Consider the following 55,703-nt stretch of genomic DNA (forward strand, 5'->3'; position numbering starts at 1 on the left):
TAGCTGCTTGGCTTGTTTGGCGTCGTATGCGTGTAGAGTCTCGAAATCTCCGGCGGTGAGAATTTTCTTAGCGATTCCGTGAGTGATTCGATCGTCGTCGACGACGAGCACCAGACCGCTGCGAACTTCGGGGACTTTTCCGAGGTCAGATTCTGGTTCCGTGGAATTGGGAAGTTGTGAGTTCAAGTCGCTAGGAGATCGTGATTTTACTCATCTCTTTTCGGACTTGAATTGTAAAAAGTAAGCGAGCGAATGAACTTTGACTCGATTCTATCACAAAAAAAAGCCCGCCGAACGAATCGGCGGGCTAGTAAAGTGTTGAATGCTAGGGAGAAGTGCGAGTTTGAGCTATTTAGAATAGCTGATCGTCGAGGAATTTGTAGAGTTCTTCTTCGCTCACACGTTTTTGTTCGGTAGTATCACGGTCACGTAAGGTTATGGTGCCGTCTTTTTCGATAGTGTCGAAGTCGATGGTCACGCACCATGGCGTTCCGGCTTCGTCTTGGCGGCGGTAACGTTTGCCGATGGCTCCAGCGGTATCCCAGAAGACGTTATAGCGACGGGATAGTTTGTCGAAGATTGAGCGAGCGCGCTCGACAAGCTCTGGCTTGTTCTTGAGCAGCGGCAACACCGCGACTTTGTACGGAGCGATACGTGGGTGGAACTTCATCACCGTACGCTTCTCGCCGCCGACTTCGTCTTCGGTGTAGGCGGCGGTGAGCAGGGCGAGAAGGAGTCTATCCACGCCGAGCGATGGCTCGATGACGTGGGGAATGTATTTCTTCTTGGCTGCCTCGTCGAAAATCTCCATCGCCTTGCCGGAGTGTTCGGCGTGCTGGGTGAGATCGAAGTCGCCTCGGGCCGCGATACCCCAGAGCTCTTGTTCGCCGAATGGAAACTGGAAGGTGATGTCCGTACAGGCTTTAGCGTAGTGAGCTAATTTTTCGTGTACGTCGCGACCGAGCATTTCCTCGGGGAGTCCTACGGAGATGAGCCATTCGTGGCAGTACTTGATCCACTGCTGGTGGATTTCGGACCAGTCGCATTCGGGCGAGACGAAGTACTCGATCTCCATCTGCTCGAACTCGCGAGAGCGGAAGATGAAGTTCTTCGGAGTGATTTCGTTGCGGAAAGCCTTGCCGACTTGGGCGATGCCAAAGGGAATCTTTACGCGTCCAGTGTCGACCACGTTCTTGTAGTTCGCGAATATGCCTTGGGCGGTCTCGGGACGAAGGTAAGCAGTGGCGGAGCTATCGCTGAGTGCGCCTACCTTAGTCTCGAACATGAGATTGAACTCGCGGGGAGCGGTGAGGCTACCGGGCTCGCCGGTTGCAGGCGAGGGAATCAGAGCCCACTCTGACTCTTCGGCCTCGGTGTACTCCTTGAGCTCGATGGGGGCGAGCTCGCCTTGGTGTCCGCCTTTTCGCTTCATCATTTCGGCGGCGGCTTCGGCGTCAGCCTGCATGTTGCCATCCTCGAGGATGGAGAGATAGCCGATTTTCTCGCCGCTGACGACGACCGGAGCGAAGAACAGCTGATCGGCGCGGTAGCGCATTTTGGAGACCTTGCAGTCGACCATGGGGTCGGAGAAGCCGCCCACGTGGCCGGAGGCGACCCAGATCTTGGGAGACATGATGATGGAGGAGTCGAGGCCTTCGATATCCTCTCGGCGGTGCACCATGTCCTTCCACCAAGCGTCCTTGATGTTCTTCTTCAGTTCCACGCCGAGGGGGCCAAAGTCGAAAAAGCCATTGTAGCCGCCGTAGATTTCCGATGACTGGAATATGAACCCTCTGCGCTTGCAGACGGCTACGATGGCATCCATGAGAGGATTGGTTGATGCTTTTGTTTTGGCCATAAGGGCTGTGAAAATGTCGTTTCGAGGGGGCGGGTCAAGTGAATGGTGACTGCACTTCGGCGATTGATGAAAAGGGAGTTGCCAAGCGCTTGGTCATGTCCTTTCTCTTGCCAGTTACCAAAGTATAGAACCTTTTCTCAACATGTCGGAACTAGAAGGAAATTGCCTCGTTTGTCAGTCGGGTGGACCCACTGCAGTCATTAACGCCAGCCTCGCGGGCGTCATCGAAGAAGCGCTCAATCATGAGTGCATTGAAGAAATCTACGGAGGCCTCAATGGCGTCGTCGGTGTTCTCAGCGAAGACCTCGTCGACCTCGCGGCTGAATCCCAGCAAGCGATTCGCCTTCTAAAATCCAGCCCAGGCTCGGCTCTCGGCACTTGCCGCTACGTTTTCAAGAAGGAAGAAGACCTCGAGCGCGCTCTGGAAGTGTTCAAGGCACACGACATCCGCTACTTCTTCTACATTGGGGACAGCGAATCCATGGCGATGCTCGACAAGCTCGACGCTCTCGCGAAGTCCCAAGGCTACGAGATGCGTGTGATGGGCATCCCTAAGACTATCAACAACGACATTTCAGCCACCGACCACACCCCAGGTTACGGTAGCATGATCAAGCACGTGGCTACCACCGTTCGCGAAATGGCCGCTGACAACTCATCGATCGGTGCAGGCGACTACGTTTCGATTCTCGAAGTGCAGGGGCGCAACTCCGGTTGGATCGCTGCTGGCTCGACTTTGGCGAAGCGTCGCGATCAGCCGCACGATCCTCCGCACATCCTTCTTTTGCCTGAAATCGCATTTGACCCCGAGAAGTTCGTGACTGACGTGCAAAAGGTGCTCGCTCGCGAGAAGTACTGCTTGATCGTGGTGGGCGAAGGGCTGACCGACCTCAACGGGAACTACGTTTCCGCCAAGGCTTCCAGCACGGACGCCTTTGGTCATGTTCAGCTCGGCGGCGCAGGTGAATTCCTCCGTGGAATCGTCGAGACTCGGATTGGCGTTTCCGCACGTTCCTGCAAGCTTGGTGTCGCTGGCCGCGCTGCTTCGCATAACGCTTCACAAACCGACTCGGACGAAGCGTACCTAGCAGGTTCTGCAGCTGTCGTTCAGGCGGTAGAGAACGGCAAGAGCGGTAAGATGATTACTTTGCAACGTGCTGAGGCGGATTCCTACAAATGCGAAACAGGTTGGGTCGACCTGTCGGATGTCCCTGCGACCTCCAAGCAGCTTCCAGCCGACTGGATCAACGACGACGGCGTTAGCATGAACTTCCCATTCGTGAAGTACGCGACTCCGCTCATCCAAGGGGAAATCACTCTCCAATGGGATAATGGTCTTCCTGTCTTCGTGAATCTAAAGGGTGTTCGCATCGACAAGGTGCTTCCTGCTTACGAAATCTAGAGCGATCCAGCCTCTGAAACTTTCTAGCCCTCGCAGCCTCACTGGTCGCGAGGGTTTTTTGTGAGCTGGGTTATTGGACTACTCGCTTTGAGTTTCGTTGCTGATCTCGAAACCAAACTATCGGTTTGCCCGCAGAGCTTAATCAACCTTTTCTGTGGCAGCATCGAGTAATGCGACTGTCTTCGATCCCCTTCCTCAATTCATGAACGAAACCCCAACATGGTTGCGCCCCAAACGCTGGCTCGCGTTTTTCCTTACGCTGCTGGGCGTATGTTCCTTCTTGGCCATCGTGCCGGTAAGTCATGAAAGCGCGTCGTTGGCGGCGGCTTCGTTGGATGACGCACAATCGAACTCTTCGTTTATCGACTACCTGCGGGAGGGCGCTCGTGAAGTGCAAGTCTCGGGCCATTGGACCTCGCTATTGCCCCCGCTGCTCGCGGTCATGATCGCCGCTTTCTTCAGGACAATGGTAGGGGCCTTGGTCTCCGCATTTGCGGTGGGTTCTTTTCTCTCATATGGCTTAAATCCGCTCGCGACTGCAGTGCTGGGCGTGACCGATTTCTTGATCAAGCCTGCTCTCTCGCAATTCAGTGTCCTTATCATACTCTTTCTTTTAGCCTTGGTCGGCATGGTGCATGTCATGTCTCGAAGCGGTGGTCTGGATGGACTCGTAAAGCTGTTGGAACGATTCGCCAAAGGCCGTCGCAGGGCTAAACTAGCGATAGGTATTAGCGGACTGCTCATCTTCTTCGATGACTACTCGAATACTCTCGTGGTAGGCACTACGATGCAGAAGCTCTCCGATCGCTGGAAGATTTCTAGAGAGAAACTCGCTTACTTGGTCGACTCTACTACGGCCCCAGTTGCTGGGCTTGCCTTGCTTTCGACTTGGGTCGCTTTCGAAATGTACTTGCTAGGAGATGTGGCAGCTCAGCAAGGGGTAACGCTTTCTGGATACGGCATGCTAGTCGAAATGTTGCCGCTGCGCTTCTATTGCATCGGTACCTTGATCTTTGTTTTCATGAGTTCCGCATCGGGGAGGGATTTCGGTCCGATGTTGAACGCGGAGCGTCGGGCGTTTCACGAGGGAAAGGTGATGGACGATACGCATCAGCTTTTGGGTATGAAGTCTGATGAACCGATAGGGGAGAAAGCTGCACCACGCTGGCAAAACGCGTTTTTCCCAATTTCGATTCTGCTGTTCGGAATTGTCGTTGGAATTTTAATACTGGGCTATAATCGGTTGGAGGACGCTGGACAACCGAGTTCGCTCACTAGCTTCGAAGGGTGGCAAAACGCCTTTGGCGCAGCTGTTTATGATCCGGGTGAGGGCAGCAGCGCGGGCGTAATGCCCGCCATGCTGATCGCTTCTCTAATGGCCGGGCTGGTAGCGATCGCTCTTCCTCTTTCGCAAGGTGTCTTGAAGATTCGGGAAGTCCTTCATCTGTATGGAAGAGCGTTTTCAACTATGTGGATGGCGATCTTCATCCTTGCGATGGCTTGGGCAATGCGGGAGATTTGCGATAACTTGGGAACTGCGGACTACTTGATCGCGATGCTTGGAGGAAGCCTTCCCCTTTGGATACTGCCGCTACTCACCTTCCTGATTGCGGCGGTGATGTCCTTCGCTACGGGCACGAGTTGGGGGACGATGGGCATATTGATTCCCATCATGATGCCGCTAGCAGCTGAAATGGGTGCGTTAGAGCCGTCCTCGTTCATTATCTACCTGTTGACGGCAGCTGCCGTTTTAGATGGGGCTATCTTTGGAGATCACTGTAGTCCGATCAGTGATACGACGGTGCTGTCTTCGATTTCCTCTGGATGCGACCACATTGCTCATGTCAACACGCAGCTCTACTATGCCTTGACGACAGTAATTCTGTCTTGCTTGTTTGGGTACTTGTCTGTGGCTCAAGGAATGCCCAACTGGTTGTTTTTCGTTCTGTATCCGTTGGGAGTATTTGGTGTACTAAAGGTTTTCGGACGTAGGGCTGCTGATGTTGTTGCGATTTCCGATAAAATCGAAGATTCGATCGCTACACCGCTTCGTTGAACTGGCATGCAAGATATTTGGCCGCAACTTAGGAGTTGGTTTATCGGGAGCGAACGCTTTGCGTTAGCGACCGTCGTCAAAGCGAGCAAACCATCTCCGAGGGGAGTTGGCTCCGTGTTAGCGATTCATGAGAACGGGGAGCGTTTTATCGGGTCCGTGAGCGCGGGCTGTGTGGAAAACGAGGTGATTGAAGCGTCGAAGTCCTGTTTGGCGGATGGCAAAACGCGATGGTTGAGTTTCGGGCCGGGAGAAGGTTTTCCTTGGGAGATCGAGCTTTCATGTGGTGGGAAAATTGAAATCCGAATAGAGCCGGCTCCACATTTAAGAGAGGGGAATTCGGACTTTGTGGATGCATTGGTCGCGGCTATGGATCGCCATGAAGCCGTTTTATGGACGAGTGATGGGATAACGGATACGCTAACCGAATTAAGAGAAGACGTGTTGACAGAGGAGGTGCGTGATGGCGAGGTTAGGGTGCTGAGGCGGGCTCTGCGTAGAAGGCGTCGACTCTTTGTTGTTGGTGCGTCGCACATAGCGTTGCACCTAGTTGCAGCAGCGAAAATGCTGCAGTACGAAGTCGTGGTAATTGACCCAAGGGAGAATTATGCGAGAGGGGAGCGCTTTCAATTGGCGCCTGACGAAGTACTCACGGCTTGGCCTGGTACGGCCTTAGGAGATTACGCCTTAGCATCGAGCGACTCCTTGGTGGCGATAACCCATGATCCGAAAATCGACGACGATGCTTTGGCGGCGGCATTGACAACAGATTGTGGGTACGTAGGTGCGCTCGGCAGTCGGAAAAGCCACGCCGCGCGCTGCAGACGGCTAGCCAAGCGAGGAATCAGCGAGGCTGACTTGGATCGGATTTTCGGGCCTGTAGGATTGGATATCGGAAGTCGTACACCAGCAGAGATTGCGATCAGTATTGTGGCTCAGCTAGTGCTAGTAAGGAATCAAGGGAGTGAAAAGAATGGAGAAGTATTCTAAAATTGGATGCGTGCTATTAGCGGCGGGTACGTCTTCTCGATTCGGTGCAAAGAATAAGCTGTTGAGCGAGATTGATGGGGTGCCAATGATTCGGAAGGTGCTGGCCGCCTTGCAGGTGGAAGAAGTCGATTTTCATGTAGTAGTCCTGGGCCATGAATCTGAGCTTGTATTGACAGCCTTAGAGGGGTGTGTCGTGGATGTCGTCGTTAATCCCGAGTACGCTCGAGGTATGGGAGGAAGCTTAGCTCTCGGCGCAAAGAGAATAGTCGAGTTAGGTGGTAGTTGTATGCTGGTCTGCCTAGCTGATTTGCCGCATTTGAGAAAAGAAGATGTATCAAAGGTAGCCAATGCGTTTAGGGCAGAGGACTGCGAGCAAATTACCTACCCAGTCGTTGGCGGTCAGCATGGTCACCCGGTCTGCTTTCCCGGCCGCAGTCTCGCTGATTTGGGAGAGCTAGAAGGAGAGATGGGAGCCCGACGGGTGATAGATCAAGATCCCTTGCCTCGAGTTGAGGTTAGCGGAGTTGGCTCCGGTTGTATCCAAGACTTAGATCATTCCTAGTTCTGATTTCGAGCTGCGTCCTCAACCTGTTGATACAGGATTTGGATCGAATCGCTCGAATCGAGCTTGAGTGCACGGGAAACGTAAATTTGGGATTCAGAGAATCTTTTTTCTTCAATGAGAAGTTGGGCGCGAGTGAGCACCGCGAGGTATTCCGCCTCTGGATCGTTCTCCGCTCTGTCGAGCAATAGATACGCTCTTTCGCTATTGCCGGTGTCTATGTATAATCGAGCGAGCTTGACTAGCGTTTTTCCGTTGGTGGGGTTGAGCAAGGAAGCCTCTTCGAGAAGAGTGATTGCCCGCTGTATCTCATCGTTGTGGTAGGCGAGGTCGGCGGCGGAGAGTTTATAGAGGAACAGGGTGTCATTATCGAATGAATACGTTTGAAGATCTATTCTATTGAATAGGGTTTTGGCTTCTTTCAGCTGGCCGCTTTGGATCAGGACTTTAGTGGCGCCGATAAGGTATTCGACGTTATCGGGTTCGGCGAGGGGAGCGGCTGCTAGGTAGGCGTCGCTGGCTGGCCCGTATAGGCCGAGAGTAGAGTACAAGTTTCCCAATAAGTAGAGCGATTGGAAGCTGGCTTCCCCTAGCGACCAGAGAACTTCGAGGTTCCTGGCGGCATCATCGAGTCTTTTGGCGGCGATATATGCATTTGTCTGGGCAAGCCAGTAGTCGACATCGTCGGGGCGACGAGCTATGAGTTCGTCTTGGGTTCGTATGGCCTCGGTGTAGCGTTCGGCTTGGAGATAGACTTCCGCTTTCCCTTCTAGCCAATCAAGGTTTTCCGGTTCGCTGAGCATGGCCCGATTGTAGGCAACTTCAGCGGAGATGTAGTTTCCTTGGCGGAAGTGGCAGTAGCCAAGCATTCCAAAAGTGTTAGGTTTGGTATCTCCTAGCTCTACGGCTCGGAGCAAAGCGAAGAGGGCGTTTTTGGTATCTTCGCTACGTAGTTTGAGTACGCCTAAATTGGTCCAAGCACGCTGAAAGTCCGGAAACTTTTCTATAGCGGTTTTGTATTGTTCTTCGGCGAGGAAGTACTCGTTGTTTTCGAAGTAGATATTTCCGAGCAGGTAGTTGAAGGTGGCGCTGCGGGGAACGTCGCCTACAGTCATGCTCTCAAGAAGAGTCTGTGCGTATTCGCGGTTGACTCGCATCATCGGGGCGAGCTTTTCGAGTACTTGAACTTCGAGCTCGTCGAGGGGAGGCTCCTTTTCCGATAGGATGCCGTAGCTTGCCGCGAAACGTTTTTCGAATTCGGCGCTTTCGAGGTCTGGTCGTCCCCAATCTCTAGATACAGCAACGGTAGTCGACGCTACGGCTACTGAAAGTGCGAAAATGCGTAGAGGGAGTTTCATTGGGAGAAAGGGTTAGTGTCGGGCGGATGGTAGGTGAACTTGTGTTGAACCCAACTGTTAACAGGTTTTCCATCTTTGGTGGCCGGCTTGAGCCGCCAGCCCTTGATGTAGCTTTCAACGAAGGGGATGATCGCGGGTACGGGGCAGTCGAGCACATGGATGTTCTCGGTTCGCCCTTGGGAGGTGACAGTATAGAGAACAATGAAAGTTATCGTTTTCCCTTTGTTACCTCTCAGGAACCGATAGGGAATGTCGAGTTTGGGGTGGTAGGTGCGTTTCGGTTTGTCGGTTACTTCGTCCTGCGAGTAGATCTTCAGTGTGTCGAGGCCATCTGTTTGGTAGTTGGTTATACTTTCGTCGATATCGAACTCGGTTTTGGTAAGCTCTTGGGGTTTCAGACCGAATTCTGCTTTGAGGAAACCGAGTGGTATGCTTGCGGGTCCGTCGGTTGCTGGTAGGTTGAAGCTGATGGATATATTGGACTTTTCAGGCGGCGGTTCTTCCGCGGGAGGCGGAGGCGGCGGGGGGAGGTGAAACTCGCTGATGGGCTCAGTTGGAGAGCGTTGGCCAATGTCGATATTCGTGTGCATGGCGCCCATTGATATGAATACGATCATGACCGTAACGATAGCCCCGAGATACGGTGTAGGGCCGGATCCGCTTCTCTTCAATTTCTGTTCAAAGCCGTGCACGTCGCTAATTTACTGTTCGGTTGCGAAGTGTATCGTTTTAGCTCCGGCCGCTTTCGCTTCGCCATAGACTCGGGCGAAGGTACCGTGACTTGCTCCAGAGTCAGACTGGATGATGACGCTAGACTCTGAACTGGTGAGTGATCTTTGGATACGAGGGCGAACGCCAGATACTCCGACTTCTTCCCCCCCGTAATAGACGCGGTTGTCGGATGAGATCGCAATGAGAATGGATTGCTTGTCGAGGGCTTGGGCCGAGGCAGCTTGTGGCTTTTTGACTTCTATACCTGACTCCTCCACGAATACGGTGGTGACGATGAAGAATATCAGAAGAATGAAGATGCAGTCGATCATCGGGGAGAGATTGATGTCGACCCTGTCACCGGATTGATCGTTAGCGGACCGCCTTTTCATTTTCCGATCGATTGTTTCATCGCTAGCATTTCGAGCTCGGAGAGCTGGTTTTCTATTCTACCAAAGATTCGGGATACAAGTTGCGTGAAGAATATCCCGACGATTGATATCATAAGCCCGGTCTGAGTGGTGATGAGTGCGACTTTTACGCCATCAGCAACTGCTTGGGTAGTGTCGAGGCTAGATTCTGCACCGATGCCTTTGAACGTTTCGAGCATTCCGATGACGGTTCCGAGAAGTCCGAGGAGAGGAGCTGCGACGATGAGTACGTTGGCGTACTTGAGCTGGTTGGCGATAATGCTCTTTAGCTTTTCCCTAAATGTCGCGATGGACTCGTGGGTCTGAGAGGGGGATATTCTTTCTAGTTCATCTTGTATTTTAAATCTAGATACATAGCAAAGGAGTCCGATTACCTTGCGGTATAGGAGCAAGGCGAGTACGGCGAGTGGAATCATAATGGGGCCGCCGCTGAGGATCGTTTGCCAAAGTCTGCTAAGCTCGAGCTCGTTGATCATTTGAGGCGAGGGCGATTTCCTTGGAGAGTTGTTGGTTAAAGTCTTCGGCTACCTCTTCCATTGCCGCGAGTCGGCTACGCATGATACGGCTAAAGACGCCGTGAAGGATAAGGGCAGGGATGGCCACGATTAGGCCAAGCTCTGTAGTGATGAGAGCTTCGGAGATGCCTGAAGATAGGGATTTCGCATCCCCTGTTCCAAAGACTTCAATTAAAGTGAAGGTCTTGATCATTCCTACCACGGTACCGAGTAGGCCCATCAATGGCGCGATAGCAGCGGTGGTGGCGAGGAATGGTAGAAACCGTTGGAGGCGAGGGCGGAAGCGAATGATGGCGGTCTCCATCGCCTCAAAAACGAGAGAGGAGTCGGCGACAGCGAATTCGACGCCGGTCTGAAGAATCTTCCGAATCGGTCCCTTGTACGAGGTGAGGCTCTTAAGTGCTACTTCCTCTCCTGAATGTATCGAAAGTTTCGCTACGTGTTTAGGGTCTGCCGAAGGGTCGACCGTCGTTGAGCGGAGATCGAAGGCTTTGAGTAGGGCGATGAGAAGTGAAAGTCCGCCTAACGCAAGGATTGCGTAACCGACCCAACCTCCTTTTTTCAAGTGTTCGAGAAATGATCCTCGTGCCTCTTTGAGAAGATTGGCTTTGCCCTGGGAAGCGTCGATGGCGATGAAGCCAGAGCCGTTCAGGAAGAGTGGTTCAACTTGAGTTGCGATGTTTGGTGGGAAGAGGGCGAGTCTCGGCTCTATTGTGCCAGAATTGAACTCGAGGAATCCAGTCTGTGAATTTTCAGGAGTGTGAAAGTAGGCACTGGGGCCTAGTAGGAGAATGTCGCCGGTTTTCACGCCGCCATTTGGGCTGATGGCGCGACCTGGGAAGGAAAGTCCACCGATGAGTTTTTCCTGTCGTTCGATGCCTTTTTCCAAAGCTTTGAAAAAGACTGGGATACGTTGGTTGGTTTCGTCGCTAGTGTTTTCTAGTTGTGAGCGGATCTGGAATAATGGTTCCCTAAATGTTTGGTCTTCGGCAATGTGGAGCCTACTCTCGAAGTTGTTCAAATATTCCGAAAGGACACCACTATTGTATTGAAGTTGAGTATCCAAATTACTGATGCGTTTCTTAGTGCTTTCGAGTTCAAGCTCTAGGGTTTCGGCTGCACGTTCAGCTTTGGTTCGTTGATCTCGCTTTTGGACGAGGCTACTCTCCAGACGATTGATTTCGGAGGCCAGTGCTTGGCGTTCGTCGCCCGTTTCGGTGAGGAAGACTTGGTAGTCAGCCAGTACTTCCTCGATACGTTTCTCTCTCTCTTCTATGGCTTTTTCGTACTTGTTTTGTGCGACTAAGACCTGCGTAACTCCGGCGACTAAGGTAGCTGAAAGAGCAAAGTTGGATATGACTTTCATCGGGGGCCTTTCAGTGGTCTGTCTGGAACGGTATGGTTACGATCTCAGGGTCGGCTTTCTTGTCATATACGAGGAAGATCTCGTTTACAGCTGCCGCGTTATCATTGTAGTCAATCCATTGCCACGTGTCTTTGTCCGGTTTGATCAGCCAGGCTTTGTTACCACTCGTGTTAGTCGCTATCCCGTAAGAAAGACCCCAATAGAGGGCGCGTACTTCGATGCTTTGCTCACTGTCAAGGGCCCTTACTGAGCGGGAAAGGGTGAGGCTTTGGTTGAACTCGTCGATCGTGGTCATTATGGCGACCACGTTCTGCATGCGATTCGCGAGGGGAGTGAGCGTATTTTCCGGGTCCTTAGGTATCTTGCTGAGCAGGGGCTTGATCTTGTCTTTGAGTGGATCGGGGAGTCGTGTAGACATTGACTGAATACGATCTTCGTAAGTCTCTACTTGCTGGGCTATCTGATCGGTGGTGGCTTGTCGTTTGGCCTCGTCCTGTTTGGCTGTGTTGAGTTCGTTGCGAAGCTCCTCTATGGAGTTGTCGTAGAACTGCAGGCTCTCGTCGATTGAGCTGACGTTGGCATTGAGCGTTTGGATCGAGGTTTTGAGTACTTCTTTTTCGGAATTCCAGGTCGTCTTTTCCTCGGCGAGGCGCGTTCGCAGCTCGACCCATCGATCGGTCGTTTGCTTGAGTTCCACAAGTTGTTCGTTCGCTGTTAGGCTGCAGGTAAGGAAGAGCACGGCTCCGATAAGAAGACCGGTAGGGTGAATTTGAAGGAGCATAATACGTGAACAGGGTCCGAAGGCGCTGGCTTTTCTAATAGAATTTTAGCTGCTGGTTGGCTGCCTAATGATCTCCAGAGCTTTGTTGAGATCCTCTGCAGAGGAAGCGAAAGTGACTTTGAGAAGGCTCTCAAGTAGTCGATTCTCGAGCTCTAGCGAGCTGATGGATGGGTCGTCGGCGAGGGCGAACAGACGTGATCGCTCCTGCTCAGGGAGGGTTAGATTTTGGCTGCTTGCTTTGAGGGAAAGGCCGAGAAGTAGTGCTTGTCGGTCCCGCAGTGTAAGGCCTGTTTCGAGTTGGGCTTGGCCAGCTGATTCGAGGAGGGTTTCTAGTTTGCTAGCGCAGGCTGAAGCGAATTCGAGATAGAAGAGATCTCGAGTAGAATCGATAGCTTCCTCCGAGTAGTCGTCCTGTTGAGGGCGTGGATCTCTGGAATCGACGCCGAGGTTTCGGATCCATTTTCGATCCCGCTCAAGCTCGACGAATTGCTTTTTTGGCAGTGGGGAATTCGACGAATCTAAGGTAAGGGATGCTTCGCTTTGAAAGGTGGAGAGGATGTTCTGCTGTGTATATGTGTATTCGGTGGAATCACTCTCGGTGACGAGGACGCTGGGCGTAGCATAAACTTTTTTCAAGGTATCTAGATGTACCGGGCTAGGAGGAATTGGCTCGGGCCTGTTTTGCACTTGGGCGGAGCTGGCCATGTTTCGCGCCTGTTGTAGTTCGAGCATTGCGCTGTCCATCCTATCTTGAGCTTCTGGAGTGAATCCTGTGAATGGATTGTTATTCTGCTGAGCGTATTTGTTTGCTTCTTCTAAGCCCTTCTCAGCGTCTTCTATGCCCTTTTCGAGTTTGCCATCGTCGCTCTTGTAGTTGCGAATCCAGTCGTCGTGATCGCGTTCGTACCGCTGGTAGGCTAGCTCAAATCTTTCAGCCTGCTTTTTGTAAGTGGCAAGAATTTTGGCGAACTCCGGGTTTTCCTGCTCTTCAAGGGTTCCGGGTATGACGGACTCGATGGATGCTTCTTCGATTTGTTGATCAAGGTTGAATTGATGCACGTCTATGGTCACGGAGAGATCTGCGGAGCTGTCAAATCGGGGGGCAATCGTGTTGCCTAGCTGGCGGGCAATGCTTTTCTGAAGTGAGCTTTGAAAGCGGGGGTCGGTGTGGTTTAGTATATTGATAGATAGAGGGAGTCTGGCGTCTTCTTGGCCTAGGACTTTCCTTACTAGAAATACCTCACTTGGCGAAGTCGGCTGCTGTGCTTGAGCGGAACTCCACCTCCGCAAAATAAGGTCTGACTGCGATTGCTCCAGAGTGGATTTCAACCTATTCCCGAATATGTGGGATAGACCGGAGCTTTGGATGGTGGCTTGTAACGATGCTATTGGTTCGAGGTTTCCGGAATTCGAGGCTTCAGTAAGGGCTTTTTCGAGGCGTGCGCTTAGGTGTGAGTCTAGGAGCTGTTTGCTCAGTTGAATGTCTGCTTGGAAATATTTTTGATGAGGCGAGAGATGCTTGACCGCTTCTTCTAGGGAGGGGATGTTTACTGCGGTCTCGATGTCGGTGAGAATTTCCGAAAGCGCTCCTTCGAGGATTTCGAGTTCTTTGGCGGTATCGTTGCTATCGTGCGCAGTCGAATTGGCAGCCCGTTTCAATAGTTCGATTCGTTTGGTTAGAGCATAGCTGGGCACCTTTTCGAGCTCCTTGATAAGGCTTCTGTAAACCTTTTCCGGCGAGGCGTTGATCTTTTGCGTGCGGGATGTGTCGTCGGCTGCTACGCTCTCTGTAGCATCTCGGTTTGCCTGCTGCTCGAACCACGGGTCGTCGTTGATCTCTTGGCTAATGAGAAAGGGGGTCAGGCAAACTCCAAAGGTTAAAGCTATCGTCTTTGGAAGGCGTTTATATGCGAAGAGTAGATCCATCAGATTTAGGGTAAGGGATTACAAGAGTTGAAACTTCAACGATTAGGGGGTTGCTATCGCATTGCTTCCGGGGGGGTGGCTTCTAACCTAATATTAATTCCAAGCTGAGAATTAAAAGAATAGGTTTGTTAGTCTGTATATAGACATCGAAAGGCTCTTTTATTGTTTTCTCTGTATCAAGATCTAAGTGCTGGGAAGGTAGGTTTAGAGCGAGTTTTCGGATTTAGAGTATTTCTAGTATAACCTATGTTATAGTTGTTTTTGGGACATGGTTATAGTGGAATAGACCTTGGTCGCTATGGCGGGTCGGGTGGACCTGAAAATATGCCTCGGTGGGCACTGCCTGAAATTACAGGAGCCTGTTTTGGCCACACCCCTCCGGTTTAGAATTGGAACGGACCGTACGTGTTAACAGCAGCCACCCTCGAACAGGAGATCGATTTAGGAGCGGTGTCTTCTGGCTGGCCCGATTCTTTTATTCGGCATACGCCTATAGCTGTGAAACTATCCGTTCGAGGATTTTGCAGCGGCCTCTATTTGATCGTACAAGGCCTTGGTCGATTCGTCCGAGCGAAGCTTTAGAGCTCTTCCTACGAAGGTCTGGGACTCGGCGAAACGATCTTCTTTGATCAGTAACTTAATTCGGGTGAGGAGAGCGTCGTATTCGCTTTGTGGGTCCATCTCTGCACGGTCGAGAAGCATGTAGGCCTTCGCAGTATTGTCATTTTGGGCATGCAGACGTGCGAGACGAACCAGTGTATTTCCGTCGGTGGGGTTGATTCCTTCGGCTTCCTCTAGCAGAGCTATCGCTTGATCGGTGTCGCCGGCGTGTATCGCAATGTCGGCTCCGACGACTTTATAGTCGCTCAAGGCTGTGTCGTCAATTCCGTCCGTAGTCAGATCGATCATGGAATACAGCTCGCGAGCGGCTTCCATCTCCTTGTGATAGGCGAGGAGTTTGGTGGCTTGGATGAGAAAGTCGGTATCGCCGGGCCGTGCGTATTCTGCAGCTTCGAGATAGGCGTCGCGAGCGGGTTGCCACATTTCAAGCTTACTGTAAAGTCCCCCCAGCAGGTAGAGGGACTGAAAATCTATGTCGCCAAGTGACCGAATGATTTCCAAGTTTCTTGCTGCCTTGGCGTGGTCTTTCATGCCGAGGTAGGCATTGGTTTGAGCGAGCCAATACTCGGCGCGCCTTGGACGGCGAGCGATCAGCTCATCCTGCATGCGGATTGCTTCGACATACCGTTCCGCTTTGAGGTAGGTTTGGGCTTTCCCTTCGAGCCAATCGAGGTTGTCGGGTTCAGCAAGCACCGCTCGGTTGTAGGCGACTTCAGCGGAGATATAGTTTCCTTCGGCAAAGTGACAGTAGCCGAGCATGCCGAATGTTTCGCTTTTGGAATCGCCGAGTTCGACCGCTTTCAGGAAGGAGATGAGAGCGCTTTTCGTGTCACCGGATTTTAGTTTGAGAACACCGAGATTAGTCCAAGCTCTCTGGAAGTCTGGAAAGGCCTCTATGGCCGCCTTGTATTGGGTCTCTGCGAGTAGGAATTCGTTGTTCTCAAAATAGATGTTTCCGAGCAAGTAGTTGAATGAGGCGCTGTGCTTTTCCTCCGAGTTGACCATGCTTTGCAGGAAGTTTTGTGCCTGCGTTTTGTTGATCCGGATGAGGGGAGCGATTTTCTTTAGCATGACGATTTCGATATCGTCGAGTGGGGGCTCCTTCTCTGAGAGTACTCCGTAGCTCGCAGAGAAGCGTTGCATGAATTCGTCGCTCGCGAGGTCGGGCTCACCCATTTCTTGGGCACCGAGGTAGACTACGCTCGCGGGTAGGAGCATCAGGCTGAGTAGATTGCGTAGGCTCATGTGGAGAAGGGACTCTTGTTGGATGAGGGGATGTATGTTCCTTTGCGCCTTACGATGCACTGGACGGGTTTGCCGTCTTTCTTGGCGACTTTGAACCGGTGCCCGCGGACGAACTCGACGATTAGGGGAATCGCTGCAGGGTAAGGCGTATCGATAATATGGATATCGTGAGCCCTCCCATTTAAGTCGATGCGGCAGATGTAAGTGAAAGGGACGGGCTTTTTGGTGTCGGCGATTAGCTTCCCGGGTATGGTCAATCCTGGTCGGTAGCGTATAGAGGGCTTCTCGGTTACGTCTTTATAGTCGTAAACGGCGAGGTCGTCGATGCCGTCGGTTTCAAATTTCTCGATCGTGTCGGCAACGTTTACGCTATTTTGAGTAAGCTTCTTCGGGGTAAGCCCGAAGTCCACGTCTAGGAAGCCTAGCGGAACGTCTGCGGGCCCCGAGGTGGCGGGCAAGTTGAAGTTTATAGATACCTGCGTTTTCTTGGGAGGAACTTTTGCCGGAGGAGGAGGCGGAGGAGGTGGAAGATGGAATTCAGTGATCGGCTCCGGTTCTTCGGGAGGGGTGAAGTCTATTCCAAGCTGCGTGACGCCCATCGATAGAAATACGACGACAGCGAGCAGTATTCCCCCTAGGAATGTAAGGGGGCTTCGTTTGCTGCTTCTAAGTCGCTTTTCGAGAACGTTCATGTGTCGGTTAAGAAAATTATTGGTCTGTAGCGAAGTGTATGCGTTGTGCTCCGGCCGCTTTTGCTTCGCCGTAAACGCGAGCGAAGGCTCCGTGGCTTGCGGAGGCGTCTGCTTGGATGATGACGTCTGACTCCTCTGTTGCGAGTATTCGCTGTATACGAGGTCTTACTCCGGAGACGCCGATTTCTTCGCCACCATAGAAGACTCTGTCTCCATCAGAGATTGCTATGAGAATCGAGTTTTTATCCAGCGCTTGTGCGGATGCGGCTTGAGGCTTGTTTACTTCTATTCCGCTTTCTTCAACGAAGACGGTGGTGACGATGAAGAAAATCAGCAGGATGAAGATACAGTCGATCATCGGTGATAAGTTGATGTCGACATTGTCTGCTCGGTCGTTGGCTGACTTGCGGCGTTTCATTGCGAGATGTTTTTCTGCAGGGTCTGGATTTCGAGTTCCAATAGCTCCAGGTCCTTCGCTCGGTAGAGGCGGCTGATTAGCTGGGTGAGGAACAGTCCGAATATCGCTATCATTAAACCTGTCTGCGTTGTGATGAGAGCGACTTTCACGCCGTCGGCCACCGCTTTCGTTGTATCCTGACCAGATTCTGCCCCGATGCCCTTAAAGGTGTCGAGCATTCCGATGACAGTTCCGAGAAGTCCTAGCAACGGGGCGGCAACGATCAGGACGTTGGCGTAGGTTAGCTGAGTACTAACCAATTGTGACAGGTGGTCTCGGAAGTCTTGAATGGCGGGCCTCGAATGGTCCGGAGACTGCTCCTCGAATACAGCCTTCGCGTCGAGGCGATTTGTGAATAAAAAGAGACCGATCACATTGCGGTAGAGAAGGAAAGCCAATAGCAGCAGCGCTGCCATGATGGGGCCGCCGCTCAGGATCGTATCCCAAACTGTGTGTACCCAGCTCGGAGTCATTTATCCACTTTCTCCTTATTTCTGACTGCGAAAACGAGGCGACTGAAGTCGGTAGCTATTTGCTCCATCGCTCCGATTCTACTTCGCATGATGCGGGTGAAGATACCGTGGAAGATCAAAGCTGGGATAGCCACGATAAGTCCGAGCTCGGTCGTGACTAAAGCTTCAGAGATGCCGGAGGAAAGCGACTTTGCATCACCGGTACCAAAGACCTCGATAAGGGTGAACGTTTTGATCATACCAACGACCGTACCGAGTAGCCCCATCAACGGGGCTACCGCAGCGGTGGTCGCCAAGATTGGTAGAAATCTTTCCAAGCGCGGCCGATAGCGGAGAATCGAGGACTCCATGGCATCGAGCTGGGTGTCGGTGTCCGTCCTTGAAAAATCGATACCGATACTGAGCATCTTATGAATCGGGCCTTTTAGCGCCGCGATCTTGGCCTTGGCAGCTTCGATGGTGTCTGAGGTCGCTGACTTGGCTATGGAGTCGAGCTCGTCTGGTTCTTGCACACGGATGTTTTGCAGGTCTACGATTTTAAAGAGAGATACAGCGATTGCTACCGCTCCGAGCACAAGGATCGCATAGCCGACCCAGCCGCCTTTGGAGATGTGTTCTGTGATTGTGCCTTTCGCTTTTTCAAGCACGAGGGCATTGCCCAAGGAGCTGTCGAGGGGGAGCATTCCGTTTCCGGAGGCGAGGACCTCTCGCAAAAGTGTGGCGTCCTTTTGAGCAATTGTTGAGAGTCCGGGTTCGATCGTACCAGAGTTGAATCGAAGTGGACCCGCATCGTTTCCATCCGCCCCGCTGAAAAAAGCTACGGGACCGACGACTGCTATCTTTCCTCTCTTAACGCCCCCGAGCGGGGTGATGGCTCGTCCTTCGAATTGGCGACCACCCACGAGTTCTTCTTGGCGCGCGATCCCCAAGTCGAGCGCTTGGAATAGAATAGGGAGTCGCTCTGCAGGATCGTCGGGTGTGTTACTGAGGGTTTCTCGAGTTTCGCGAAGTGGTTCTAAGTAAAGCTGATCCTCGGATACGTGGATACGGCTCTCGAAGTTGGTCAAATATTCGGAGAGGACCCCTTGGGAGTACTGTGCTTGTGTATCGAGTGCTTTGATACGCGTTTGTAATTCTTCGAGGAGGAGTTTGCTTTCGGTTGCGTCCCTCTTCGCTACGAGCTCGCTTTGCCGCAACTTTACCAAATCGTTTTCGAGTTTATTTATTTGGGTGACGAGCTCCAGCTTGTCGCTTTGCGTCTCTTGAAGGAAGGCTTGGTATTCATCTAAACTGGTTTCGATCTTGTCTTGCGCACGCGAAATCAAGATCGCGAATTCAGCCTCAGCCTGGCCGAAGCTCAAGCTTGGCACGGCTATCATGGTCAATAATCCGAGAAGGCGTATGCTTTTGACGCGGATCACTTCTCACCTCCTTCATCGAGGAATGAAAAGGGCACCCCAACGAGGGCGGGATCAATCGTTTTGTCGTAAACGTCGAAGAGTGATTTGATTGCTAGGCTGTTCGTACCAGCTGGTGTCCATTTCCAACTCGAGGTTGTAGGGCTAATAACCCAAGCCTTGGTACCGTCGAGGTTCGAGGCGTAGGCTCCGGCGAGTCCCCAGTAGAGTACTCGCACCTCGATGATGCTCCCGTCGTCGAGTTCCTTGATGGTGTGAGCGAGGGTGAGGTCGTTGTTAAATTCGTCGATAAGGGTGGAAATTGCGACGACGTTCTGCAGGCGGTTTGGGACCGGTGTGCTGCTTGATTCTTGATCTGGGATTTTTCTCAGCAGAGGCGCTATCTCGTCTAGGAGAGGGGGTGGTAGGCGCTCGGCGAGTCTTCGTATCCGGTCTTCGTATACTGATACTTGGGCGAGGACGGTGGTGTTGGTTTCCTCGAACTGTGCTACTTTGGCCTCGGCCTCTGAAATTGCATCCGTCGCTTCTCGAGACTGCATTTCCAGGATTTCGACATTTTCGGAGAGTATCTCCTGAGTCGAGCTTAGCGTATCGACCGATCCTTCGAGCAGTTCCTTCTCGATCACCCATTGGCTTTTCTCTTTCGATATCCGATTGCGGGTTTGTATCCAACGATCGGTAAGGTCTTTCAGCGAATCGAGCTCGTTCGCAATTGTCGGTGTTTGAGTCAGGCTGCAGAGGGGAAGTGCGAGTAACAGGAACGCAGGGCGAGGAATCATGGGTAATGTCAGATGGCTATGTCTTATCGGGGCCTGTCGAAGGATTTTCGTCAGGCTTTAAATTTGGAAACGGGTTGAAGGTTGGGTGGACCTACAAGACCTGAGCGATCTTTTCCGCGTCCGCAAGGTGGGCGAAGCTCGTTTTGGAGAGAAGCTTCGCGAGGCAACGGGCCCGGAATTGGGTAGCGGTGATTTCTGTCTCGGTCGCCAGTTTAGCCAACGCGCTTAGGTCCTCTTCATCAAGCTGTGGAGCGCTGCTCGGGGAGGCTAAGTTTTCGAGTGCGAGCAGCAGAAGAACTTGGCTAAGCTCGAGGCTTTCGTTTTGTTCCAATAGGCTCGACTTGGCCGCTTCGAGAAGTTTGCCCAGTTCTGCGTTGCAGTAAGAACCGAATTCGAGTCCGAACACGTCAAGGGCTGAGCTGTATTCGCTTTCAGAATATGTTCCGCCGTCCGTCGATGGGTCACGCGGGTCGACTCCGAGATTTTGAGTCCATTTGCGGTTTTGGTTGAGGGAAACGACGGACTTAGCTTCGATTTGCTCGTCGACCGGAGATTCGAGCGTGAGTGAGGCTTTGGATTCGAACTGGTAGTTGAGCTCTTGAACGGTGTATTCGTAAGGTGTCTTTTCCTCGCTGACGATGATCGTGCTAGGAATGAGGTAGAGCTCATCCAAAATCTTCAGATGGTGAGGGTAGGGTTTTTGCGGTTCGATCGCTACAGGCGCTGAAATCGAGTCAGCGATCGATTTGGCTGTCTGAAATTCGCTCCTAGCGGCTTCATATTCTGGGCTTTCGCCAGGGCCTTGGGGTGGTGGAGTATTGTTCAACTTTTGTTCGGCCTGCGCCAAGCTGTTCTGCGCCTGCCGGTGTTCGGTATCGTCTAGCGAATCGATATAGTACTGGTAGCGCGCGTCATAGGAATCCAGTTCAGATTCGTAGATCGCTGCCGCTTTTTCGTATCTTTCTACTAATGCAATGAAATCCGGGTTCGGTTCTTCGACGATGGCTCCTGGAATGATGGATTGTTTGCTCTCTTCGTTTGTCGTATGTGAGGCTTGGATACTGCCAGCCTCTATCTTCAGCACGAATTCAGGGTTGGCTCCTCGCTCGTTTTTATCAGTTATCCGGAAGTTGTCTCCCCAACGGCTTGCGATGCTTCTTTCGATGCTTCGGCTCAAACTTGGATCCGCGTCTTCGGGGAGATCGATTGCGAGCCCCAGCTTCAAGTCGTTTTGTTTCAAGAGTTGACCGATCAAATAGGTTTCGGCTGGCAAGGTGGTCTGTCCTCGGGTCAGCTCTTCCCATCTGCGAGCCACTCTGGTAGCGGCTGCGGTGGCGACGGACTGTTTTACTTGAGAACCGTATATCGATGCGAGGCCAGCTTCATTGATCTTCGTTTGGATCAGCGAAAGCTCTGAAACCATGTTGAGCCGCCCGAGACTTGAAACTCTTTCTTTCAGACGAGAGGTGAAATCGGAATTCAATAGCCGAGTGACGAGGGACGAGTCCGCTCGATAATACTTCGCGTACGGGGCGAGCCTATCGATGCCGGCTTCGATTGGCATGCTGTCGCTGCTCGCGGCAGTGATCGCTTCCAAAGAGCCTTCGAGAGTGGCTCTGAGTTCGGCAAGCGTTAGTTGGTCCTCCGGGCTAGACTTGGAAGTCGTTACGATTTCTTCCAACAGGCTGATGCGTCGATTGATGTGAATGTCAGGCACCTCGTCCAGTTCCTTACGGAGCTTTTTGACGATGACTGCAGGGCGAGTTTTGCGGAGGGTGACGGTTTCCTCGTCGTCGCTATTTTCTTCTCCTGCCTCGGGAGCTTCTCGTTCTTCTGTAAACCAAGGGTCGGGCTCCGTGTCTTGAGCGATTGAAAAATGCGGAAAGACGAAGGGCAGAGCGATCGCTAGCGCTGCGAGTACACGGTTATTCTGATTTGGAAACATGGGGCATGCTCTCGTGTTGGATGTTGGTGTTTTCAGCGAGTCGCCTGAGGGGGTTGCGTGCGTGCTCGCTGGTTCCGAGTTAATCGATAGTAGGATAAGGATATGAGCGCTTTTCCTCTGGAGTCGACACTTACTATACGATGAATGGGGACGATTGCCTCCGAAAAATAGTAAAACCGTTTAGCCCACTTGGTTCTGGACACGACAAAGCCCGGCCAGCGGTGGACGCTGCTCGGGCTGGGAATGGGGTTCTCTTGTCGAGGGTTTAGCGAATAGCGTTTTTATTCGTTTTTTAGAGGCGCAGGTTTTGGGCGATGTCGATGCGTGTGGCGCGGCTGGCCGGCATGAGGCTGGCTGCTATTCCGATTGGTAGGACGAACAGCACAACGACGATGAAGGTGATCGGATTTGTAGTGTTTATTTCGTCGAGAACGGGATTGATTGCTATGGTGATTGGGATGGCGAGCCCGAGTCCGGAAAGCAGTCCCCACGTAAGCAGTTTGCCGCTATTTGATAGAATCTTGCCGAGGATTTGGCGCGGGGTGGCGCCGAAGGCCATGCGAATGCCGAGCTCTTTGGTGCGTTCGGCGACGATGTAGCTTATGAGTCCGTAGAGCCCGAGTCCGGAGAGGAGAAGCGCCAGCAGGCCGAAGAATATTGATATCAGCATTGGAAGGCGTTGGGCGAAGGTGGCGACTTCGAAGGCTTCTTGAAAGGTTTCGGTCTTGATGGTTATATTGGGGTCGAGCGATTTGAGGGTTTGCTCGATGTGGGCGACTTGCTCTTGGGTGTCTCCCCTGAGGTGGGCGACGTATGTGGTGTAGGTGCGGTTGAGGCTGTCCCATTGAGTGTAGGGTAGGTAGATCGTGTAGCCGTCCCAGGTTATGAAGTGGGGTTTGTCTTGTACGTTTTCCGCTACGCCGACGATGCGTAGGGTTTGTCCCCAGAAAGCGATCGTCGAACCAAGCGGCTCCTTGTTTTGGTAGTAGCGGTCTATGAGGTTTTGGCTGACGATGACTACTTTATCGGTATCGAATGTATCGATGTCGGCGAAGTCTCGGCCGGAGCGAAGGCGAGTGCCGACGGTATCGAAGTAACCGGGGAGGATTGCGACGCGTAGGCAATTCGCGCGTTTCTCTCCTGGTTGGTATTCGTAGTGGCTCATTGAGATTTCGTTGTGGGAGTTGTGGAAGGGCGAGGTCGGCACTCGATTGCAGGCCGATGCGGTGACGACTCCGGGCTGGGAGCGTATGGCTTCGAGGACGCGTTGCTGGTAGGGGAGGACGTTTTTTTGGTAGTCTTCCAAATCGTTGCCGAAGCGGTAGTTTGGTTGGGGGACTTCGAAGGCGACGCGTTGTTCTTTGATGAAGCCGATATCTTTCTGGAGTGTTTGATAGAGGTTGTGGGCGAGTATTCCGGAAAGGACGAGCATGACGAAGGACAAGGCGACCTGAGAAATGACGAAGAATGAGTGTAGCCGGTGTTTGGATACGCTTCCGGTCGCAGTACGCCCGCCTGAACGCGTTTGTTTGGTGAGATCGCGGCGTAGTATTGAGAGAATGGGTAGGATGCTTGTGAGCAGGGCGGCCCCGAGCGCGAGGGCGGCGGTGGATGCGAGAGAGCTGAAGTCCATTCTCATTTCTCCAGCCCATGGGATTTCCGTGATGTAGAGTAGCTCTGCGGTCCAGAGTCCGATGCGGAAGAAGACGAGGCTCAGTATGCTGCCGAGGAAGAAGTAGAGGCAGACTTCTGTGGTGAGTTGGCGGATGAGTCGGAAGGTGGTTGCTCCGACGGATTTTCGGATGGCGAGTTCTTGTACCTTGGAGTAGGCCTTGACGAGGAACATGCCGCTTACGTTGAGGCATCCGATGAGAAGGATGATCAGGGTGGCCGCTTGTATGGAGCGGAAGGCAATGCCGATTTCCGGAACAGTTTCGTTAATCGAGTCGTTGATTTTGACGCAAGCGAAGGTCGTTCCGTTGCGTTCTTGTTCGTCGCGATCTTGTGGATACTTATCCAGATAGCTTTGGTAGAGGGTATTGAGTCGTTGCTCAGCTTGGGCCACAGATACGCCGGGCGCGAGTTTGGCAATGCCGGTCCAGGAATGGTTGTGGCGTTCGCGGCTTTCGAGTTCTTGAGGCTCGATGATGCGCGGCAGCCAAGCGCTAGATTTGGTGTAGGCGAGGTAGAAGGACGTGGGGACTATGCCTATGACTTTGTACGGTTCGCCATCCAGTTGTAGGCTGCTGCCAACTACAGCGCTGCGGGTCGCCGACAATTGATTGGCGAGTTTTTCGTTTATGACGACGACGCGGCCGTTGTTTTGTTTTATTTCCTCTGGGGTAAAGAGATGGCCGGAAACGGTTGTGACTCCGGTAATGTCCCAGACTTCTGGGGTGATCAAATCGATATTGATGCGTTGTGTGTCGCCGTCTCGCTCGAGGTCGATTTCTCTTTGGTCGTCAATCAGGCCCAGCTCGAGAAAGGATGCGGTGTGCTCCTTTAAGAAGGCGTATTGAGGGAGGGAGATTACATTAACTTGATTATCGCCGGTTTTGGTCAGGCGCTTGCCTACTTTGACGACCTTTTCTGCATCTTGATAGTCGTATGGTTGAGATACCAGCTTGTCGACGAAGCTGAGGGCGGTGGTGTTGGAACCGAGACAGATGCCGAGGGTGAGGATGATGGCGAGGGTGTTGCCGGGATGCTTGAGGGCTTGGCGGGCGGCGTCTCGCAGATCCATGATGAATTCTTCGATGATGCGTATGCCCCACGCCTCTTTGCAGGCTTCTCGGACGCCGTCCACGTGGCCGAACTCGCGGAGGGCTGCGGATCGAGCTTCGTCGGGTGACATACCAGCTTCGATGTGTTGTTGGGTGAGCATTTCGAGGTGGTAATCGATTTCTGAATCGAGCTCGCTTCTCGTTTGAGAACTTTGGAAAAGCGAACGCAGGCGAAGGGAGATTTTCTTGAACCAGGCTGTCATTGTTGGGCTTCCCTTGAGTCGAGGATCATGGCGATGGATGCGACGAAGCTTTCCCAGCGGTTTGTTTCCGCGGTGAGTTGTAGACTTCCCTCTTTTGTGAGACGGTAGAACTTGGCTTTTCGGCCTTCGCTGGAGATGCCCCATTCCGCTTCGATCCACGCTTTTTGTTCGAGTCGGTGGAGGGCGGGGTAGAGGGAGCCTTGCTTTACGAGGAGGCGTTCTTGGGAGAGGAGTTGGATGCGCTTGGCGACGTCCCAACCATGCAGCGAATCGGCGGAGAGGACTTTGAGGATGAGCAAGTCCAGGGTGCCTTGCATGAGTTCGTGCTTTGATGGGGTCATAGTTCCTTTGTTGTAGTTTGACTACATCAAGGGCGCGGCTTGATGTAGAATGTCAACAACAAGGAGGTTTTGTTGTAGAATATCGACACTAAGGTACACTTTTCTGGGAATCCGGTTTGGCAATGGGCACGAAAAAGCCCGCGTCCCTGAGGGGATGCGGGCTGAGGGAAGTTTTTCGCGAACAGGGTCGTGTCTACCTCACTAGGCTTCGATTTGGGGGCGTGTGCTGTCGGGCCAGTCGATGTGGAAGAACTTGCCGCGTGGTTCGTCAGTACGCTCGTAGGTGTGGGCGCCGAAGTAGTCGCGCTGGGCTTGCAGGAGGTTCGCTGGAAGACGCTCGCTGCGGTAGCTGTCGTAGTAGGACAGAGCGGACATGAAGGTGGGAATAGCCACGCCGGAAGTCGCTGCTGCGGCAACGACCTTGCGCCAGTTTTTCTCGCAACGCTCGACTTCGCCCTTGAAGTAGGGGTCGAGGAGGAGGTTGGCCAAGTTTTCGTCGCGCTGGTAGGCTTCGAAGATCTTCTGGAGGAAGGCGGCGCGGATGATACAGCCACCGCGGAAGATCATGGAGATCTCGCCGAAGTTGAGCTTCCAGTCGTACTCGTCCTGGGCAGCCCGCATGAGCTGGAAGCCTTGAGCGTACGAACAGATCTTGGAGCAGTAGAGGGCGTCGTGGATGGCTTGGGTAAACTCCTCCTTGTCGCCATCGAAAGCGTCGAACATCGGGGTGATGATCTTGGAGGCGGCGACGCGTTCTTCCTTGATGGCGGAGATGCAGCGCGCGAACACCGCTTCCGCGATGGAAGGAGCGGCGACGCCCATGTCGAGGGCGTTGACTGATGTCCACTTGCCGGTGCCCTTTTGGCCGGCGGTGTCGAGCACGATGTCGACGAAAGGCTTGCCGGTGACGGGGTCGTCCTGCTGGAGGATGTCGGTGGTGATTTCGATGAGGAAGGAGTCGAGCACGCCCTGGTTCCACTTGCCGAAGACCTTGGACATGTCCTTAGGCTCCATGCCGAGCATCTTGGACATGATGGCGTAGGCTTCGCAGATCATCTGCATGTCGCCGTACTCGATGCCGTTGTGGACCATTTTAACGTAGTGTCCGGCACCGTTTTCGCCGATGTAGGTGGTGCAGGGCACGCCGCCCTCGACGGGCTTGCCGGGCTCGGCGCCTTCGATGGGCTTGCCGGTTTGCGCGTCGACCTTAGCGGCGATGGCTTCCCAGATAGGCTTGAGCTCGTTCCAAGCGGACTCCTTGCCGCCTGGCATGAGTGAGGGGCCGAAGCGGGCGCCTTCTTCGCCGCCGGAAACGCCGGAGCCGATGAAGCGGTAGCCTGCGTCGTTAAGTTCCTTCTCGCGACGGATGGTGTCGGTCCAGAGGGCGTTGCCTCCGTCGATTATGATGTCGTCCTTGTCGAGGAGGGGCGTTAGGCCTGCGATCACGGCGTCAGTCGCCTTGCCCGCTTGCACGAGGATGATGATCTTGCGTGGGCGTTTGAGGGACTGGACGAATTCCTCGAGGGTTTGAGCTCCGACGAGACCACCGGGAGTGTCTGGGTTTTTAGCCACGAAGGCGTCCGTTTTGGACGTCGTGCGGTTGTAGACCGAGATCTTGAAGCCGTGGTCGGCGATGTTCAGGGCCAGGTTTTGACCCATGACGGCGAGGCCTATGAGTCCGATGTCAGAAGTTGCTGTCGACATAGTAATACTTATTGGAAATGGCGGAGAGTAAAGCCCTGCAAAAAGTCTCCAGCAAGCGCTAAAAAGCGATTCGTGTAGGGTATTGGTGACAATCTGCCCCTACATGAGGAAGATTGGGCGGAACTATGAGACCAATTTCAATTTCGGGGAATTGGTTTTATTGCCACGAGGTTCTTTCATCTCGGGGGTTGGCCGCTATGCGGTCAAGGAAGCACCGGAAACTGTTTAAGACCCTAAAGTCGGCAGGAATTGAGCGATCATGTTCACCATTGGCGTCAAAATTTCCGGCTCGTTGCGGTAGTAAACCCAGTTCATGAAGACGATCATGGCAGTGGCCATGATAATGGGGTACATGACTAGCTTTGGCAGGGACTTGAGCGTTTGCCAGACGGAGAACGCGAAGATCAGGCCCAATACGCCAATGGCGTATGGGAACCACGCTTGGCTGTAGAGAGGTTGAAGGGACTGAAATAGTTTTTCCACGTAGTGCATGTGTTATAAACGCATCTGACTATGTGGAACTATCGTCCCTTGAAGGTTAGGGTTAAGTCTCTTGGTGACAATTCACCCAATCCGTGGCCCCACTTGAGTAATATTCTTTCTTCCAGATAGGGACCCGCCCCTTAACCTCCTCGATAATGTACCGGCAGGCGTCGAAAGCGGCTCCACGGTGAGCGGCTGAAACGCCTACCCAAACTGCAATCCCTCCGATTTCGAGCATCCCGACGCGGTGTCTGGCGATAGCGGCATCTATCTCGAACTTTTCGAAAGCTTCCTCGATGATGCGTTGGCCCTCCTTGTTCGCGAGGGCCGGATAGGAGGAGTACTCGAGCCGTTCGACGGCTTGTCCTTCGTTGTGGTTGCGTACCCAGCCTTCGAAAGTCGCGAGGGCACCAGCATGACTGTCGAGCAGTTGCTGTTTGAGGTTTTCGATCTCGAGGTCCTCGCCTGAGATGGCAAATGTTTGAGGGTTGGGCACGTTTCGTTCGCGGATTTATCGGTTCTGATTCAGCTTAGCCGCCAGCCACCGGAGGGATGAAGACGATAGTATCTCCGGAGCTCAGCGGCGCTTGCCATTTGGAAAAGTCGTCGTTGATGGCGACTTTCAGTGCGGTGGTCGGCAAGGTAAATCCGTGGCGGGTGGCGAGTTCTGCGTAGAGTTCCTCAGCTGTGGCGGCGCTGCTCTCGACGGTCTCGGCGTCTAGACCGCGTTGTTCTCTGAGTAAGGCGAAGTATTGGATGTTGTAGGTCACCATATGCGGGCAATCTCCTCAGCGGGCGAGGCCGTTGGTTGTTTCGGGCTTATATTCGGGCTGGAGCTTGGGGTTCCTGGTGACCCTCGTCCAGTTCAGGAATGGCACCATGGCGCGTTTTTTGTGAAGGGCGCAAATTTGACGGAATAGCCAGAAACGCCAGCGGACGGCGAAGGGCGGTCGGGTGCAGCCAGCGAGAATTGAGTTGATCGCTGCGGGAATCCGGAGTCGAGGTGCGGGGAACATGAAAACTTCGAAGCTCTTGTTGTCGTAGAATGACTCGATAAGAAGCCGCATGGTTCGGATGCGGCGTTTCATAGCGCTGGTGTAACAGAGGTAGACTCTGGATGAGACGACAGCCTTGTTTTTTCTGATCTGCCTTTCGATGGTCTTGGCGCTGAGCAACCCGGATTCGAGGGCGAGGTAAACGCCGGATGAAAAGACGGGGTCGATGAAACTGGCGGCATCGCCGGCGAGCAGCACGTTATCCTGTCCGTAGCTATCGTAGGAAAAGCAGTAGTCGGACTCGACGCGGTAGTCGCCGCTGGGGCGGGCTTGGGCGAGGGAATCGCTCAGGAACTTCGATTCCGCCACTTTTCTCCAGAAAAAGCTCTCGTTGCTCTCGCGGGTGTCTGTTCGGGCGCCTTTTTGAGCGACCACTCCCACGGAAGTGGTCGAGTCGCTGAGGGGGATGACCCAGAACCAAGCGTCCTTCAGGCGTATGATAATGATGTTTCCGCCCTCGTGGCCTGCAGCCCGCGGGACGCCATTGAAATGATTGAAAACGGCGAAGCGACCCGGATAGGGAATGGTTTCCTTTCCGATTCCTAGGGTCCGGCCCATGACACAGGCGCGTCCACTGGCGTCGATAATCCAGCGAGCGGAGACGTTGCGCGACTCGCCGGTGTCGCGGTCTTCTACGATGACGTCCCACCGTTCGCCTTGGCGGGTCGCCTGCGTGACAGCGACGCGCTGCTGGACTTGGCAACCGGAGTCGGCGGCGTGGTCGAGCAAGAGCTTGTCGAAACGGGCGCGTTCGACTTGGAAGGTTTGCTCGCGTCCCTTGACGATCCCGTGGCTGAAGACGTTGTTCACGGTCTGTGAGCGATCGGGCAGGGTGAATTCAGCCCCGTATTTCTTCACGAAGCCGGCGGCTTGTACCTTGTCCCAGACTCCGATTTCGCGGAGTACGCCATTGCCGTTGGGAAGGAGGGATTCGCCGATGTGGAAGCGGGGAAACCGTTCCTTTTCGCAAATGAGGGTGTCGATACCCTGTCGCCCGAGCCATGAGCCGGCGGTGCTGCCGGCAGGTCCGCCACCGATAATAAGGACGTCGGTCAGAGATGCGTGAGAAGTCGATGGCATAGCGGATTATTTAGAGGCTTATAGTTACTGATTTGTACTTGATATGCTGCTGTGTAATTGACTAGCTGCCGTTATGAAAACCAAATTGTTGTTTGGATTGTTGGTCAGCTGTTTTGCGGTACTGTTTAGCGGTTGCGAGACATCAAGTGTGGGGCTGAGCGAATACGAGAACGAACCCCCTTCCAAAGCATTCTCTTCTTTTGAGAATTTTGAGCTAGCGCAAGTTACATTGGCTAAGCCGTTCGACGAGAAAGAGGTAAACAAGCGAGCGCTGGAAAAGCTGCAGGCAGAATTGGATGTGAAGCTGGCACCACTGGTTTCCGAGTGGAATGCAAGCGCGGATGAGCGTCCCGATGCCGGCGGAACTTTGCTCGTCGAACCTGTGGTAAGAGAGATCAAGTTCGTGAGCGGTAGTACTCGGTTTTGGGGCGGCGCGATGGCTGGCGATTCGGCGATTGTGGTTGAAGTAAAGTATCTGGACAAGGCAACCGGAGAGCTCATTTCCAAAGCTCGCTTCTACCAGCACGCCAATGCGATGGGCGGTGGCTGGTCTGTCGGAGGCACCGATAAAGCGATGCTAGCCCGTGTGGGTACGCTTGTGATGGAGTTCACGGAGCGGAATTTCGAGCAAGCGGTTGGAGGCCCGACCGGTAAGCCGTCGCCTAGGAACTGATCTTAGCGTGGTAGGTCATTCGCCCGCGAATCTCAGCAAGACGCTTTTCCGGACGGAAAGGCGTTTTTTCTTGTAAGGGGTAGGCGGCGAATCGTTTATCGAGCTCTTTTCTCTATGGATCGATCGAGCCGGAATCTGCCTGAGCAATGGGACGTCATCGTTGTGGGTGGAGCGTTAGCGGGCGGCGCGACTGCTATGGAGCTACTGAAGCAAAACCCGGAGTTGAGCGTCTTGATCGTAGAATCCAGCGAGCAGCACGGGCGCCGGGTGGGGGAATCGACGGTGGAGGTCAGCTCGTATTTTCTGGCTCGTGTATTGGGGCTGAGCGGCGAGCTCAATCGTAACCACATTTCTAAGCAGGGCTTGCGTTTGTGGTTTGCGAACGACGAGACCGAAGATCTAGCGGACTGCAGCGAGCTTGGGCCGAAGTTTAACGTGCTGTTTCCCGGTTACCAAATTGATCGGGCGCGTCTGGACGAGGTCGTGCTGGACAAGGCGGTTTCGCGAGGCGCTGTTTTGAAGCGTCCGGCGAAGGTGGTCGAGTGCGAGCTTATAGCGGGTGGTTTGCAGCGAGTGACTGTGGTCTCGGATGAAGGGCGACAAGACTTACAGGCGCGTTGGGTCGTTGACGCCTCGGGAGTGCGGGCCTTGTTGGGGAGAAAGAACGGCTGGATTTCGACGAACGAGGAACACCCGATCGCCACGGCATGGAGTCGTTGGCGGGGAGTCTTGGATTGGGACGACGAGGGATTGGCGGATGAGTTACCAGCGTGGTCGAAGCGTGTCTTCGGGGTGCGCAACAACGCGACGAACCACTTGGTGGGCCGAGGCTGGTGGGCTTGGTGGATTCCGCTGCAGGACGGGGACGTGAGCATCGGTGTCGTGTACGACCAGAGGATCGTGGAGCTACCCTCGGGCGAGCGATTGGGTGAGCGCTTGAAGGCTATGCTTAAGGAGCATCCGGCGGGCGAGCGCTTGATGCGGGAGTCCGAGTTCGTGCAGGGCGACGTTAGTTTTCGGCGAAACATATCGTACGCTTCCGACCGGGTGGCGGGTGATGGATTTGTATTGGTTGGCGACGCTGCAGGTTTCTTGGATCCGTTTTACAGCCCCGGCTTGGACTGGCTTTGCTACACGGTGATGGCTGGCTCGACGCTGATTGTGGATTCGCTGAAGCAGGGCGAGACTTGTCCTAAAAAGCTAGGAACGCACAACAGCCAGTTTCGCGATTCCTACGACCGTTGGTTCCGCTCGATCTACAAGGACAAGTATTTTTACATGGGGGACCACGAGCTGATGAGCTTAGCCTTCCGCTTGGATTTGGGGTTCTATTATTTAGCGGTGGTGACGCGGCCATACCTATTGGGAGCGGAATCGCTGCGAACTCCGTCGTTTGGGCAGAAAGAGGCAAAGTGGCCGGCTATTTTTCTCAGCTTCTATAATCGCCGACTGGCGGCGATCGGACGGAAGCGGATGCGAAGCGGTCGCTTCGGACGACGCAATTCGGGCCATTTCGAGAGCTTTTTCAGCTATCGTTTGAATTGGATGCTGCCGCTGCGCATCGCTTGGGCTCTCGCCCGTTATGGCTGGCTGGAGCTTAGGGAGCTGTTTTCTACCGGCGGTACTGGCGGAGACGATAATCTGAAGCCTCAGGAAGGGCGACTGTTTTAGCCGATGGAAGCAGAAGCGGATCCTGTTGAGAAATCGTGGAAGTGGCTGCAAATTGCAGTCGTCGGATTGGTCTTCGCGATCGGTTTTTGGCAGTTCGCTCGGGTGGGCTTCGACTGGCGGGCAGTGCTCGAGGCGAGCAGCTTGTGGATGTTTTTTGTGGCGATGGCGACCCTGCCTGTATTCGGATTTCCGATATCGGCCTGCTACATTTACGCGGGAGTCGCGTTTGAGCCGCTGGAGGCGTCGCTCGCCTGTATCGGAGCATTGGCGGTGAATATGTCAGTGAGCTATGCCCTGACGCATTCCGTATTCAAAAAGCCGATCACTGCCTTCCTAGCGAAGCGAACTTGGTCGATCCCCGAGATGAGCGACTATAGCCAGTTTCGTTTTACCTTCCTGGTCCGTACGGTGCCGGGTCCGCCGTTTTTCTTCCAGAACTTGATACTGGGTCTAGCGGGAATTCCGTTCTGGACCTACCTTTGGATTTCGTTGTTGGGTCAGGGAGGCATTGCGATAGGAGTAATCATCTGTAGCCGATATTTGTCGCATGACCCTTGGAGCAAGGGAGGAATCACGGTCATGGTTATTTTGGTTGCCCTCTTCGTGGCCAAGAGCGTTCGAGCGATTCGTCAGCGTCGAGAAAAGCGGCGTAGCTCGATCGAGGAGTAGCGGTTCTAGGCGAATTGGTTCAGCCCAGTAATATAGGTTGAACTACGTGTGGAAAGGCTTTTGATCGGTCGTCATGTCACCCCTTTTCGACGAAAGCTCAGCCGCGTTTCAAGACCTGCCTGAACATTTGCAGGATGCGTTGAGGCGCTACTCGGAACGACGCTCGGAGGAGGATCTCGATGCGGTGATCGTCGGGCTGCTAGCGGATTTGGGAGCGGATCTCGAAGGCGAAGGACTCTCTGACGATGCCAATTTCATTGAAGACCTCGGACTCGACTCGCTGTCCATCGCGGAGTTCGTTTTCTTTTTCGAAGATGTATTCAAGATAAAGATATCGAACGAAACCCTTGCCGACATACGGACATTGGGGGCTCTGAAAGCGTTTCTAAAGTCGGAGATGAAGTAGCGAGGAGCGGATGGCTAAGCGAATCCTTGTAACCGGGTTGGGATTTATTACATGCGTCGGCAACTCCCGCGAGGAGGTGTCGACCCGTTTGCGAGAGCTGAAGTCCGGCATCCGCAAAGTGGATTTTCTGGGTAATCCCGATTTGCCAGTGAAGGTTGCGGGCAATCCGCAGGGCTTTTCGGTGAATTCATCGAATTGGCGGAACTGGAGCTATCCGGATGCCTACTCGATCGACAGGAGCATGATTCGCAGTTTGCCGCCGCAGGGCGTCTATGCGGTTTGTGGTGTCGAACAAGCGCTCGCGGATGCGGGGTTGGAAAAGGGTGAGCTGAAGGATGGTGCGACGGGATTGTACTGCGCTTCGGTCGGCTCGCCTCTTCTGCTGCACGAAAACCTTTCGGCTATGCGGGCTGCCAAGGGCGAGCGGGGAAATCCGATGGGTGTGCTTTGCTCGGTTGCGGGAACCTTGAATTTCAACTTGGGGAGCTGGCTCGGGATTCGCGGGACCAATTGCGGCTACGTTTCGGCCTGCGCGTCTGGAGCCCACGCCATCGGCTACGCCATGGACGATATCGCCTTGGGGCGGCAAAAGCGGGCCATAGTCGTTGGCGCGGAGGAGGCGACTGCGGAGTCGCTGTTGCCGTTTTCTGCAATGCGGGCCCTTTCGACTTGTCCGGATCCAGCCAGAGCTTCGCGTCCGTTCGACCGTGATCGCGATGGGTTTGTGGGTGCGGGAGGCGCGACGGTGTTGATCCTAGAGGAAGAGGAGTTTGCCCAAGCTCGTGGAGCGGTGCCCTATGCGGAGCTGGCCGGCTGGGGGCAGGGGAGCGATGGTTATCACCGCGCGTCGCCGCATCCGGAAGGGGAAGGTCTGGCGGAAGCCATGAAGCTCTGTTTGGCGGCAGCGGGCATGGATGTCTCGGAGATTGACCACGTCAGCGCCCACGCGACTTCCACGTCGGCGGGCGACAAAGCCGAGGCGACGGCGATTGGGACTGTTTTCAAGGATCGTCTTGAAGAGGTTTCAGTCTCTAGCCCGAAGGGATTGACGGGTCACAGCCTCTCGATGGCGGGAGCGCTGGAGGCGGCTATTTGCTGTCTGATGCTGAAGGAAGGCTTTGTATTGGGGAACGTGAATTTGGATAATGTGGACCCCGCTTGTTCTCACTTGAATTTGCCGCGCCGTTCGGAGGCCTGCAGCCTCAGTTCAATCTTGAACAACAGCAGCGGTTTTGGTGGAAGCAATGTTTGCAATGTGCTCAGGCGCTGCGACTAAAGTGAATTTGAAATGAGCGAACCTACTTTTCCAGAAAGCCGAGCCGCGTTGCTGGCGGAACTTAAGAGCATGATCGTAGAGACCTTGAATCTCGACGATGTCGATCCGGGCGATATCAGCGACACGGAACCGCTTTTCGGTTCGGGACTGGAGTTGGACTCCATCGACGCGCTCGAGCTCGTGGTGAGCTTGGAAAAACAGTACGGTATCAAGATCGGAAGTAGTGAGGAATCTAAAGAGGCTCTTGCGTCGGTGAGCACCTTGGCGGACTTGATCGAATCGAAGATCAAGTAAGACTTAGCACTTCAATCTGTAGCTATTCGTGACCGCTCCTGAACGCATAAGAATCGGAATCGAAGCATGCGACTGCAGCACGGCTTTCGGAGATGCCCGCCAGAGCTGCGAGGGCTTACTTCAGGGAGAAATCGCCCTGAAACCGATGCCAGTCCTTGGTAAAGAGGGCGGTGATCTGGTACCGCTTGCGTATTCGAATGGCTATGACGAAACTGTCCCTCCGCGCTGGAGCGGGTTGCTGGACGAACTTGTTTCGAAAATCCCAAGCCAAAAATGGGGAACCGCTAAGTGCCCCGTTTTCGTGACGAGCAGCAACTTCGATGTGGGCAGTCTCTACGCGTATCGACAAACGGGGGACGAGCGCTTTCTGACGATCGGGACACCTGCCAAAAGTGTTGAGTATTTAAAGAATAGATACGGCTGGGGAGAGAATGTCGTGGCCTTGTCCCATGCTTGCGTGACCGCGAACCTCGGTATCGAATTGGCGTCGCGTTACCTTCAGCAGGGTATTGCGGAGAAGGCTCTTGTATTCAGTTACGACTACATTAGTCCGTTTGTGGCGGGGGGCTTTCATTCGCTGAAGATCTTGAACGAGCAGTTTCCGGCTCCCTATCAAGATCGCGAAACGGGATCGATTGCCTTAGGGGACGGATCTGGTTTTGTTGTGTTGTCCAAGGCGGAAACTCCGGCGCGGATCGAGTCGAATTTTCTCTATAATGAAATGTATCACTTCACTGCGAACGACCCCGAGGGAAGCGGCTTCAAAGCCTTGGCCCATTGGGCGAAGGAGGTCGCTGACGGAAGGAAAATTTGGGTCAAAGGGCATGGCACCGGTACTTTGGAAGCGGGTCGTTTAGAGGCCGAATCGTTCTGCGAAGCGCTACCAGAGAGCCCGTTGGTGGGCTGGAAGGGCAGCCTCGGCCACACCTTGGGAAGCTGCGGGGTGGTGGAGTTGGCGATCGCTCTGGAAGCTATTCGTCAGGGAGAAGCTCCCGGTACGGTCGGTACGTTAGCTCCTACGCTCGCGAACAATGTGGCGATTGATAATCTGCAGACCAGTGACTTTGCGGGAGTGGTTTTGTTTAGCAATGCCTTTGGAGGGGCCCATGCGGGGTGTTTTGTGAGCTATGAGTAAGCAGACATTCAGCATCGAATCAGTCGTCTATTTAGATGGCGCTCAGGACAAGGCCGCTGAGGCTCGTAGCCGCTACAAGGAATTTTATCCGGGGCGTTCTGCTCGTCGCATGACGCATCTCGGGATGATGATTGGTGCTTGTATTCAGAAGCTGGGTGCGGAGAAAAGCGTTCCTGTTCTCTATGCTTCCGCGTTTGGGGAGTCGGAGTCGTTGGAACGCTTTATCGACAGCTTTCCGCAAGCCAGTCCTGCTTTGTTCCAGAGTTCGATTCATCCGAGCGCGGTGGAGCAAGCCCTGATCCCTAGCAAACAAGCGGTGGATCGTTTTTATCCGATCACTAGCGAGCGGTTCCTTTTTGCCAAAGCCTTGGAGAATTGTTTTCTGCTGGAAGAGGAGGAAGTTGTATTGCTTGGCGGAGAGGAGCGAGGCGACTGGCTGGTGCCGGTTGAGCTGGCGAGCGGCGAGTCGTTTGCGTTTGGCCTGCGGTTGCGACGCGGCGGCGATGGATTGGGAACGATTTCGCTAGAGAGCGATGTCTCGCTCGAGGGTGCGGTGGATACGCCATTCTCGGAACTCGCTCGAGCGTTGGAGGAACGTCGTCAGATTCGCGTGCCATCGTTTGCTCTGGATGCGTGGATACGGATCGACTGGAAATGAACGCGGAGGAAAGGCAAACGAGGCGAAATCCAGGGCCGACTTGGGGGTACGCGTTGATTTATTTTGTCAGCCGCATCTTACCGTGGCCGTTGATGCGTTTCGTACTGCGTATCAGTTCCTTGGTAGCGATGGGGTTGATGGGTAAGGAGCGACGAAGCTCGCGCGAATTTCTGACGCATGCACTTGGTAGGCCGTCTACCTTTTGGGATAGCTGGCGGCACTTTTCGGAGTTTTCCGAGTTTCTCGTGCGGCGGTTCGATGCGGCTGGCGGGAGCGCTCCCGAATTTTATTCGGATGATGGCTCCAAGGAACGTTTGGCGGAATTAACAGATTCAGGGATGCAGGCCTTGCATGGAACCTTCCATTTCGGGAATTCGGACCTGATGGGCTTCTGGTTGTCCGACTTCGATATTTCGATACGAATGGTTCGCTATCAGGTGGGAAACTCTAATGACCTGAAATGGCTCGAAAAACGCTTTGGCGACAAGGTCGGGTTTCTTTGGGTGAACGACCCATCGAACCTGCTTTTTGCGTTGAAGGCGGCAGTCGAAGAGGGGCATAGCATCGCTATGAAGTGCGATCGGGTGGAGCATAGCTCCAAGCTTGAGGTGTTCGAATTCCTCGGGGATTCGCGTTGGTTCCCGTTCACAATCTATCACCTTTCGATTTTGTTTGAGGTGCCAGTGATGTTTTCCTTTGGCTTGCCCAAGGGGCGTCATGGGACACAGGTCTATACCTCGGAGGTGTTTCGACCGGTAGGGAACACGAAGAGGGAGAAACTTGCTGCGGCCCGTATCCATTTCAAGGAGACGCTCGGTTTACTCGAACGTTTGGTGAAGGAGAACCCTTACCAATGGTTTAACTTTTTGGATGCGGTGCCGATCGCGGATAAGGGGGACAAATGAAGGGCTTGAGAAGACTGTACCTCTGCGTTGCCTACTACTTTGCGTTATCGGTGTTCCTGCTGGTTAGCTTTTTGTTGAACGTGGTCTGTTTTTTGCTCGGATGGATTCCGGGTTCGGCTGTATTGAAAAATCCATTACGTAGCTTGTTGCAGTTTCTGTTTCGTCGGTGGGCTTGGTTTATGGGCTTTATTGGAGTGCTCCGTTTAACCACGCCTGATAAAACGCCGCGAAAAGCGACGGGTGGCGAGATTTGGGTAATGAATCATCCGTCGATTTTGGACGGATCGTACCTGCTAAAGTACGTGACCAATGGGACCTGTATCTACAAGGACCAGATTGGATCTAATCCGCTTTACGGCTCGACCGCTAAGCTCGCGCAGCACATTCCAAACGTGGGCGGTCCGGACATGGTGCGCTTGGCTTGCGAAGTGTTGGCCAGAGGAGAAGACTTGATCATTTTTCCCGAGGGGACACGTTGTACTAAGGCTGACCTGTCGAAGTTCAAGTCCGGTTTCGCCTTGATCGCAAAGCGGAGCAAGGCAGCGATCAACGTGATGTGGATGGAGTCGCCGGATGACTTTATGACGCGGGAAGCTCCGTTTTGGAAGGTGCCGCAATTGACGGCGGAAGTGGACATTTCTCGGATAGAGAGAATCGAAGGAGGGGACTGTCGATCGGTACGTGATATACTCGAACGAGTGAAAGAATGTTATGCGGAAAGGGCGAGTCGATGATGCTGCGGAATCCGTATCCAAAAGGTTGTAACTTGGAAGTTGGCGAGCTCACGGCTGAGGTCGTGTTTCGCATCGACGAAGGGCTTCCGTATTTCGAGGGCCATTTCCCAGGGAATCCGATTGTGCCGGCGGTGACGCAGATCGGATGGATTCTGGTTGCGGTCGAGGCGTGGCGTGGAAGGCCGCTCGAACGTTACCGGCTTTCTCGTTTTAAGTTCGTGTTGCCTCTCAGACCGGATGTTTTCGTGAGGGTAGCTTTAGAGCAAAAGGGTGACCGCTATGCAGTCCGTGTGTTTTCAAACGACGAACTCTGTTGCTCGGGCAACGTGAGCGTTCTGGGGTGAATCGAATATGAATGTGAAGCCGCTCGTATTGATTCCATCGTACAATTCCGGGAAGGTGCTCTTGCCGACGTTGCAGGATGCTTTGTCGCAGTCGACGGCTCCCGTGATGCTGGTGATCGACGGGTCGACGGATGGAAGTGAATTAGCGGCCCTTGAATTCGCGAAAGCCGAGCCTCGATTGACCGTCATTGTGAAGACCGAAAATGCGGGCAAGGGCGCGGCGGTGCGTTCTGGATTGCAGCGGGCGGAGTCGGAAGGCTTTACCCACGCTCTCGTTATGGATGCGGATGGGCAGCATCCTGCGGAGCGTATCGATCCGTTTTTTGAATACGCTGAGAAAACCCCGGAGGCAATGATCTTGGGGCAACCGGTGTTTGATGCGAACGTTCCTTTGGAACGTTTATACGGGCGAAAGCTCAGCGTCTGGATGGTGCAGTTCGAGGTCGGTGGCCGAATGGTGGGAGATCCTTTGTTTGGATTTCGCGTCTATCCGATCCGCCCTCTGCTGCGAGTAATGGAAAAGCCCGGCCGGAGCGATCGTTACGACTTCGATCCGGAGGTTGCGGTGCGTTTGAGTTGGTTAGGGGTGCCAGCGATTAAGGTGCGGGCTCCTGTGAAGTACATTAGTCGGGAACAAGGTGGGGTTTCGCACTTTCACTATGTACGCGACAACGTGCGCTTCGTCTGCTTGCATGTGCGTCTTGCTTTACAGGCTCCTTACCGCTGGATTGCTCGACCCAAACAGCCCCCAACGCTATGAAAAACGTCTTATGCTTTCTTGTCCTCTCGCTCTCGCTGGGAGCCGTTTCTCTGGTTCGAGCCGAGGCGCCGGCAGGCTTGGAAGAAAAGTTGGCGGAACTGGAAGCTCAGGCGGCGGAACAGCCTGCTCGTTTGATTCTGTTTTCCGAGTTCCGGCATTTTCCGTTTCGCAAGGCTCCAATTGAGATGGAAGGCAAGCTGAGGATTTGGGAAGGCCGCGGGTTGAGTATTTCGTATCCAGAAAAGCGAGTCGGAATCGTCGCGGACGACGAGGGCGTGCTGATGCGAAAGTATTCAAATAGTGGCGACTTTCGGCAAAAGAGCGCGGGAGCGAGCCAATCGGATACGATTGACCTGATGAAGGCAGCGTTCGCTTTTGATGTCGTAGCCTTGGAGGAAGCTTTCGATATGGAGTGGCAGACTGGGAGCGACGGATGGTCGATTGCGATGACTCCGAAAGACGAAAGCGAAGGGAAATTCGAACGGCTCACCGTGTCCGGTAAAGAAGTGACCGTTGGGAAGATCGAGATGGTTTTTGCGGGCGAGCGTCGTGTTGAGATTTTTCCGAAGGAGGAAATCGGATTGAACGGATTTTCTGCGGAAGAAGAGCGCCTGTACTTTCGCGAACAGGTCAGCGAATGAAGAGGGCGGTTCCAAGGCTGTTGGTACTGGCGATTGTCCTGTTGGCCGGCGTTTATCTCACGCGAGTGGACTATGTCCATAAGTTGGATACGGATGTGTCTAGCCTCTTGCCCAACGACGAGTCGGCAGAAGTGAAGATCGCACGCCAGTTGATTGGCGAGGAGCAAGGGCGAGTTGTCTATTTGGAGGCCAAAGGGCTTGCGGGAGAAACGAATTGGGCGGACGATTTTCGGAAACAGTTGGAGAGCAGTCGCTGGGTGGAGTCGGTGGTGCGTTTCGATGAGCGGACCAACCTTTCGGCGATGCGTTTTCTGAACGAGCGGCGTTTTGAGCTGCTGTTCCCTAAGTGGTTGGCGGAGAAGCGTGCCGCGTTTGAGATCGATGGAGAAGGCGAGTTTGCGGATTGGGTAGCTGAGGAGGCGGTTTCCGATATGGACGCGTTTTTGGAGTCGCCCAGCGCGTTGGAGCTGGCTCGCGAGGAGCTGTTGGATCCGCTGTTGCTAAGTGTGGGAGCGATCCTGCGTTTGAGCGAAGGTGGCACAGGAATGCTTCAAGGGGACGAGGAGAGGGACGGTCGGATTTTGTTTTGGGCAAAGTTGGCGGAATCGCCCTTGGCTCGAGATACGCAAGAGGGATTGGTCGTTGACCTTGAGGGACTCGAGCAAGCGTTTGTGGAGCGGGAGTCGGAGTTCGAGTTGAAGTACGGAGGGTTGGTTCGATTGGCGTCCGCGAGTCGGGAACGCATCCAAAAGGATGTATTCAAGATTAACATACTTTCCTTGCTGGGAGTCGCTCTGGCCGGCGGCGTGCTGGCGGGTCGACCTTGGCGGCTGCTTTGGGCGATACCCACAGTCCTGGTCGGCATGGTGATTGCGCTTTCAATTTCCTTTCTGGTGTTCGAGACGGTGAATGTAATCGTCTTGGTAATTGGCTCGATCTTGATCGGCACCGCAATCGACTACGCTATCCACTTGATTTTTAAGGAAGTGTCTGAGGTGCCGTTTCCGACTGCCAAGTTGGTGGCCTACGCCTGCTTTTCTACGGTGTGTGGATTTGCAGTGTTGCTCTTTGCGGATCTTGAGTTGATCCGACAGATCGGGGTGTTTGTAGGCGCGGGGTTGCTGGGGGCGTTTTTGGCGGCTCGGGCAACAATCTATTCGAATTCGGTAAAGGAGAGCGGGCAGAAGACGCCGATCGAGAAGGTTAAGACCCCGAGCTCCGTATGGCTGGCACTGGCACTGGCAGTGTTTGCCAGCGGCGTTTGGGGCTTGTTTGGGGTGCGTTGGGTGGATGACTTGCGCAAGCTGGAGGCTCCGGATGAGGCGTTGGTGGAGGAGGACCTCGCTTTACGGGAGCGTTTTGGTGGAACGGACACGGAGCGTAGTATCTTTATCACTACAGGAGATAGCTATCTGCAGGTGATGGAGAACGAAGCGGGTTTGCTTGCGAGAGTTGGCGACGCTGGCGCTTTCGGCTTGTCGCAATTTTTGCCGACTCAGGAAGAGGTCGCTCTCGCGGATGAATGGCGGTCGCAGCTACCAGAACTTTTGTCGGGCCTGGAGTCGGCTTTTGCGGAAGCGGGCTATGAGGCGGCGGCGTTTGATCGTTTTTTCGAAGAAGCTCAGGAATTGCTTGGGGAAGATGGCTTGAAAGGTGAGCGGGTCGAGGGGTTGTTGGGAGAATTGGCGGATCGACTTCGTGGACCCATGGAAAGCGTGCTGGGTACTTTCGACGATCAACATTGGAGCTTGGCTTCCGCAAGCATCGCTCCGAGCGAGGCCGTTCTGCTACTTGAAGGAGTGGAACAGAGTTTTCTTTTTTCCCAATTGAGCTTTTTGAACAAAGCGTTGGGAAAACATCGGGTGGAGCTGCTGAATATCGGAGTTTGGGCGGCGGCTCTGGTTGGTGTGGTGATGCTGGTTGCGTTTGGGTTGAAGCGAGGGGTTGTGGTGGTTTTGTATCCACTGGTTGGAGGCGGTATTGCGGTGGGCTTGTGTTCGCTGTTTTTTGGCGAGCTGAATTTGTTTCACCTCGTGGGCTGTTTTCTAGGAGGAGCGATTGCCTTGGACTATGCGTTGTTTGCGATCGAAGCGTATCGGCAAGGCTTGCCGATGCCGCGTTCGGTTTGGTTGTCGGCAGGAACGACGACCGCTTCTTTTCTCGCATTGGGGTTCAGTTCCGTGGCGGTGGTGCAGAGTCTGGGGTGGTTGGTGGCGCTTCTCGCTTGCGTCACGCTTTTGCTGCTTCATTGCTCGCAGCCTTTTCTAAGACGATTTTTGCGGGAAGATGGACCGAAATAAGTACCATGGCTTGATTGAGAAGTTGCCTCATCGCGGGGCGATGCGGTTGATCGATTCGATTTCGGCCTTAGACAGTCGAACAGTGGAAACCGAGACTCGGGTGGACGAGACTCGTACGGCGCTGTTTGGTCGGGACGGCAAGGTAGAGACCTACTTGGGCATCGAGCTGGTTGCGCAATCGGCCGCGTTCCCATTGATCTATGACGATAGCGGCGACGAGGAGCATATGGGGATGATTGTGCAAGTTCGGTCGTTCGAGTCCTTTTGCTCACCTGAAACGGCGATGCCGGTTTTGAGAACGACCTGCGAGGTCGACTTGTTGCTGGACGGGAAAGTTGCCTCGGTGAGAGGAAAAGTCTTCGAGGGAGAGACGTGCCTTTGCGAAGCGGTTTTGACCTTGGCTGTGGGAGGGTCGAAGTGACGGAAAGCGTATTGGATGCCTGGAGACAGGTTATTGCTCGGTCGCCGGAAGGGATTGCGTTGGTAGATCCGCGGAACGAGGAGGTCGACTTTCGGATGATTGACGCTAGGAGCGACGGTCTTTGCGAGCAGTGGCGGTCGCTTGGGATGCGTGAGCGTCGGTTGATCGCGCTGGATCTCACCAATGGCGTGGAATGGCTTTGCGGTTTCCTCGCTTGCTTGAAGCTGGGGGCGGTGGTGGCTCCTCTCGATCCGGGGTTTAAGAAGGACGAGGTTGAAGCCTTGGGCAAGGAGCTGCGGGTTCAGGGGATCTGGAGCGGAACGGATTTGGTACAAGGCTGCTGCGAGCGCCCGATGGTTTTTCGCAATGGGGAGATCGAGGTATGCAAGTTGACGTCGGGTAGTACCGGGAGTCCCAAGCGGCTCTATTTCTCGCGGAGTGAAATGGTGGCGGACGCGCGGCGGCTGATCGCGGGGATGGGAATTCGTCCGGACGATGTTAATTTAGGTCTGATTCCTTGGGGGCATTCCTATGGGTTGGGCAGCGTCGTTTACCCGTTGCTGCTGCAAGGCACGGCGGCGACCTGGACGGAGACGCCGTTTCCAGAGGAGATTGGTCGGGTGTGTCGCCAAGCGGGCTGCACGCTGTTTCCGAGCGTGCCTACGGTTTTGAAGGCACTGTCGCGTAGCGATTGCGAGGTGGATGCGTTTGCGAGTTTGCGTTTGGTGATTTCGGCGGGTGCGCGGCTGGATCCGGATATCGCCAGAGCGTTTGGAGAGCGATTTGGGAAGCGTGTGCGCAATTTTTATGGCTCTACAGAGACCGGGGGTATTTGCTTTGATGATACTGGGAAATCTGCTCTTTCGGGGCGAAGCGTGGGGACTCCGCTTCCAGGGGTGCGAATTGTGCCGGCTCGAGGAAATCGATTTTATGTGGAGAGCGACGCGGTGTATCGTCATGGTAACTCTCGGCGTTCCGAGGGTGGGCAAGGGCGAGCGTTGGTCGCGGACTTTGGAGGAATCGACGAGCGGGGTGAGCTGGTGCTCGAGGGGCGGGCGGTGAACTTGATGAAGATCGGGGCCCGACGTATCAATCCTTTGGATATAGAGCGCCGTTTGCTGCAGATCGATGGAGTGAGCGACGCGAAGGTTTTTGCTTTAAGTCGCGATGGAGACGCGTTGATCGCAGCGGCTCTGGAGAGCAGCCTGTCGCGTACTGAGTTGAGCGGGCGGATGCGGGAAGCCTTACCGCTTCGGTTACGTCCGAAAAAGTGGTTTGTCTACGAGCAGTTTCCGTTGACGGTTCGCGGGAAAGTTAACTTTTCGGCGATTCGCAAGGACTTCACGTCGCTTTGATCGGGTCGATGAAGGCGAGCTCGATCTCGACGAGGAGGTCGTGGCGGCAGATATCGGAGCGCAAGTAGATGAATTTGTCGGCGAATTGCGGGAAGCGTCGCTGAAGAAGAGCTTTGGCTTCCGTGTAGTGCTCGGGGTGGCGAAGGTATACTTTTCCGGAAAGGAGCGTTTGCTCGGCGGCTTGGTAGTCGGTGCCGACGAGTGTTTGGGCGGCGATTCGTTCGAGGTTGTCGCAGGTAATTTCGATCTGTCCAGCGAGGTCGCCGATGGCTTGTGACTCGTGTCCGAGCACGGCAGCGGTTCCCGATATGTAGCGATGATGGGCGCCGTTGATGGTGCCGGTGGTGGCGCGGGCGAAGGAGGGGGATTTGGGGCCGTATTGCCTCGGATAGCGGTAGGCCGGGGTTTGGTTGGGGTTTTCGTGGTGGTCGGGCCGAGAATCGGCTGCGATGAAGAGGATAGTCAGGTAATCACTATCGTTGCCTACGCAGGTTCCGGCGGGCATGTAGGCGATTTCGTTTTCGCCGAAAGCGTTGTGGAAGCTTTGGGAGCGGCCAGCGCAAAACTTGCGGTAGCGTTCCTGGTCGCCGTCACCGGAATTAATATGAGGAATGTAATTCCAGATTCGGAACAGGTACGCCTCTCGAGTCAGCTCAAAGAGTTCGTCGTAGATGCTCTCGGAAAGAGTAAGAATATCTTTGTCGGCGACGGGCACTGAGGCCAATCCTAGTGAGAGCTGGCGGTCTTGCCAAAGGTGGAAGCGCGATACTTGTCTGTATTGTTGAGGGGCAAGTGGAAGCTGCTCTCGTATTTGCTCGCCTAGAGGAGGAAGGCATAGGGGACCGAGGTCCGCTGTAGATAGGGAATAATCCGAAGGATGGCTGCGGCTGCCGTAGCTGACCTGCATCTATTTGTGGAAAAGTGTGAGAGTGAAGGTTTGTTCGTTTGCGTGAAGATTAATCGAGATCCTCGTTTAGCCGTAGAGTTCGCGGTTCATGAAGACGATAATGTCTTTACGCAGGTTTTCGATCCAGCCAGTGGGGTCCTTCTTCTTTTTCTTTTCGCCCTTCTTATCGACGGCCCAAGAGTCTGAATGGACGTGTATGTTAGAGTCTTTGATGGTGAAAGTGAGGGTAGAGTCGTAGCCTCTGTGCGTAAGGTTGATGACAGTGTGGTCGGCTTCTTTTTTGATGATGTTCCAGCGTCTTCCGATTGCAGCTTTGATAATCGCTGACTGGACTCCTTCTTCTGAAAGTCCCTGAGGGATTACGATTTCGGTGTAGGGTTCGCTGGATTCGTCAGGCTCGCTGTGAACGGCAGTGGCACCGAATGACAGCAGGACCAGGAGAGAGGCTAGGGTGAATAACGTTTTAGAGTTCATGAGTCGGAATCATTTTTAGGAGTTAACCTGAATAGGTGCGAGTAGGGCATTTCTTAAGAATAGCACGGCGGCTGCCAACAGTAAAAGAAGCCTAGGCAACGTAGTCACCGGACTTACCGCCCGTTTTTTCTAGAAGGCGAATATCTTCTATGACGATGGCCTTGGAGAGTGCTTTGCACATGTCATACAACGTCAAGGCAGCTCCGCTAGCGGCAGTTAGGGCCTCCATTTCCACTCCAGTTTTTGCGTCGGTCACAGCGGTTGCTTGTATTTCGACCCGGACATCGTCCAACGGCTTGATGGTGACGGAGCACTTGGTAAGTGGAAGCGGATGGCAAAGCGGGATGAGCTCGCTGGTCTTTTTGGCGGCTTGGATGCCGGCCAAGATGGCGGTGTGGAAAACGGGGCCTTTTTTGCTCTGCAGCTCTTTCCCGTCGAACTGGGCCATGATCTCGGGGGTGAGCTTCACGATCGCGCGAGCGGTTGCGGAGCGGCGGGTGATGGCCTTTTCAGTCACGTCAACCATGTGTGGTTGGAGGTCGTCGTCTAGGTGGGTGAATGTGTTCGCTGCGCTCACGAGGTGTTTAGGCTGTAAGATTGGGAATCGGTTGACCGGCGCTTAGCGCGGCCATGGGTAGTATTGGAAGGCTTCGCCTTCGGGGAATATATTGCGAGCCTTGGGCAGTTCGATAAAACCATCGGTTTGAGCCACGGAAACGAAATCGCCGGATGTGTTAAATAGGGCGGGCTTTACCCAGAGTTCTCCGCTGGGGCGTGGATCGGCGATCGCGGGCAGGAAGAGGGTAAGCTCGGGCTTGAAAGTGAGGTCGTGGGCAAGTTTGGCGTAAACGGGATTCGTTTTGGGAAGGCCGACCCATTTCTCGAAAGCGGGGATGGCGTAGCGCCGCAAGCAGGTGAAACAGGAGACTGGGTTGCCGGGGAGGGCGAATACGGGACGTCGCTCGCCGCCGCGGGAGAACTGCCCGTACCACATGGGTTTTCCGGGGCGCTGGCTGACCCATTGGAAGCGGATGGACACGCCGAGCTTTGCCAAGGTCTCTGGGATATGGTCGTATTTCCCTTTAGATACACCGCCGGCGAGAATCAGGGAGTCGCAGCGTTCGAGAATGGCGCGGAGCTGGGTTTCGAGCTCCTCAGGGTCGTCGGGGATATGCGCGAGTTCTACATCGGTGAACCCGGATGACTTGAGAGCAGCCGACAGGGTGATGTCGTTCGAGCGGCGAATTTGGTGTGATTCGGGTATCTGCTCGATGGATACAAGCTCGTCGCCAGTGGAGACGATGGCGATGCGAGGCATTTTGGATGTGACGATCTCGGTCTTTCCTACCGAGGCGGCAATTGCGATCTCCTTGGCAGTGATAAGGCGATGGGCAGATAGGAGCTCTTTACCTGATTTGCAGTCGCTGCCTTGGCTGTGTACTCCTGAGTGAAAGTCGAGTTGCAGCCCGTCGGGCAGCTTAACGGTGTTGCCCGTGATTTTGATTTCTTCGACGGGGATAACGCAATCGGCGAGGCGGGGTAGGGGAGCGCCGGTCATGATCTCGAAGGCGCTCTTCACGTCGGGCAGTTCGGCTTGAGGAGTTCCGGCTGCTGCGGTGCCGGCGATGTTGAATTTGCGCTGGCCAGTGTTGTAGGAGGAACTGTTGATCGCGATGCCGTCGAGCGTTGCTCGGTCAAACGGGGGAAGGGCGCGGTCTGCGACGATAGGCTCGCGAAGGCAACGTCCGAGCGCCTCTTCAATAGAGACGGTCTCTGTTTCAATTTCCCCGATACTATCGAGTATTAGTTTCTCGGCTTCCTGAACGGTAATCACTAAGGCAGGACAATTCCTATTTTTCCCGCTTGGGCAAATAAAACTGTCGCTTTGCGGATGGAGGCTATCGCTTCTGGCTTGCGGGATATGCGTAAGTAGGGTTTTGTGCAGCAGTACCCATGAGCGAACTTACCCTTGATCCCGCTGTTATCTGGCTGATTGCTGGAGTAGTACTAATCGTCGCCGAATTTATCGTACCGGGACTGGTTATTATCTTCTTTGGGCTGGGGGCCTTGATCGTGTCTCTGCTGGCTTATTTGGGGTGGGTGACTGAGCTGAGTTCCCAGCTGTTGATTTTCAGTGCGCTTTCAATCGTATTGCTTTTCGGACTACGGTGGCAGTTCAAAGGCTGGTTTGTCGGCCAATCCGCCGAAACGGGTGGCAGCGATGAGTTGTCGGACTTGATTGGCAAGGAGGTGACTTGCTTGACCGGGTTCAGTCCAGATCGGCCGTACGGTAAGGTCGAGTTCAAGGGGGCTAACTGGAAGGGCCGCTGCGAACAGGAGCTGAAGGTAGGCTCGGTCGCGATTATCGAATCTATCGATGGACTGTGCCTCAACCTCAAGCCGCGTGATTGAGACCAAGCTTTCGCATCCGAATTTGTCCGACTTAAGCTAGAGTCGGTACCCTTTAAACCCCAAGTCAAAGTCGTCCTATGCAGTCCTTAATTGTTACCGGTGTTATCTTAGTCGCAGTGCTCATCATCTTGATGAAAACTGCTCGAATCGTACCTCAGAAGGAGGCTCACGTCGTCGAGCGTCTCGGCAAGTACTCCAAGACTTTAGAAGCGGGCTTCCACATCCTCGTCCCTTTTTTGGACAAGGTTTCCTACAAGCATTCCCTCAAGGAAATCGCGACGGATGTGGCACCGCAGACGTGTATCACCAAAGACAACATAGCGGTGGAGATTGACGGCATTCTCTACTTCCAAGTGCTCGACCCTCGTAAGGCGAGCTATGGGATCGATAACTACCGCTACGCGGCGACCCAATTGGCCCAGACTACGTTACGTTCGGAGATCGGCAAGATGGAGCTAGACAAGACCTTCGAGGAGCGGGAGACCATCAATGCCAATATCATCGAGGCTATCGACAAGGCTTCAGAGCCTTGGGGCCTCAAGATCACTCGCTACGAAATCCGCAACATCGAGCCGCCGCAGAGCGTCAAGGATGCGCTGGAGAAGCAGATGAGAGCCGAACGCGAACGGCGTGCGGTAGTCGCCAAGTCCGAAGGCGATCGTGAGGCCAAAGTTAATGTGTCCATGGGTGAAAAGCAGGAAGCGATCAACTGGTCTGAAGGCGAGAAGATGAAACGTATCAACGAAGCGGAAGGGCGAGCTCGCGAGATCGAGCTCGTTGCGATTGCCACTGCTGAAGGCCTCAAGAGGGTTTCCGAAGCGATAAGCCTGCCCGGCGGCCGAGACGCTGTGAGCCTGCGCGTGGCGGAGCAGTGGGTGAAGGAATTCGGTAATCTCGCCAAGCAAAACAATACCATGATAATCCCTTCGAACCTCGCTGACATTTCAGGAACAGTGGCGAGCTTGACCAAGGTGTTCGAAGAAACGAGACGCACCTCTTAGGGACGCGAGATCCGTGGCTTAAGGGTATTGATAGTTATAACTAGGGTAGAGGCTGAGAGGTTGTCTGCGGACCCTACTGAGGCCGAAACCTATACCTTCTAGGTTATTTTGCCAATTTACGTCTTTGAAGGTTGGATACGACCGTTAATAAGGTTTCAAATTACGAGAGATAGGCGCTTATAGCTTATCAAACTACTTATATAATTCATTCATAGCCCGATGATTACTCAGGGAGGCGAGGTAGAAGCCGCGATCCAAAGAAACCTTCGGGGGTTGGATGAGATCGATTTGATGAGCACAGCGGGGAAAAAGTTAATCAGCATACTAGTCGTAGATGGCGATCGCCACTACTTGGACGCGGTGCGAGCGGATGCCAGTTTCAATATGCCAGGATGGGTCGCTCGAGTGGCTTCCAGTATGGAGGAGATGGTTCGAGCGATTGGGGAGGCGAGAGCGGACGTATTTATCGTCGGTGGAGGGCTGCCGGACGGTGGCCCGATTGAGGCTTTGCAAAAATCCAAGGAGCTTTCACCGAATTCGCTCCGTTTTCTCGCTTACACCGAAGCGGAAAAGGACCTGCTGAGCAAGACCGTGGGTTTAACCCACCGACGAGTGGAGAAACCGGTCACTCCGACGGCGCTGAATTTAGCCGTGCGGCAGGTGCTGGTCACTCATTTGAGGATCAGAAAGCCTGAAGTGGCGGCCATTGTCCGCGACACGAAGGAGTTGCATGTGAACACGCAGCCGATGCAAGAGCTGCTTAAGACGGCCGACGATCCAGAGTGCGAGCTAGAGGACTTGGCTCGCATCATCATGCAGCACCCAACTGCGGTAGCGACGATTCTCCAAGTGGTGAACACAGCGTTTTATGGGACGCCCGGTGACGTGGAGACGATCGAGGAAGCCTTGCAGATACTGGGCATGGATTTCGTGCGCAATCTCGCGATCACCGAACTTGCCAAGAAGCAACTGCGTCTGAGTCCTGGCTTGCACGAGCTTGCGAACTCGATTCTGCAGCATTCGATCGAGACCAGCCAATACGGACTGCGCATGCGCCAGCACGTGAGAAACATGCGCTTGATCCAGCAAATCAGCAGTATCGCCCTTCTGCATGACTTGGGTAAACTCGTGTTGCTCGCTGCCAAGGGTAACGATTATGCGGATCTCATGGGGCAGTCGGTCGATTCCAATACCCCTTCATGGAAACTGGAACGCGAAGCCTACAAGTGCGACCACGCGTCGATCGGAGGATTTCTATTCGCGATGTGGGGCTTGCCGGAAGTGATCATTCGAGCGGTGACTTGGCACCATCAGCCTGAGAAAGTCGCCGAAAAGGACTATTGCGCGACATCGCTGCTGCATTTCGCTAACTACGCAGCCCACTCGAACCAAGGCGTGTCATGCTATTGTGGAGACAGGCTCAATGAGGATCTGGCTGAGAAGCTCGGTCTGTCTCCAGATTTCGCCTACGACTTTGACTAGGTTGAACTCAAAAAAAGCCGCGACTCATAGAGCTGCGGCTTTATTAATGGAATTGTCTAGGAACTAGGCTAAGGAGCGCATCTTTTCCACGCACTCCGTTAGGGCGGGAACTGGGTTGTCGGGATCGGCCTCGTATTCAAGAATGCTGACGCCTGAGTAGCTCTGTTTTTCGAGCTCGTCGAGCAGGCCCTTGAGGTCGAGGTTTCCCTCGCCCACTACGGTGTCTTGCCATTGCCCGTTACGCTCGAAGACGAAGTCCTTGAAGTGGATGCCGTAGAGTTGCCCTGCGTACTTTTGAGCCCACTCTATCGGGTTGCCTCGATTGGGACCGATCTGCATAGCCCAAGCTGTATCCATACAAAGTCCGATTTGCGGAGTGCCTAGGCCAATCAGCAGTTCCAAGACGTCTGGCTGTCCGCCGAACATGTATCCGCCGTGGCAGTGGATGCCGACCTTGATGTCGTACTTGTCGCACCACGACTTCACTTGGCTTATCGCTTGGTTGAAAGTGCCGACTTGGAAATGGGCGGTGATGTGCTTAGCGCCGGCTGCTGCGGCGCATTCGAAGTAAGACTCCTGGTCGGCGTTTCCGACGAAGGTCTGCACTCCAAGGGATACGATTGAGATGCCCTCGTCGTCGTAAATTTTGATGTCTTCTTTCCAGCTCGATATGTCGTCGAAATCGGCATGCACAGCGCAGACCTCGATCTTATCGAGTCCGATTTCACGAACCTTTGTTGCGACGTCTGTATTTTTCTTGAATTCGCGGAAGCAGTAGCTCTGAACGGCGAGGTTGTCTAGAATGCTCATTTTCTGGGTATTGGTTAAGAGATTATGGGTTTTAGGAAGCTATAGGTCGACCGACTTGCCGGTTCGGGTGGATTCGGCGACTGCATCCAGAATTTTCTGGACCACGAGCGCTTCGTCAGCGGTGACGAGCAGCGGTTCGCCATCGATCAGGTGGTTCGCGAAGTTGTGGAATCGGTCGCAATGTTCCAACGCAGGTTTTGCTGCGACTTTGTCGATGACTTGATAGTCAGCGTTGTGAGGATCGTTGCGTTTGTAAAGTTTGGATGGATACAAGCTTGCTCCCATCTCAGTCCCGAAAAGCTCAACGTCCATGCGGTTTGAGTCCTTGATGTGAGCGGCCCACGAGACTTCGAGGCAGATGGTGGCTCCATTTCGCATCTTGATCATGGCGGTGGCGAGATCGTCGACGTCGAAGGTGGTTTCCGTTGCATCTGAAATTCCCCATCCGCCTTCGCCTAAGCCGCGATTTCCGAATTTCGTGTAAGTCGTGCCGAACACGGAAACGGGATCGAAATTTCCCATGGTGTGGAGACAAAGGTCGAGCAGGTGGACACCGATGTCGTTGATCGCTCCTGCTCCGGCCAACGCTTTGTTGCCAAACCAGGTACCGAGCTTTGGAATACCTTCTCGTCTGAACCAGTACGCTTTCGCGTAGTAAATCTCTCCGAGGGCGCCGGTGTCGGCTATGGCTTTGATCTTTTGGGAGTCCTCGTTAAAGCGTTGGTTCATGCCGACAGAGAAGACTCGGCCCGTTTCCTTGGATACGCGGATCACCTCCTCTGCCTCTGCGGTGCTCATTGCGAAAGGCTTCTCTAGGATGACATGCTTGCCAGCTTTCATGGCTTCGGTTGCGAGCGACGCATGAAATTTGTTAGGGACAGCGATGTAGACCGCGTCTACATCTGGGCAGGCAAAGAGGTCAGCGGAATCCGTGAATCGATGCTTTATGTCAAATTTGTCTGCTAGTTCGTCAGCCCTCTCCTTGTTGAGGTCTTGCACGGCGACGACGCTCGCCTTGTTGTGTTTTTGTATAGATTCGGCACTGTATTGTGAAATCTTGCCTGAACCGATGAATCCGAAACGTACTTCTTTCATTGTTGGGGATGAGGTTGTAGGAGGAGCGTGGGAAGATTGTTGGGTCATTGCTTGGGAGTCGCAATTCGTTAGGGTATCAAAAATATCGGATTGTGTGAATGCCTATGCATGCACATTTTGGGGCCATGGAGTATTCTCGTCCTGATACGCTGGATGTGGTGGTGCACTACCATCAGGCGCCAGGTGCGCAGCCTAAGCCTTTTGTTCTCGCCGCGGGTGTAGAGCTAGTGGAGCTGGTGACGGGCGGGAGAGGCTGGGTACGGAGCGGAGCGGATTGGGTGGAGGTTTTGCCGGGATCGTTGCTTTGGCATGTGGAGGGGGACGAGACGATCGGGCGGAGCGATCTAAATTCACCCTACAGTTGCTTGGCGGTTCGGATGCGGAGCAAGCTGAGGAACGAGCGTCGCGTGCCACGGGTTTCGTTTTGGCACAATTTGGGTGCGGTGGCTGCTTTGACTGAGGAGTCGATTCGACTGTTTGTGGACGAGAGTTTCGATAACGCGGTCTTGCTGGACCATCTTTACTCGAAGCTTCGTCTAGAGGCGGTTTTGCACCACCATCGCCGGGAGCGGGCGGGAGTCCCTGAGCCGTTGCGAATCGTGCGTTCGATCATCGAGACGCGCTATGGAGAGGGTTTGACAGTTTCGGAGCTGGCCCGCGAGGCGGGCTGGAGCGTGGCTCATTTGCACGATCAGTTTCGGACTGTTTACGGAAGCTCGCCGCGTCAGGTACTGCTCGATCGTCGGCTCAATGCGGCGCGCGAGTATCTGGTGGGAACGGGCGATTCGATAAAGCAGATAGCGGCAGCGACCGGTTTTACGCACAGCTCTGCGTTTTGTGCGGCTTTTCGAAAAAGGTTCGAGGTAACTCCGAAGGCGTATCGAGATAACTACTACTACAGCTAGTCGCCGTCTATTTTCAGACTGGCAAGCCTGAGCCCAAGCTCCCTGGTGTCTTCGTTGATCCGGAGGGCTTGGGGTGAGGCCGTTTGCGAGACGATTTCGAGTTTGACGGGTCCGCGGCCAAGGCTGGGGACGAGCGGTATTTTTAGAGTCTCTCCTTCGGAACCGACGGTGCCGCGAAAGATCGACTGTCCGTTCCACACGATTGCGACATCGTTTTTTGAGAGGACGGATTTGACGATATCTATGTACAGTACCTTGGGGGTGAAGCTTTTGCGGAGCGGGATTTGAAAGACTGCCTGGCCGTCCGTCCAGCGTCGGATTTCGTCGCCCTCTGCTTCGGGTGGGTAGAGTCCGCCCTCCAGGATATCGAGGTTTGGCTGGATGCCGAAGTCGATGGTTCCGAAAGCGATACCTTCTTCGGTGCTAAGGGTGATTCCTCCGATTTGCAGGGCGAGCTCTCGGCTGTCGGTGGAGTTAGGATACACTCTGCTTGGCTGGTCCGCTTGCGACTGTATTTGGAGTTTGATGGTCTCTGATTGGTCGATTTCGGGGGGGATGGAGAATTCGAAATCACCGCCTTTTTTCGGTATCTCAGAATCGAATACAAGATGACCGTTTACACGAATTTGGGTGGGCGCTTGGTCGACGAAAGAGGAGTACAGTTTCAGTCGTCCCGAAGTGAAGCGACTTTCGAAAGCGGTAGGGAGTGTGAAGCTGGCGGTTTGCTGGGACCAACGGAACGGGCTGCCTTTGCCGGTGCGCTCTTGGCCGTACATGCCGGTCTCCTCGATGCCGACGATCTTGTTCGCTCCGAATGTGAGGGAGGTTTCCTTGCCAGAGAAGGGCCGGATGGGGCCGTCAATCTTGGCGAGGTGAAACGCGTTTGTCCTCTCCCGTATGACGGTCGCGGGGGCTCGGTTTGCGGCGCGGAGGGAGTACCAGGTCTTTTGGAAGCTGAGGGTCTTAAAGTCGCTGAATTCGCTGATGGCTTTGGCGTTTGTGAGCAGGTAGACGCTTTGTCCGTCTTCAGCGGCCTGCTTTCCGATTTCGTTGAAGAGGGCGAGGTGATTTTTGTTGGAGAGGTCTCCTCTTACTAATTGCCGGCCCTTTCCGTCAAGCAGTGGTCCGTAGAAGAGACGTGTCAGGTCGGTGAGTACGAGGGCGTCGTTGGGAATGGCGGCTTGCAGGGCGCGAGTGATTTCAATGGTTCCCTCGTACTGGGTGAGGAAGGCAATGGGCTTGTTTGCAAAGGCGAGGAACAATGCGGCGAGTGCCCACGCGGCGTAGTTGAGGGCCCTAGCAGGGCGGCGGGGAAGCCTCACTGAGGCGAGTCCGTAGACGGCGAAAAGCAGAAAACCTGGGATAACGATAGGGGTGAAGCGACGAATTCGCCAAATGTGGTCGGGGCTGATTCTGGGATCGTAAAGGTAGGCGAGCGAGAAGGCAGCCCATGCGAGCAGAAGGGGGAGCAGTTCCAGCTTTCGCTTGATGAGGATCTGGCGAAGGGCGAAGCAGAAGCCGAGGACTGCGAATCCGATAACTGGATACGAAATGTACTCCGCAAGGTCGATGACGGAGTTTTCGCGGAAGTTCCGATCGCCGTAGTGGGCTTCTTCGAACATGGCAAACGGCTCGTTGAAGGGCCTCAGAAAGATGCAGTACAGCACAAGCGCCAGCACTGCGACGCTGCAGGCGATCCAGGCGGGCTTGTTGCCCAGAAGGCGGTCGAGCTGGAGCTTGCCTTTGAGTTTCGGGTGGTCGAGAAGGGCGGCTGCCGCGATGGCAGCGGCACCGGCGAGAAGGAATTTGGATACGATGGGGACGAACTCCTGGAAGTAGTTGGGCGTGGAAATCGAGTAGTAGATCCAGCCGATACCGAAAATAACGTAAGCGGCGATGCTAGCTCGCATCTTGGTGGAACTATCGGGGGATTGCTCGCTGGAATTCGACAGAATGACGCTGGCGAGGTGCAGGACGGCGAGGATAGTGGCGAAAAGAAAGCAGTCGATGCGGACGAGGCAGGAGGCGGCAATAGCGGCGATACCGACGACGTAATTTCGGTTGATACGGTCTCTGATTCCGAGGTGGCAAAGGAGAAGGCCTGTGAGGATGATGCTCTGGGCGAGGATCTCGCTGAGCGTGATGCGGGCGTTCCAGAGCTGAGCTGGATTGAGAGCGAAGAAAAGGGCCCCCAGCAGCGCCCAATGCCGGGCAGCGAATTGGCGGGCGAGGGAGTAGGCGACGAGGAAGTTGATCGCCGCCAGGAAGGGCACGAAGAGGATGAGGCCCGCGTAACCGCCGATGGCGTAGCATTGGGCGAGGTGGAGGGCGAGAGCGGGAGGGAATTGCCCTTTCATGCCGCTGGCTTCGAAGTCGTAGTTGAAGCCTAGCGGATTGGAAGAATGGAGGAGCGCCTGGTATTTGTGGCGCTGCTCCTCGAAGCCCTCGAAAGGAAGGGGCAAGAGGAGGGAGTGGGTGTTTGCGATGTTGGTAGCGTGCAAGGAGTAAGCGCCTTGGTCGCGGCCGGTCTGGATGCTTTCGGAGCAAAAGAGTCCGTAGAAAACGAACAAGGTCAAGGCGAGCCCGAGCAGTCCAGCGGAGGGCTGGTGGAGTTGGGAGACGCGGAGCTTTCGGGCCTGGAAAAGGGCGGCCAGCCAGCCAGCCGCACCGATGCCCGAGGGAAGGTAGAGTCCGGCTAAGGCGAGTAGAAAAAGGGGGATGATGGAGCTGGCGGCGCCGACGCAGAAATAGAGCCCGAGCCGGCTGGCGGGATTTAGGCTCGCAAGGTTTAGCTTTAAGATGTTGATCGCCAGCCATCGTCCTGCGAGAAAAACGCCCGGAAGGTAGCCGAAGGCGAGGATCGCGAGGGCCGACTCTTGGATATCAATGAAAGTCATTATACAGATTCCCTGTTACAACGAAGCGGAGACCTTGAAGGCGACTTTGGAGGATTTGCCGAGAAAGCTCGAGGGCGTCGATGTGGTGGAGTGGCTGGTGATCGACGATGGTAGCACTGATGATACGAGTGCGGTGGCGCGTGGATGCGGTGTGGACCATGTGGTGAGCATTCCTCGCAATAGGGGGCTTGCAAGCGCCTTTTCGACGGGATTAGCGGCTTGTTTAGAGTGCGGAGCAGACGTGAT

At 54.2% G+C, this 55,703-nt stretch carries 55 protein-coding genes (2 of these 55 cut by a window edge); 25 read left to right on the forward strand and 30 right to left on the reverse strand.

What is annotated here, in order from left to right; translation table 11 throughout:
* Positions 1 to 186, reverse strand: the 5' end (the start) of a protein-coding gene (locus QEH53_RS12125) for a hybrid sensor histidine kinase/response regulator (RefSeq protein WP_309023462.1). Its footprint begins 984 nt before the window's first position; 186 of the gene's 1,170 nt are visible here — the first part of the coding sequence; it begins with the start codon at positions 184 to 186; its stop codon lies off the left edge, out of view.
* Positions 187 to 352: 166 nt separating this feature from the next.
* Complete coding sequence (locus tag QEH53_RS12130) at positions 353 to 1,858, reverse strand: glycine--tRNA ligase (protein WP_309023463.1); 1,506 nt, start codon at positions 1,856 to 1,858, stop codon at positions 353 to 355.
* Positions 1,859 to 2,000: 142 nt separating this feature from the next.
* Here QEH53_RS12130 and QEH53_RS12135 point away from each other — a divergent pair, with 142 nt between their 5' ends.
* From QEH53_RS12135 to QEH53_RS12150, 4 genes are all read left to right on the forward strand, one after another.
* On the forward strand, positions 2,001 to 3,260 hold the full coding sequence (locus tag QEH53_RS12135) for a 6-phosphofructokinase (protein ID WP_309023464.1): 1,260 nt from the start codon (positions 2,001 to 2,003) through the stop codon (positions 3,258 to 3,260).
* 202 nt (positions 3,261 to 3,462) lie between these two features.
* Complete coding sequence (locus QEH53_RS12140; protein ID WP_309023465.1) at positions 3,463 to 5,316, forward strand: Na+/H+ antiporter NhaC family protein; 1,854 nt, start codon at positions 3,463 to 3,465, stop codon at positions 5,314 to 5,316.
* 6 nt (positions 5,317 to 5,322) lie between these two features.
* Positions 5,323 to 6,303 (forward strand): XdhC family protein, encoded by a 981-nt coding sequence (locus QEH53_RS12145; protein ID WP_309023466.1) that lies wholly within the window; start codon positions 5,323 to 5,325, stop codon positions 6,301 to 6,303.
* Entirely contained in the window at positions 6,287 to 6,865 is a 579-nt protein-coding gene (locus QEH53_RS12150; protein WP_309023467.1) for a nucleotidyltransferase family protein, read from the forward strand. The genes QEH53_RS12145 and QEH53_RS12150 overlap by 17 nt, the downstream gene beginning before the upstream one ends.
* Here QEH53_RS12150 and QEH53_RS12155 read toward each other — a convergent pair.
* From QEH53_RS12155 to QEH53_RS12255, 21 genes are all read right to left on the reverse strand, one after another.
* Positions 6,862 to 8,223, reverse strand: coding sequence for a tetratricopeptide repeat protein (locus QEH53_RS12155; RefSeq protein ID WP_309023468.1), 1,362 nt, complete (start codon positions 8,221 to 8,223; stop codon positions 6,862 to 6,864). The genes QEH53_RS12150 and QEH53_RS12155 overlap by 4 nt on opposite strands.
* Complete coding sequence (locus tag QEH53_RS12160; protein ID WP_309023469.1) at positions 8,220 to 8,894, reverse strand: energy transducer TonB; 675 nt, start codon at positions 8,892 to 8,894, stop codon at positions 8,220 to 8,222. The genes QEH53_RS12155 and QEH53_RS12160 overlap by 4 nt, the downstream gene beginning before the upstream one ends.
* Before the next feature lie 30 nt (positions 8,895 to 8,924).
* Positions 8,925 to 9,326 carry a biopolymer transporter ExbD gene (locus QEH53_RS12165; protein ID WP_309023470.1) on the reverse strand — a complete coding sequence of 134 codons (402 nt, stop codon included), beginning with the start codon at positions 9,324 to 9,326 and terminating at the stop codon, positions 8,925 to 8,927.
* Positions 9,323 to 9,841 carry a MotA/TolQ/ExbB proton channel family protein gene (locus QEH53_RS12170; protein ID WP_309023471.1) on the reverse strand — a complete coding sequence of 173 codons (519 nt, stop codon included), beginning with the start codon at positions 9,839 to 9,841 and terminating at the stop codon, positions 9,323 to 9,325. Before QEH53_RS12170 ends, QEH53_RS12165 begins: the two co-directional genes overlap by 4 nt.
* Positions 9,819 to 11,246 (reverse strand): MotA/TolQ/ExbB proton channel family protein, encoded by a 1,428-nt coding sequence (locus QEH53_RS12175; protein ID WP_309023472.1) that lies wholly within the window; start codon positions 11,244 to 11,246, stop codon positions 9,819 to 9,821. The genes QEH53_RS12170 and QEH53_RS12175 overlap by 23 nt, the downstream gene beginning before the upstream one ends.
* Before the next feature lie 10 nt (positions 11,247 to 11,256).
* Positions 11,257 to 12,027 carry a DUF3450 family protein gene (locus tag QEH53_RS12180; RefSeq protein ID WP_309023473.1) on the reverse strand — a complete coding sequence of 257 codons (771 nt, stop codon included), beginning with the start codon at positions 12,025 to 12,027 and terminating at the stop codon, positions 11,257 to 11,259.
* 45 nt (positions 12,028 to 12,072) lie between these two features.
* The gene (locus QEH53_RS12185) at positions 12,073 to 13,953 is read right to left on the reverse strand and encodes a hypothetical protein (RefSeq protein WP_309023474.1); all 1,881 of its coding nucleotides are present in this window, start codon (positions 13,951 to 13,953) and stop codon (positions 12,073 to 12,075) included.
* A 504-nt stretch (positions 13,954 to 14,457) separates the two neighbouring features.
* Positions 14,458 to 15,819, reverse strand: a complete 1,362-nt coding sequence (locus QEH53_RS12190; protein WP_309023475.1) for a tetratricopeptide repeat protein — start codon at positions 15,817 to 15,819, stop codon at positions 14,458 to 14,460.
* A complete protein-coding gene (locus QEH53_RS12195) occupies positions 15,816 to 16,511 on the reverse strand; it encodes a hypothetical protein (protein WP_309023476.1) in 696 nt (231 codons plus the stop codon). Before QEH53_RS12195 ends, QEH53_RS12190 begins: the two co-directional genes overlap by 4 nt.
* A gap of 16 nt (positions 16,512 to 16,527) precedes the next feature.
* Complete coding sequence (locus tag QEH53_RS12200) at positions 16,528 to 16,929, reverse strand: biopolymer transporter ExbD (protein WP_309023477.1); 402 nt, start codon at positions 16,927 to 16,929, stop codon at positions 16,528 to 16,530.
* A complete protein-coding gene (locus tag QEH53_RS12205) occupies positions 16,926 to 17,441 on the reverse strand; it encodes a MotA/TolQ/ExbB proton channel family protein (protein ID WP_309023478.1) in 516 nt (171 codons plus the stop codon). Before QEH53_RS12205 ends, QEH53_RS12200 begins: the two co-directional genes overlap by 4 nt.
* Positions 17,438 to 18,862, reverse strand: a complete 1,425-nt coding sequence (locus QEH53_RS12210; protein ID WP_309023479.1) for a MotA/TolQ/ExbB proton channel family protein — start codon at positions 18,860 to 18,862, stop codon at positions 17,438 to 17,440. Before QEH53_RS12210 ends, QEH53_RS12205 begins: the two co-directional genes overlap by 4 nt.
* Complete coding sequence (locus tag QEH53_RS12215; protein WP_309023480.1) at positions 18,859 to 19,638, reverse strand: DUF3450 family protein; 780 nt, start codon at positions 19,636 to 19,638, stop codon at positions 18,859 to 18,861. Before QEH53_RS12215 ends, QEH53_RS12210 begins: the two co-directional genes overlap by 4 nt.
* A gap of 91 nt (positions 19,639 to 19,729) precedes the next feature.
* Entirely contained in the window at positions 19,730 to 21,583 is a 1,854-nt protein-coding gene (locus QEH53_RS12220; RefSeq protein WP_309023481.1) for a hypothetical protein, read from the reverse strand.
* 292 nt (positions 21,584 to 21,875) lie between these two features.
* Positions 21,876 to 24,569: an ABC transporter permease gene (locus QEH53_RS12225; RefSeq protein ID WP_309023482.1), complete on the reverse strand. Its 2,694-nt coding sequence runs from the start codon at positions 24,567 to 24,569 to the stop codon at positions 21,876 to 21,878.
* The gene (locus QEH53_RS12230; protein ID WP_309023483.1) at positions 24,566 to 24,910 is read right to left on the reverse strand and encodes a PadR family transcriptional regulator; all 345 of its coding nucleotides are present in this window, start codon (positions 24,908 to 24,910) and stop codon (positions 24,566 to 24,568) included. The genes QEH53_RS12225 and QEH53_RS12230 overlap by 4 nt, the downstream gene beginning before the upstream one ends.
* 201 nt (positions 24,911 to 25,111) lie before the next feature.
* On the reverse strand, positions 25,112 to 26,614 hold the full coding sequence (gene gndA, locus QEH53_RS12235; RefSeq protein ID WP_309023484.1) for an NADP-dependent phosphogluconate dehydrogenase: 1,503 nt from the start codon (positions 26,612 to 26,614) through the stop codon (positions 25,112 to 25,114).
* A gap of 225 nt (positions 26,615 to 26,839) precedes the next feature.
* Complete coding sequence (locus QEH53_RS12240; protein ID WP_309023485.1) at positions 26,840 to 27,097, reverse strand: hypothetical protein; 258 nt, start codon at positions 27,095 to 27,097, stop codon at positions 26,840 to 26,842.
* A gap of 61 nt (positions 27,098 to 27,158) precedes the next feature.
* Positions 27,159 to 27,593 (reverse strand): molybdenum cofactor biosynthesis protein MoaE, encoded by a 435-nt coding sequence (locus QEH53_RS12245; RefSeq protein ID WP_309023486.1) that lies wholly within the window; start codon positions 27,591 to 27,593, stop codon positions 27,159 to 27,161.
* A 34-nt stretch (positions 27,594 to 27,627) separates the two neighbouring features.
* The gene (locus QEH53_RS12250; RefSeq protein ID WP_309023487.1) at positions 27,628 to 27,870 is read right to left on the reverse strand and encodes a MoaD/ThiS family protein; all 243 of its coding nucleotides are present in this window, start codon (positions 27,868 to 27,870) and stop codon (positions 27,628 to 27,630) included.
* A 15-nt stretch (positions 27,871 to 27,885) separates the two neighbouring features.
* Positions 27,886 to 29,232 (reverse strand): NAD(P)/FAD-dependent oxidoreductase, encoded by a 1,347-nt coding sequence (locus QEH53_RS12255; protein ID WP_309023488.1) that lies wholly within the window; start codon positions 29,230 to 29,232, stop codon positions 27,886 to 27,888.
* Positions 29,233 to 29,305: 73 nt separating this feature from the next.
* Here QEH53_RS12255 and QEH53_RS12260 point away from each other — a divergent pair, with 73 nt between their 5' ends.
* The 16 genes from QEH53_RS12260 to QEH53_RS12335 all read left to right on the forward strand — a co-directional run bounded on the left by QEH53_RS12260 (position 29,306) and on the right by QEH53_RS12335 (position 43,474).
* A complete protein-coding gene (locus QEH53_RS12260; protein WP_309023489.1) occupies positions 29,306 to 29,905 on the forward strand; it encodes a hypothetical protein in 600 nt (199 codons plus the stop codon).
* A 114-nt stretch (positions 29,906 to 30,019) separates the two neighbouring features.
* The gene (locus tag QEH53_RS12265; protein WP_309023490.1) at positions 30,020 to 31,576 is read left to right on the forward strand and encodes an NAD(P)/FAD-dependent oxidoreductase; all 1,557 of its coding nucleotides are present in this window, start codon (positions 30,020 to 30,022) and stop codon (positions 31,574 to 31,576) included.
* Between the two features lie 3 nt (positions 31,577 to 31,579).
* Positions 31,580 to 32,245, forward strand: coding sequence for a VTT domain-containing protein (locus QEH53_RS12270; RefSeq protein ID WP_309023491.1), 666 nt, complete (start codon positions 31,580 to 31,582; stop codon positions 32,243 to 32,245).
* Positions 32,246 to 32,318: 73 nt separating this feature from the next.
* Complete coding sequence (locus QEH53_RS12275) at positions 32,319 to 32,651, forward strand: phosphopantetheine-binding protein (protein WP_309023492.1); 333 nt, start codon at positions 32,319 to 32,321, stop codon at positions 32,649 to 32,651.
* Between the two features lie 10 nt (positions 32,652 to 32,661).
* Positions 32,662 to 33,927, forward strand: coding sequence for a beta-ketoacyl-[acyl-carrier-protein] synthase family protein (locus QEH53_RS12280; RefSeq protein ID WP_309023493.1), 1,266 nt, complete (start codon positions 32,662 to 32,664; stop codon positions 33,925 to 33,927).
* A gap of 12 nt (positions 33,928 to 33,939) precedes the next feature.
* Entirely contained in the window at positions 33,940 to 34,221 is a 282-nt protein-coding gene (locus QEH53_RS12285) for a phosphopantetheine-binding protein (RefSeq protein WP_309023494.1), read from the forward strand.
* A 28-nt stretch (positions 34,222 to 34,249) separates the two neighbouring features.
* Complete coding sequence (locus QEH53_RS12290) at positions 34,250 to 35,356, forward strand: hypothetical protein (RefSeq protein WP_309023495.1); 1,107 nt, start codon at positions 34,250 to 34,252, stop codon at positions 35,354 to 35,356.
* On the forward strand, positions 35,349 to 36,014 hold the full coding sequence (locus QEH53_RS12295; RefSeq protein WP_309023496.1) for a hypothetical protein: 666 nt from the start codon (positions 35,349 to 35,351) through the stop codon (positions 36,012 to 36,014). The genes QEH53_RS12290 and QEH53_RS12295 overlap by 8 nt, the downstream gene beginning before the upstream one ends.
* Positions 36,011 to 36,919: a hypothetical protein gene (locus QEH53_RS12300; protein ID WP_309023497.1), complete on the forward strand. Its 909-nt coding sequence runs from the start codon at positions 36,011 to 36,013 to the stop codon at positions 36,917 to 36,919. Before QEH53_RS12295 ends, QEH53_RS12300 begins: the two co-directional genes overlap by 4 nt.
* 179 nt (positions 36,920 to 37,098) lie before the next feature.
* Positions 37,099 to 37,653, forward strand: a complete 555-nt coding sequence (locus tag QEH53_RS12305) for a lysophospholipid acyltransferase family protein (protein ID WP_309023603.1) — start codon at positions 37,099 to 37,101, stop codon at positions 37,651 to 37,653.
* Positions 37,626 to 37,997 (forward strand): hypothetical protein, encoded by a 372-nt coding sequence (locus QEH53_RS12310; RefSeq protein WP_309023498.1) that lies wholly within the window; start codon positions 37,626 to 37,628, stop codon positions 37,995 to 37,997. Before QEH53_RS12305 ends, QEH53_RS12310 begins: the two co-directional genes overlap by 28 nt.
* A gap of 7 nt (positions 37,998 to 38,004) precedes the next feature.
* A complete protein-coding gene (locus QEH53_RS12315; protein ID WP_309023499.1) occupies positions 38,005 to 38,757 on the forward strand; it encodes a glycosyltransferase family 2 protein in 753 nt (250 codons plus the stop codon).
* Entirely contained in the window at positions 38,754 to 39,398 is a 645-nt protein-coding gene (locus QEH53_RS12320) for a hypothetical protein (protein ID WP_309023500.1), read from the forward strand. The genes QEH53_RS12315 and QEH53_RS12320 overlap by 4 nt, the downstream gene beginning before the upstream one ends.
* Positions 39,395 to 41,698, forward strand: coding sequence for a hypothetical protein (locus QEH53_RS12325; RefSeq protein WP_309023501.1), 2,304 nt, complete (start codon positions 39,395 to 39,397; stop codon positions 41,696 to 41,698). The genes QEH53_RS12320 and QEH53_RS12325 overlap by 4 nt, the downstream gene beginning before the upstream one ends.
* Positions 41,685 to 42,119: a hypothetical protein gene (locus tag QEH53_RS12330; RefSeq protein ID WP_309023502.1), complete on the forward strand. Its 435-nt coding sequence runs from the start codon at positions 41,685 to 41,687 to the stop codon at positions 42,117 to 42,119. Before QEH53_RS12325 ends, QEH53_RS12330 begins: the two co-directional genes overlap by 14 nt.
* Positions 42,116 to 43,474: a class I adenylate-forming enzyme family protein gene (locus QEH53_RS12335; RefSeq protein WP_309023503.1), complete on the forward strand. Its 1,359-nt coding sequence runs from the start codon at positions 42,116 to 42,118 to the stop codon at positions 43,472 to 43,474. The genes QEH53_RS12330 and QEH53_RS12335 overlap by 4 nt, the downstream gene beginning before the upstream one ends.
* On the opposite strand, the gene QEH53_RS12340 is transcribed toward QEH53_RS12335, so the two are convergent.
* The 4 genes from QEH53_RS12340 to QEH53_RS12355 all read right to left on the reverse strand — a co-directional run bounded on the left by QEH53_RS12340 (position 43,461) and on the right by QEH53_RS12355 (position 46,689).
* Positions 43,461 to 44,381 (reverse strand): hypothetical protein, encoded by a 921-nt coding sequence (locus QEH53_RS12340; RefSeq protein ID WP_309023504.1) that lies wholly within the window; start codon positions 44,379 to 44,381, stop codon positions 43,461 to 43,463. The two genes, QEH53_RS12335 and QEH53_RS12340, sit on opposite strands and share 14 nt — an antisense overlap.
* Positions 44,382 to 44,447: 66 nt before the next feature.
* The gene (locus QEH53_RS12345) at positions 44,448 to 44,855 is read right to left on the reverse strand and encodes a hypothetical protein (protein WP_309023505.1); all 408 of its coding nucleotides are present in this window, start codon (positions 44,853 to 44,855) and stop codon (positions 44,448 to 44,450) included.
* A gap of 91 nt (positions 44,856 to 44,946) precedes the next feature.
* Positions 44,947 to 45,432 carry a cyclic pyranopterin monophosphate synthase MoaC gene (gene moaC / locus QEH53_RS12350; RefSeq protein WP_309023506.1) on the reverse strand — a complete coding sequence of 162 codons (486 nt, stop codon included), beginning with the start codon at positions 45,430 to 45,432 and terminating at the stop codon, positions 44,947 to 44,949.
* 42 nt (positions 45,433 to 45,474) lie between these two features.
* Positions 45,475 to 46,689 carry a molybdopterin molybdotransferase MoeA gene (locus tag QEH53_RS12355; protein ID WP_309023507.1) on the reverse strand — a complete coding sequence of 405 codons (1,215 nt, stop codon included), beginning with the start codon at positions 46,687 to 46,689 and terminating at the stop codon, positions 45,475 to 45,477.
* A gap of 119 nt (positions 46,690 to 46,808) precedes the next feature.
* Between QEH53_RS12355 and QEH53_RS12360 the strand changes: the two genes are divergently transcribed.
* The 3 genes from QEH53_RS12360 (at position 46,809) to QEH53_RS12370 (ending at position 49,750) form a co-directional block, all read left to right on the forward strand.
* Positions 46,809 to 47,267 (forward strand): NfeD family protein, encoded by a 459-nt coding sequence (locus QEH53_RS12360; protein WP_309023508.1) that lies wholly within the window; start codon positions 46,809 to 46,811, stop codon positions 47,265 to 47,267.
* 77 nt (positions 47,268 to 47,344) lie between these two features.
* Complete coding sequence (locus QEH53_RS12365) at positions 47,345 to 48,268, forward strand: stomatin-like protein (RefSeq protein ID WP_309023509.1); 924 nt, start codon at positions 47,345 to 47,347, stop codon at positions 48,266 to 48,268.
* Positions 48,269 to 48,487: 219 nt separating this feature from the next.
* The gene (locus tag QEH53_RS12370; RefSeq protein ID WP_309023510.1) at positions 48,488 to 49,750 is read left to right on the forward strand and encodes an HDOD domain-containing protein; all 1,263 of its coding nucleotides are present in this window, start codon (positions 48,488 to 48,490) and stop codon (positions 49,748 to 49,750) included.
* A gap of 63 nt (positions 49,751 to 49,813) precedes the next feature.
* Here QEH53_RS12370 and QEH53_RS12375 read toward each other — a convergent pair whose 3' ends face one another.
* Together QEH53_RS12375 and QEH53_RS12380 are read right to left on the reverse strand one after the other, a co-directional pair.
* Positions 49,814 to 50,560, reverse strand: a complete 747-nt coding sequence (locus tag QEH53_RS12375; RefSeq protein ID WP_309023511.1) for a sugar phosphate isomerase/epimerase — start codon at positions 50,558 to 50,560, stop codon at positions 49,814 to 49,816.
* A 39-nt stretch (positions 50,561 to 50,599) separates the two neighbouring features.
* Complete coding sequence (locus QEH53_RS12380; protein WP_309023512.1) at positions 50,600 to 51,655, reverse strand: Gfo/Idh/MocA family oxidoreductase; 1,056 nt, start codon at positions 51,653 to 51,655, stop codon at positions 50,600 to 50,602.
* Positions 51,656 to 51,780: 125 nt separating this feature from the next.
* Here QEH53_RS12380 and QEH53_RS12385 point away from each other — a divergent pair, with 125 nt between their 5' ends.
* Positions 51,781 to 52,560 (forward strand): AraC family transcriptional regulator, encoded by a 780-nt coding sequence (locus tag QEH53_RS12385; RefSeq protein ID WP_309023513.1) that lies wholly within the window; start codon positions 51,781 to 51,783, stop codon positions 52,558 to 52,560.
* On the opposite strand, the gene QEH53_RS12390 is transcribed toward QEH53_RS12385, so the two are convergent.
* Positions 52,557 to 55,457: a hypothetical protein gene (locus QEH53_RS12390; protein WP_309023514.1), complete on the reverse strand. Its 2,901-nt coding sequence runs from the start codon at positions 55,455 to 55,457 to the stop codon at positions 52,557 to 52,559. The two genes, QEH53_RS12385 and QEH53_RS12390, sit on opposite strands and share 4 nt — an antisense overlap.
* Between QEH53_RS12390 and QEH53_RS12395 the strand changes: the two genes are divergently transcribed.
* On the forward strand, positions 55,447 to 55,703 hold the 5' portion of the coding sequence (locus QEH53_RS12395) for a glycosyltransferase family 2 protein (protein ID WP_309023515.1). It continues 724 nt past the right edge of the window; 257 of the gene's 981 nt are visible here — the first part of the coding sequence; it begins with the start codon at positions 55,447 to 55,449; its stop codon lies beyond the right edge, outside the window. The two genes, QEH53_RS12390 and QEH53_RS12395, sit on opposite strands and share 11 nt — an antisense overlap.

This window comes from Pelagicoccus sp. SDUM812002 (genome assembly GCF_031127835.1).
In the GTDB taxonomy this organism is placed as follows: domain Bacteria; phylum Verrucomicrobiota; class Verrucomicrobiia; order Opitutales; family Opitutaceae; genus Pelagicoccus.

Excerpts from the sequence above, each read along its gene's own strand:
- QEH53_RS12130 (WP_309023463.1), bottom strand. The coding sequence starts at position 1,858 with ATGGCCAAAACAAAAGCATCAACCAATCCTCTCATGGATGCCATCGTA.
- QEH53_RS12135 (WP_309023464.1), top strand. The coding sequence starts at position 2,001 with ATGTCGGAACTAGAAGGAAATTGCCTCGTTTGTCAGTCGGGTGGACCC.
- QEH53_RS12140 (WP_309023465.1), top strand. The coding sequence starts at position 3,463 with ATGAACGAAACCCCAACATGGTTGCGCCCCAAACGCTGGCTCGCGTTT.
- QEH53_RS12145 (WP_309023466.1), top strand. The coding sequence starts at position 5,323 with ATGCAAGATATTTGGCCGCAACTTAGGAGTTGGTTTATCGGGAGCGAA.
- QEH53_RS12150 (WP_309023467.1), top strand. The coding sequence starts at position 6,287 with ATGGAGAAGTATTCTAAAATTGGATGCGTGCTATTAGCGGCGGGTACG.
- QEH53_RS12155 (WP_309023468.1), bottom strand. The coding sequence starts at position 8,223 with ATGAAACTCCCTCTACGCATTTTCGCACTTTCAGTAGCCGTAGCGTCG.
- QEH53_RS12165 (WP_309023470.1), bottom strand. The coding sequence starts at position 9,326 with ATGAAAAGGCGGTCCGCTAACGATCAATCCGGTGACAGGGTCGACATC.
- QEH53_RS12170 (WP_309023471.1), bottom strand. The coding sequence starts at position 9,841 with ATGATCAACGAGCTCGAGCTTAGCAGACTTTGGCAAACGATCCTCAGC.
- QEH53_RS12175 (WP_309023472.1), bottom strand. The coding sequence starts at position 11,246 with ATGAAAGTCATATCCAACTTTGCTCTTTCAGCTACCTTAGTCGCCGGA.
- QEH53_RS12180 (WP_309023473.1), bottom strand. The coding sequence starts at position 12,027 with ATGCTCCTTCAAATTCACCCTACCGGTCTTCTTATCGGAGCCGTGCTC.
- QEH53_RS12185 (WP_309023474.1), bottom strand. The coding sequence starts at position 13,953 with ATGGATCTACTCTTCGCATATAAACGCCTTCCAAAGACGATAGCTTTA.
- QEH53_RS12190 (WP_309023475.1), bottom strand. The coding sequence starts at position 15,819 with ATGAGCCTACGCAATCTACTCAGCCTGATGCTCCTACCCGCGAGCGTA.
- QEH53_RS12195 (WP_309023476.1), bottom strand. The coding sequence starts at position 16,511 with ATGAACGTTCTCGAAAAGCGACTTAGAAGCAGCAAACGAAGCCCCCTT.
- QEH53_RS12200 (WP_309023477.1), bottom strand. The coding sequence starts at position 16,929 with ATGAAACGCCGCAAGTCAGCCAACGACCGAGCAGACAATGTCGACATC.
- QEH53_RS12205 (WP_309023478.1), bottom strand. The coding sequence starts at position 17,441 with ATGACTCCGAGCTGGGTACACACAGTTTGGGATACGATCCTGAGCGGC.
- QEH53_RS12215 (WP_309023480.1), bottom strand. The coding sequence starts at position 19,638 with ATGATTCCTCGCCCTGCGTTCCTGTTACTCGCACTTCCCCTCTGCAGC.
- QEH53_RS12220 (WP_309023481.1), bottom strand. The coding sequence starts at position 21,583 with ATGTTTCCAAATCAGAATAACCGTGTACTCGCAGCGCTAGCGATCGCT.
- QEH53_RS12225 (WP_309023482.1), bottom strand. The coding sequence starts at position 24,569 with ATGACAGCCTGGTTCAAGAAAATCTCCCTTCGCCTGCGTTCGCTTTTC.
- QEH53_RS12230 (WP_309023483.1), bottom strand. The coding sequence starts at position 24,910 with ATGACCCCATCAAAGCACGAACTCATGCAAGGCACCCTGGACTTGCTC.
- gndA (WP_309023484.1), bottom strand. The coding sequence starts at position 26,614 with ATGTCGACAGCAACTTCTGACATCGGACTCATAGGCCTCGCCGTCATG.
- QEH53_RS12250 (WP_309023487.1), bottom strand. The coding sequence starts at position 27,870 with ATGGTGACCTACAACATCCAATACTTCGCCTTACTCAGAGAACAACGC.
- QEH53_RS12255 (WP_309023488.1), bottom strand. The coding sequence starts at position 29,232 with ATGCCATCGACTTCTCACGCATCTCTGACCGACGTCCTTATTATCGGT.
- QEH53_RS12260 (WP_309023489.1), top strand. The coding sequence starts at position 29,306 with ATGAAAACCAAATTGTTGTTTGGATTGTTGGTCAGCTGTTTTGCGGTA.
- QEH53_RS12265 (WP_309023490.1), top strand. The coding sequence starts at position 30,020 with ATGGATCGATCGAGCCGGAATCTGCCTGAGCAATGGGACGTCATCGTT.
- QEH53_RS12270 (WP_309023491.1), top strand. The coding sequence starts at position 31,580 with ATGGAAGCAGAAGCGGATCCTGTTGAGAAATCGTGGAAGTGGCTGCAA.
- QEH53_RS12275 (WP_309023492.1), top strand. The coding sequence starts at position 32,319 with ATGTCACCCCTTTTCGACGAAAGCTCAGCCGCGTTTCAAGACCTGCCT.
- QEH53_RS12280 (WP_309023493.1), top strand. The coding sequence starts at position 32,662 with ATGGCTAAGCGAATCCTTGTAACCGGGTTGGGATTTATTACATGCGTC.
- QEH53_RS12285 (WP_309023494.1), top strand. The coding sequence starts at position 33,940 with ATGAGCGAACCTACTTTTCCAGAAAGCCGAGCCGCGTTGCTGGCGGAA.
- QEH53_RS12295 (WP_309023496.1), top strand. The coding sequence starts at position 35,349 with ATGAGTAAGCAGACATTCAGCATCGAATCAGTCGTCTATTTAGATGGC.
- QEH53_RS12300 (WP_309023497.1), top strand. The coding sequence starts at position 36,011 with ATGAACGCGGAGGAAAGGCAAACGAGGCGAAATCCAGGGCCGACTTGG.
- QEH53_RS12305 (WP_309023603.1), top strand. The coding sequence starts at position 37,099 with ATGGGCTTTATTGGAGTGCTCCGTTTAACCACGCCTGATAAAACGCCG.
- QEH53_RS12310 (WP_309023498.1), top strand. The coding sequence starts at position 37,626 with ATGTTATGCGGAAAGGGCGAGTCGATGATGCTGCGGAATCCGTATCCA.
- QEH53_RS12315 (WP_309023499.1), top strand. The coding sequence starts at position 38,005 with ATGAATGTGAAGCCGCTCGTATTGATTCCATCGTACAATTCCGGGAAG.
- QEH53_RS12320 (WP_309023500.1), top strand. The coding sequence starts at position 38,754 with ATGAAAAACGTCTTATGCTTTCTTGTCCTCTCGCTCTCGCTGGGAGCC.
- QEH53_RS12325 (WP_309023501.1), top strand. The coding sequence starts at position 39,395 with ATGAAGAGGGCGGTTCCAAGGCTGTTGGTACTGGCGATTGTCCTGTTG.
- QEH53_RS12330 (WP_309023502.1), top strand. The coding sequence starts at position 41,685 with ATGGACCGAAATAAGTACCATGGCTTGATTGAGAAGTTGCCTCATCGC.
- QEH53_RS12340 (WP_309023504.1), bottom strand. The coding sequence starts at position 44,381 with ATGCAGGTCAGCTACGGCAGCCGCAGCCATCCTTCGGATTATTCCCTA.
- QEH53_RS12345 (WP_309023505.1), bottom strand. The coding sequence starts at position 44,855 with ATGAACTCTAAAACGTTATTCACCCTAGCCTCTCTCCTGGTCCTGCTG.
- QEH53_RS12360 (WP_309023508.1), top strand. The coding sequence starts at position 46,809 with ATGAGCGAACTTACCCTTGATCCCGCTGTTATCTGGCTGATTGCTGGA.
- QEH53_RS12365 (WP_309023509.1), top strand. The coding sequence starts at position 47,345 with ATGCAGTCCTTAATTGTTACCGGTGTTATCTTAGTCGCAGTGCTCATC.
- QEH53_RS12370 (WP_309023510.1), top strand. The coding sequence starts at position 48,488 with ATGATTACTCAGGGAGGCGAGGTAGAAGCCGCGATCCAAAGAAACCTT.
- QEH53_RS12375 (WP_309023511.1), bottom strand. The coding sequence starts at position 50,560 with ATGAGCATTCTAGACAACCTCGCCGTTCAGAGCTACTGCTTCCGCGAA.
- QEH53_RS12380 (WP_309023512.1), bottom strand. The coding sequence starts at position 51,655 with ATGAAAGAAGTACGTTTCGGATTCATCGGTTCAGGCAAGATTTCACAA.
- QEH53_RS12385 (WP_309023513.1), top strand. The coding sequence starts at position 51,781 with ATGGAGTATTCTCGTCCTGATACGCTGGATGTGGTGGTGCACTACCAT.
- QEH53_RS12390 (WP_309023514.1), bottom strand. The coding sequence starts at position 55,457 with ATGACTTTCATTGATATCCAAGAGTCGGCCCTCGCGATCCTCGCCTTC.